41 protein-coding genes and 3 tRNA genes (1 of these 44 running past the window's edge) are annotated in these 47,442 nt (G+C 67.5%); 28 read left to right on the top strand and 16 right to left on the bottom strand.

What is annotated here, in order from left to right; all coding sequences use genetic code 11:
• Positions 1 to 64: 64 nt before the first annotated feature.
• From KDK82_RS14895 to KDK82_RS14870, 7 genes are all read left to right on the top strand, one after another.
• A tRNA-Cys gene (locus tag KDK82_RS14895) sits at positions 65 to 138 on the top strand.
• A 146-nt stretch (positions 139 to 284) separates the two neighbouring features.
• Positions 285 to 473, top strand: coding sequence for a hypothetical protein (locus tag KDK82_RS32090; RefSeq protein ID WP_143343468.1), 189 nt, complete (start codon positions 285 to 287; stop codon positions 471 to 473).
• 48 nt (positions 474 to 521) lie between these two features.
• Entirely contained in the window at positions 522 to 1,286 is a 765-nt protein-coding gene (locus KDK82_RS14890) for a M48 family metalloprotease (RefSeq protein WP_043824220.1), read from the top strand.
• A 149-nt stretch (positions 1,287 to 1,435) separates the two neighbouring features.
• Positions 1,436 to 1,511: transfer RNA gene (locus KDK82_RS14885), tRNA-Gly, on the top strand.
• 98 nt (positions 1,512 to 1,609) lie between these two features.
• A tRNA-Leu gene (locus KDK82_RS14880) sits at positions 1,610 to 1,700 on the top strand.
• A gap of 329 nt (positions 1,701 to 2,029) precedes the next feature.
• A complete protein-coding gene (locus KDK82_RS14875) occupies positions 2,030 to 2,656 on the top strand; it encodes a DUF6806 family protein (RefSeq protein ID WP_013803265.1) in 627 nt (208 codons plus the stop codon).
• Positions 2,657 to 2,688: 32 nt separating this feature from the next.
• The gene (locus KDK82_RS14870) at positions 2,689 to 3,300 is read left to right on the top strand and encodes a M48 family metallopeptidase (RefSeq protein WP_088165324.1); all 612 of its coding nucleotides are present in this window, start codon (positions 2,689 to 2,691) and stop codon (positions 3,298 to 3,300) included.
• A gap of 1 nt (position 3,301) precedes the next feature.
• Here KDK82_RS14870 and murI read toward each other — a convergent pair whose 3' ends face one another.
• The 4 genes from murI to KDK82_RS14850 all read right to left on the bottom strand — a co-directional run bounded on the left by murI (position 3,302) and on the right by KDK82_RS14850 (position 7,121).
• Positions 3,302 to 4,192 carry a glutamate racemase gene (murI, locus tag KDK82_RS14865; protein WP_088165323.1) on the bottom strand — a complete coding sequence of 297 codons (891 nt, stop codon included), beginning with the start codon at positions 4,190 to 4,192 and terminating at the stop codon, positions 3,302 to 3,304.
• Between the two features lie 58 nt (positions 4,193 to 4,250).
• Complete coding sequence (locus KDK82_RS14860) at positions 4,251 to 4,838, bottom strand: GNAT family N-acetyltransferase (RefSeq protein WP_088165322.1); 588 nt, start codon at positions 4,836 to 4,838, stop codon at positions 4,251 to 4,253.
• On the bottom strand, positions 4,835 to 5,467 hold the full coding sequence (locus tag KDK82_RS14855) for a class I SAM-dependent methyltransferase (protein WP_088165321.1): 633 nt from the start codon (positions 5,465 to 5,467) through the stop codon (positions 4,835 to 4,837). The genes KDK82_RS14860 and KDK82_RS14855 overlap by 4 nt, the downstream gene beginning before the upstream one ends.
• A gap of 100 nt (positions 5,468 to 5,567) precedes the next feature.
• Positions 5,568 to 7,121, bottom strand: a complete 1,554-nt coding sequence (locus KDK82_RS14850; RefSeq protein WP_034391754.1) for a fumarate hydratase — start codon at positions 7,119 to 7,121, stop codon at positions 5,568 to 5,570.
• Between the two features lie 315 nt (positions 7,122 to 7,436).
• Between KDK82_RS14850 and fumC the strand changes: the two genes are divergently transcribed.
• Entirely contained in the window at positions 7,437 to 8,828 is a 1,392-nt protein-coding gene (fumC, locus tag KDK82_RS14845) for a class II fumarate hydratase (RefSeq protein WP_088165320.1), read from the top strand.
• 67 nt (positions 8,829 to 8,895) lie between these two features.
• Here the strand turns inward: fumC and KDK82_RS14840 are convergent, their stop codons facing one another.
• The 4 genes from KDK82_RS14840 to KDK82_RS14825 all read right to left on the bottom strand — a co-directional run bounded on the left by KDK82_RS14840 (position 8,896) and on the right by KDK82_RS14825 (position 12,528).
• On the bottom strand, positions 8,896 to 9,795 hold the full coding sequence (locus KDK82_RS14840) for an alpha/beta hydrolase family protein (protein ID WP_088165541.1): 900 nt from the start codon (positions 9,793 to 9,795) through the stop codon (positions 8,896 to 8,898).
• A gap of 145 nt (positions 9,796 to 9,940) precedes the next feature.
• Complete coding sequence (locus KDK82_RS14835; protein WP_088165319.1) at positions 9,941 to 11,167, bottom strand: multidrug effflux MFS transporter; 1,227 nt, start codon at positions 11,165 to 11,167, stop codon at positions 9,941 to 9,943.
• Between the two features lies 1 nt (position 11,168).
• A complete protein-coding gene (locus KDK82_RS14830) occupies positions 11,169 to 11,678 on the bottom strand; it encodes a MarR family winged helix-turn-helix transcriptional regulator (protein ID WP_088165318.1) in 510 nt (169 codons plus the stop codon).
• Positions 11,679 to 11,841: 163 nt separating this feature from the next.
• Positions 11,842 to 12,528, bottom strand: coding sequence for a DUF3334 family protein (locus tag KDK82_RS14825; RefSeq protein WP_088165317.1), 687 nt, complete (start codon positions 12,526 to 12,528; stop codon positions 11,842 to 11,844).
• A 139-nt stretch (positions 12,529 to 12,667) separates the two neighbouring features.
• On the opposite strand from KDK82_RS14825, the gene KDK82_RS14820 reads away from it, so the two are divergent.
• Positions 12,668 to 13,306, top strand: coding sequence for a ParB-like protein (locus KDK82_RS14820; protein ID WP_088165316.1), 639 nt, complete (start codon positions 12,668 to 12,670; stop codon positions 13,304 to 13,306).
• Positions 13,306 to 14,931 carry a SulP family inorganic anion transporter gene (locus KDK82_RS14815; RefSeq protein WP_088165315.1) on the top strand — a complete coding sequence of 542 codons (1,626 nt, stop codon included), beginning with the start codon at positions 13,306 to 13,308 and terminating at the stop codon, positions 14,929 to 14,931. The genes KDK82_RS14820 and KDK82_RS14815 overlap by 1 nt, the downstream gene beginning before the upstream one ends.
• Before the next feature lie 21 nt (positions 14,932 to 14,952).
• Here KDK82_RS14815 and KDK82_RS14810 read toward each other — a convergent pair whose 3' ends face one another.
• Positions 14,953 to 15,939, bottom strand: a complete 987-nt coding sequence (locus KDK82_RS14810; protein WP_088165314.1) for a LacI family DNA-binding transcriptional regulator — start codon at positions 15,937 to 15,939, stop codon at positions 14,953 to 14,955.
• A 135-nt stretch (positions 15,940 to 16,074) separates the two neighbouring features.
• Here KDK82_RS14810 and ptsP point away from each other — a divergent pair, with 135 nt between their 5' ends.
• From ptsP to KDK82_RS14795, 3 genes are read left to right on the top strand one after another with little or no spacing between them, the layout of a single operon-like run.
• Positions 16,075 to 18,618 carry a phosphoenolpyruvate--protein phosphotransferase gene (gene ptsP, locus KDK82_RS14805; RefSeq protein WP_088165313.1) on the top strand — a complete coding sequence of 848 codons (2,544 nt, stop codon included), beginning with the start codon at positions 16,075 to 16,077 and terminating at the stop codon, positions 18,616 to 18,618.
• Positions 18,615 to 19,580: a 1-phosphofructokinase family hexose kinase gene (locus KDK82_RS14800; protein WP_088165312.1), complete on the top strand. Its 966-nt coding sequence runs from the start codon at positions 18,615 to 18,617 to the stop codon at positions 19,578 to 19,580. The genes ptsP and KDK82_RS14800 overlap by 4 nt, the downstream gene beginning before the upstream one ends.
• Before the next feature lie 23 nt (positions 19,581 to 19,603).
• A complete protein-coding gene (locus tag KDK82_RS14795) occupies positions 19,604 to 21,355 on the top strand; it encodes a PTS fructose transporter subunit IIC (protein WP_088165311.1) in 1,752 nt (583 codons plus the stop codon).
• Positions 21,356 to 21,398: 43 nt separating this feature from the next.
• Here the strand turns inward: KDK82_RS14795 and proX are convergent, their stop codons facing one another.
• The 4 genes from proX to KDK82_RS14775 all read right to left on the bottom strand — a co-directional run bounded on the left by proX (position 21,399) and on the right by KDK82_RS14775 (position 26,453).
• Positions 21,399 to 22,445, bottom strand: coding sequence for a glycine betaine/L-proline ABC transporter substrate-binding protein ProX (gene proX / locus KDK82_RS14790; RefSeq protein WP_088165310.1), 1,047 nt, complete (start codon positions 22,443 to 22,445; stop codon positions 21,399 to 21,401).
• A gap of 110 nt (positions 22,446 to 22,555) precedes the next feature.
• Positions 22,556 to 23,770 (bottom strand): glycine betaine/L-proline ABC transporter permease ProW, encoded by a 1,215-nt coding sequence (gene proW, locus KDK82_RS14785; RefSeq protein WP_088165309.1) that lies wholly within the window; start codon positions 23,768 to 23,770, stop codon positions 22,556 to 22,558.
• Positions 23,767 to 25,101, bottom strand: a complete 1,335-nt coding sequence (gene proV / locus KDK82_RS14780) for a glycine betaine/L-proline ABC transporter ATP-binding protein ProV (protein ID WP_139093481.1) — start codon at positions 25,099 to 25,101, stop codon at positions 23,767 to 23,769. Before proV ends, proW begins: the two co-directional genes overlap by 4 nt.
• Before the next feature lie 743 nt (positions 25,102 to 25,844).
• On the bottom strand, positions 25,845 to 26,453 hold the full coding sequence (locus tag KDK82_RS14775; RefSeq protein WP_012204594.1) for a TIGR00645 family protein: 609 nt from the start codon (positions 26,451 to 26,453) through the stop codon (positions 25,845 to 25,847).
• Between the two features lie 231 nt (positions 26,454 to 26,684).
• Here KDK82_RS14775 and acs point away from each other — a divergent pair, with 231 nt between their 5' ends.
• Together acs and KDK82_RS14765 are read left to right on the top strand one after the other, a co-directional pair.
• Entirely contained in the window at positions 26,685 to 28,685 is a 2,001-nt protein-coding gene (acs, locus tag KDK82_RS14770) for an acetate--CoA ligase (protein ID WP_088165308.1), read from the top strand.
• Positions 28,686 to 28,860: 175 nt separating this feature from the next.
• Entirely contained in the window at positions 28,861 to 29,343 is a 483-nt protein-coding gene (locus tag KDK82_RS14765; RefSeq protein ID WP_034391779.1) for a hypothetical protein, read from the top strand.
• A 103-nt stretch (positions 29,344 to 29,446) separates the two neighbouring features.
• Here the strand turns inward: KDK82_RS14765 and KDK82_RS14760 are convergent, their stop codons facing one another.
• Positions 29,447 to 29,752 carry a c-type cytochrome gene (locus tag KDK82_RS14760; protein ID WP_034398318.1) on the bottom strand — a complete coding sequence of 102 codons (306 nt, stop codon included), beginning with the start codon at positions 29,750 to 29,752 and terminating at the stop codon, positions 29,447 to 29,449.
• A gap of 106 nt (positions 29,753 to 29,858) precedes the next feature.
• On the opposite strand from KDK82_RS14760, the gene KDK82_RS14755 reads away from it, so the two are divergent.
• Together KDK82_RS14755 and ilvD are read left to right on the top strand one after the other, a co-directional pair.
• The gene (locus KDK82_RS14755) at positions 29,859 to 30,101 is read left to right on the top strand and encodes a TIGR04438 family Trp-rich protein (protein ID WP_034391781.1); all 243 of its coding nucleotides are present in this window, start codon (positions 29,859 to 29,861) and stop codon (positions 30,099 to 30,101) included.
• Positions 30,102 to 30,290: 189 nt separating this feature from the next.
• Positions 30,291 to 32,150 (top strand): dihydroxy-acid dehydratase, encoded by a 1,860-nt coding sequence (gene ilvD / locus KDK82_RS14750; RefSeq protein ID WP_013803243.1) that lies wholly within the window; start codon positions 30,291 to 30,293, stop codon positions 32,148 to 32,150.
• Positions 32,151 to 32,342: 192 nt separating this feature from the next.
• On the opposite strand, the gene bfr is transcribed toward ilvD, so the two are convergent.
• Positions 32,343 to 32,819 carry a bacterioferritin gene (gene bfr, locus KDK82_RS14745; protein ID WP_013803242.1) on the bottom strand — a complete coding sequence of 159 codons (477 nt, stop codon included), beginning with the start codon at positions 32,817 to 32,819 and terminating at the stop codon, positions 32,343 to 32,345.
• A 264-nt stretch (positions 32,820 to 33,083) separates the two neighbouring features.
• On the opposite strand from bfr, the gene KDK82_RS14740 reads away from it, so the two are divergent.
• From KDK82_RS14740 to KDK82_RS14700, 9 genes are all read left to right on the top strand, one after another.
• Positions 33,084 to 33,923, top strand: a complete 840-nt coding sequence (locus KDK82_RS14740; protein ID WP_063326635.1) for a p-hydroxycinnamoyl CoA hydratase/lyase — start codon at positions 33,084 to 33,086, stop codon at positions 33,921 to 33,923.
• A 70-nt stretch (positions 33,924 to 33,993) separates the two neighbouring features.
• On the top strand, positions 33,994 to 36,165 hold the full coding sequence (locus KDK82_RS14735; RefSeq protein WP_088165307.1) for an acetate--CoA ligase family protein: 2,172 nt from the start codon (positions 33,994 to 33,996) through the stop codon (positions 36,163 to 36,165).
• Positions 36,166 to 36,271: 106 nt separating this feature from the next.
• Complete coding sequence (locus KDK82_RS14730) at positions 36,272 to 37,642, top strand: MFS transporter (protein WP_063326633.1); 1,371 nt, start codon at positions 36,272 to 36,274, stop codon at positions 37,640 to 37,642.
• Positions 37,639 to 39,429: an acyl-CoA dehydrogenase gene (locus KDK82_RS14725; protein WP_088165306.1), complete on the top strand. Its 1,791-nt coding sequence runs from the start codon at positions 37,639 to 37,641 to the stop codon at positions 39,427 to 39,429. The genes KDK82_RS14730 and KDK82_RS14725 overlap by 4 nt, the downstream gene beginning before the upstream one ends.
• A gap of 109 nt (positions 39,430 to 39,538) precedes the next feature.
• A complete protein-coding gene (locus tag KDK82_RS14720) occupies positions 39,539 to 40,003 on the top strand; it encodes a MarR family winged helix-turn-helix transcriptional regulator (RefSeq protein ID WP_034391791.1) in 465 nt (154 codons plus the stop codon).
• A gap of 61 nt (positions 40,004 to 40,064) precedes the next feature.
• Positions 40,065 to 40,910, top strand: coding sequence for a prolipoprotein diacylglyceryl transferase (gene lgt, locus KDK82_RS14715; protein WP_225614206.1), 846 nt, complete (start codon positions 40,065 to 40,067; stop codon positions 40,908 to 40,910).
• Between the two features lie 230 nt (positions 40,911 to 41,140).
• Positions 41,141 to 42,586: a malonyl-CoA decarboxylase gene (locus tag KDK82_RS14710; protein WP_088165305.1), complete on the top strand. Its 1,446-nt coding sequence runs from the start codon at positions 41,141 to 41,143 to the stop codon at positions 42,584 to 42,586.
• A gap of 96 nt (positions 42,587 to 42,682) precedes the next feature.
• The gene (locus KDK82_RS14705; protein WP_088165304.1) at positions 42,683 to 43,681 is read left to right on the top strand and encodes a tripartite tricarboxylate transporter substrate binding protein; all 999 of its coding nucleotides are present in this window, start codon (positions 42,683 to 42,685) and stop codon (positions 43,679 to 43,681) included.
• A gap of 116 nt (positions 43,682 to 43,797) precedes the next feature.
• Positions 43,798 to 44,952, top strand: coding sequence for an esterase-like activity of phytase family protein (locus KDK82_RS14700; RefSeq protein WP_088165303.1), 1,155 nt, complete (start codon positions 43,798 to 43,800; stop codon positions 44,950 to 44,952).
• A gap of 12 nt (positions 44,953 to 44,964) precedes the next feature.
• On the opposite strand, the gene KDK82_RS14695 is transcribed toward KDK82_RS14700, so the two are convergent.
• Positions 44,965 to 45,681: a GntR family transcriptional regulator gene (locus KDK82_RS14695; RefSeq protein ID WP_088165302.1), complete on the bottom strand. Its 717-nt coding sequence runs from the start codon at positions 45,679 to 45,681 to the stop codon at positions 44,965 to 44,967.
• Positions 45,682 to 45,720: 39 nt separating this feature from the next.
• On the opposite strand from KDK82_RS14695, the gene KDK82_RS14690 reads away from it, so the two are divergent.
• Together KDK82_RS14690 and KDK82_RS14685 are read left to right on the top strand one after the other, a co-directional pair.
• A complete protein-coding gene (locus KDK82_RS14690) occupies positions 45,721 to 46,470 on the top strand; it encodes an enoyl-CoA hydratase/isomerase family protein (RefSeq protein WP_088165301.1) in 750 nt (249 codons plus the stop codon).
• Between the two features lie 182 nt (positions 46,471 to 46,652).
• Positions 46,653 to 47,442 carry the 5' portion of a tripartite tricarboxylate transporter substrate binding protein gene (locus KDK82_RS14685; RefSeq protein WP_088165300.1) on the top strand. 179 nt of this gene lie beyond the right edge of the window, so 790 of the gene's 969 nt are visible here — the first part of the coding sequence; its start codon is at positions 46,653 to 46,655; its stop codon lies beyond the right edge, outside the window.

Raw genomic sequence — 47,442 nt, 5'->3', positions numbered from 1 at the left:
CGAACCCGTTTTCCCGCTCCAGTTTTAAAAACTGCAGCAATGCTGCATGTTTGATAGTGATCTTGGCGCGATAGCAAAGCGGTTATGCCCCGGATTGCAAATCCGGTTAGACCAGTTCGACTCTGGTTCGCGCCTCCAAAAATTCATTGCAGACACAGTGTTCAAAAGGCCCTTCGGGGCCTTTTTCTTTTTCTGCATCACGGATTGTTGCTCGTCCTTGATGCCATGTCTCCGCAGCGGCCTCGACTTGGCTGGCTCATCTTCTTCTCTTCCGATTCAGTGCCATGGCGATGCTTCACGCTCTGTGCATCGACAGCATGGCTGCATGCCTGTTTTGGTCATCCATTGCTGATTTGGTGAATTTAATTGTTTCCATTTGTTTTGAATGGACAGTCGTCGTTGAAATTTGGCATTGCTTGTCCATTGATGAATTGCAAGAAATTGCAAATGGGTTGTCATTGCCGGTAGATTGAATTGGCGGGTCGTGGATATGATGCGCGCTTCATTTATCGGGAGGGATTATGAAGATCAAGCTATTGACGGCGATTGTTGCCAGCGGCGTGGTGCTGGCGGGCTGTAAAACCATGGAGTCTGCCGATGTGGGCGGGTTGCTGGATTCGGGCTCCACGGCCATGAAGGCCATGACGCTCACGGATGACGACGTGGTCACGCTGTCCAATGATTCCTGCGCAGCCATGGATGCCCAGAACAAGGTGGCAGATGCAAAGAGCAAGTACACGCTGCGGTTGAACAAGGTGATTGCCGGCATGCCGCAGGCTGTCAATGGGAAGAAGGCTGTCTACAAGGTCTATATGACGCAGGACGTGAATGCCTGGGCCATGGCCAATGGCTGCATCCGTGTCTACAGCGGCCTGATGGATCTGATGAACGATGACGAGCTGCGTGGCGTGATTGGCCATGAAATCGGGCACGTGGCACTGGGTCACAGCAAGAAGCGCATGCAGACGGCCTATGCGGCTTCGGCTGCACGCTCTATTGCGGCCAATAGCGGCAATTCGGCGCTGGCCTCGCTGTCGCGTTCGCAGGCGGGTGATCTGGGTGAAAAGTTCATCAATGCCCAGTTCTCGCAGTCGCAGGAATCGGCGGCTGATGACTACTCCTTCGATCTGCTCACGGAAAAGAAGATGAGCCGCCAGGGGCTGGTCACATCGTTCCAGAAGCTGGCCAAGCTCAGCGCTGGCAGCGGCGGCAGCTCCATCCTGAGCTCCCATCCGCCGTCCGAACAGCGGGCCAAGCGCATGCAGGATCGCATCGACGGCAAGTAGGCGTCGACGGTGAAGCAGCCTGCCGCCGCAAGGTGCAAGGCGGGCTGCGATCTGCCTTGATGCAGATTTTTTGCGGGCTTCTTCCGAAGCGCCAAAAATCTGCGCTAGAATTCAAGTCTGCTCTGTGAAGCGCACAGCTTTACAGATACGCGGGAATAGCTCAGTTGGTAGAGCGCAACCTTGCCAAGGTTGAGGTCGACGGTTCGAACCCGTTTTCCCGCTCCAATTCAGAAAAAAGGGAAGCGGTAACGCTTCCCTTTTTCGTTGGTGCTGCAGTTGCAGGTGTGAGCAGTTCGCGCTGACCTGTGACGCTGCGGTGCAGGGCCCCGATGGTGAAATTGGTAGACACTGCGGACTTAAAATCCGCCGCTTCCGAACAGGGGCGTGCCGGTTCGATCCCGGCTCGGGGCACCACAACCCAATACGTACTAGGCATTTTTGCTATCTATACGGTAGCGGATTGAAGCAGCCAAGGCGCCTGCTGTTCCGCAAATTCAGGCGTCAGGCCGCAACGTGCATCGACGGTCCTGCCCGCTTGCTGCGCTGCACCGTGTCCATGCGTTGCCAAGACCTTGCCCGTTGGCATAACGTGCGAGAATCCATTCATCAGGCCCCGGGCTGCTTGCCTGGATGGCGCGGCTCGGGCAGACAGTGATGGCGATGCCTGCATGCGTTCCGTTGACATTGATCGTGGCACATGGTGCGGCGTGACAGGTGTGGCCAAACTCATCCCAGACGAGAACATGTCGAATTACAACGCTCCATTTGAAATCCACGTGCACGGCCAAGTGCTGCTGCGCCCCGACACGACCTACGAGCAGTTGCAGGAAGCGCTGGGTCCGCTGTGGAAGTATGCGGGGGCCCGTTCCCTGGCCGATGGCGCTGGCAGCGTCTATGAGGAAGAGCCAGGCATCCAGTTCGATACCAAGGAGCGCCTGCTCCAGGTGTGCTGGACCGTGCGTGGTGACGAGGATTTCCGCCAGTCGCTGGACGACATGTGCATGGGCATCAACGAGCTGGCCGAGCAGGGCGCGGCCATCGAGGTGACCTTCTACGACACCGAGTTCGACGAGGAAGAGGAGTCCGAAGAGGCCGAGTCGCGCGACGACTTCGTCATGCTCTTCGTTGGTCCGACGCCCGCGGCCATCATGCAGGTGCAGCGCGATCTGCTGGTGCAGGACGTGGTCAACCTGATGGAGCGCCATTTCGACGGCTCCGAGCTGGGTGGCGTGGTGCAGGAGATCGACAAGCTGTTCTCCCAGCGCTTCGACGCCCTGGTCAGCTCGCTGGAGATCGGCAAGCCGCCGCGCGGCATGGGCGGATCGGGTTCGGGCCACGGCGGCAACCGCCGCCCCCGCCACCTGCATTGAGCGCAAGGCGCTGCCCCGCGCAGCGTACAGCCATGGCGGCACAGGCCAGCACGCCCAAGTATTCCGGAGCAGTCACCGAGACCGTGCGCCGCCAGCGCGAGCAGCGGCGCGAGGTGGCCGGTGGCGCGCTGCCGCTTCCCTACCTGTCCGCCTACCCGGCCGCGCTGCAGTCACAGGTGCGTGGCTGGCTGGCCGATGACAAGGCCGAGGTCTGGCTGCTGCGCAAGCATCCCGAGGCCCATGCCGTGCGCACGGACAAGAGCCTCTATGACTACGTGGATGGCCTCAAGGGCCGGCACATGCGCAATGCCGGCACGCTGAACAAGGTGGCCTACGACGGCCGCATCCATGTGGTCCACAACGCCCTGGGCCTGCACACGCGCCGCACCGTGGTGCAGGGAAGCCGCCTCAATGCCCGGCATGAGATCCGCATCGGCGCACTGTTCAAGCAGGCGCCCGAGGCTTTCTTGCGCATGATCGTCGTCCACGAGCTGGCCCATCTGCGCGAGCCCGACCACGACAAGGCTTTCTACCAGCTGTGCACCCACATGGAGCCCGACTACCATCAGCTGGAGTTCGAGCTGCGCCTGTACCTGAGCTGGATGGACCACTCGGGCCGGCGCCTGTGGCAGGCGCAGCCCTGATTCAAGCGGCCGCTGGGACGGCGCTGGATTCTCCGACCTGAACGGACGAGCAGCATTGCGCGGGCAGCTCCAGCCAGCGCGATGCGGCCGATTGCAGGGCCTGCAGCGATCCCGTTGTCATCAACTGGACCTGGCCCTCTGCCGCGGGCAAGGGGCCTGATTCGCTGGCCAGGGTGCCCAGTCGGTCCAGTACGCGCCGCGTCTGGCGGGCTACCGGGGCACCTGTGTCGATGAACTGGATGTCCGGCCCCAGCAGCGTGCGCAACTGCTCGCGGGCGAATATGTAGTGGGTGCAGCCCAGCACCAGCGAATCCATCTCGCCCGTCTTCTGTCCGAAGCTGCCCAGGGCATTCACATACTTGGCGCATAGTTGCGCGACCTCGGTGGCCATGGGATCGGCGGGAACGGGTTGCTCCGTGCTTTCCTCGATGGCCTTGGCCAGTCCGTCGCAGGGCTGGACATGGAATTGCACGCGCTGGCCATGGTCGGCCACCAGGCGTGCAAAGCGTGCGCTGCTCACCGTGCCGCGTGTGGCGATCACGCCCACGTGGCCAGTCTGGCTCGACAGCGAAGCGGGCTTGATGGCGGGCTCCACGCCGATCAGGGGCAGTTCGGGCATTTCGGCGCGCAGCATGTCCACGGCCGCTGCCGTGGCTGTGTTGCAGGCGATCACCAGCACCTTTATCTGGTGCTGCTCGCGCAGATGGCGCGCAATGGTGCGCGTGCGCTGCTGAACGAAGGCATCGCCACGCGCATCGCCATAGGGTGCATTGCCGCTGTCGGCCAGGTAGACGAAGCGCTCATGCGGCAGTTCATGGCGCAGCGCCTGCAGGACGCTGAGGCCGCCGATGCCGCTGTCGAAGACGCCGATGGGAGAGGCCGGGGAGGTCATGTGGAGATGCGGATAAAGGCTTTTGGAGGCGGCGCCCAGTATGCCCGCTCGGGCGCGTTCATGCTGCGGCCATGGCTTGCTGCTGCAGCCATTGGGCATGTGTCAGGCGATACAGGCAATGCCTGCGCAGCGCATGGCCTGCCGGCACCTCCGGATGGTCGAAGTCATGGGCGTCGCGCTCCATGCCCAGGCGCTGCATCACGGCCTGCGAACGCAGGTTGGACAGCGCGGTGAACGAGACGATGGACTCCAGATGCAACGCGCCGAAGCCGTGCTCCAGCGCCGCCCGTGCGCCTTCGCTGGCCAGGCCCTGGCCCCAGAAAGGCCGGGCGAGCCGCCAGCCGATTTCCACGCAGGGCGAGAACGGCAAAGACGCGGCGGGAGTATGCAGCCCGATGAAGCCCATGAACTCGCCGCTGGCAAGATGCTCTGCCGCCCAGAAGCCCCAGCCGCGTTCCTCGATCAGTGCCTGGATCCTGTCTGCCATGGCATCGCTTTGTTCACGGCTGAGCAGTGCCGGAAAGTGCTCCATGACCTGTGGGTCGGCATTCAGCGCGGCAAAGGGCTGTCGGTCGCCGGTCCGCCACTGGCGCAGTATCAGGCGCGGTGTCCGCAGGGTTGCTACAGGGGAATGTGTGGTGGTCATGGTTGGAGAGGGCGCTGCAACACCAGCAGATACGCGGCTGCATGGCCGTGGAAGGAGTGGGGGATGAAGCCTGCCTCGCCTGCCAGCTTTTCCACGCTGGTGCGGCGCTGGAAATGCGGGTCGAAGACCAGCTCGGCCACGGCCAGCAGGCCGCCGGGGCGCAGGCTCTGGAACACGTCGGCCAGCGCGGCCTGGCGGTCCGGGATCTCTCCCAGTACGGCGGCCATCACGGCGCGGTCGTGCTGCTCGGCTGCGAGCTGCCCCTGGCCCAGCGCAGCCGCCTGGGTGCGCACATTCTCCAGCCCCTGGGCGCGTGCCTTGGCCGCCACCTGTTCGAGCATGGCCGGCTGCAGGTCCACGGCCAGCACCTGTCCCTGCGCGCCAACGGCACGCGCCAATGGCAGGGTGACGCGGCCCGGGCCGCAGCCGGCATCCAGCACCTTCATGCCTGGCTGGATCTGCAGTTGCCCGACGATGAAGGCGGCCTTGTTGCTGGCCGCGAATGGGTTGTTAAGCTCGACCATCCAGCGCAGCCAGGACGGGCAGGGCAGGACATGGCGGCGGGAGGACAGGCGCCAGGCCAGACTGGTCACGGCCAGCAGGGCGATGAGGACGAGCGCGATGGTCATGTTGAATGGGCTGTGTTGCAGGCAGCGGGCAGTCTGTCACAAATGCCCGCACCAATGAAAAGACCGCCCGAAGGCGGTCCCTTTGCGCTTGGCGCCGGCTTCAGGCCGAGGCGATCTCAATGGTCTTGAACTCGCCGGATGCGATGCGCTTTTGCCATTCGGCCGGGCCCGTGATGTGGGCGCTGGTGCCGCCGGCATCCACGGCCACGGTCACGGGCATGTCCACCACGTCGAATTCGTAGATGGCTTCCATGCCCAGGTCCTCGAAGCCCACGACCTTGGCGTTCTTGATGGCCTTGGACACCAGGTAGGCGGCGCCGCCCACGGCCATCAGGTAGGCCGACTTGTGGTTCTTGATGGACTCGATGGCCACCGGGCCGCGCTCGGCCTTGCCGATCATGGCGATCAGGCCGGTCTGCTCCAGCATCATGTCGGTGAACTTGTCCATACGGGTGGCCGTCGTGGGGCCTGCGGGGCCCACGGCTTCGTCCTTGACCGGGTCCACCGGGCCGACGTAGTAGATCACGCGGTTGGTGAAGTCCACGGGCAGCTTCTCGCCCTTGGCCAGCATGTCCTGGATGCGCTTGTGGGCGGCATCGCGGCCCGTGAGCATCTTGCCGTTGAGCAGCAGGGTGTCGCCGGGCTTCCAGCTGGCCACTTCTTCCTTGGTCAGGGCGTTGAGGTCCACGCGGCGCGACTTGTTGTAGTCAGGCTCCCAGTCGATCTTGGGCCACAGGTCCAGCGAGGGTGCGTCCATGTAGACCGCGCCGGAGCCGTCCATCACGAAGTGCGCGTGGCGCGTGGCCGCGCAGTTGGGGATCATGGCCACGGGCTTGGAGGCCGCGTGCGTGGGGTACATCTTGATCTTGATGTCCAGCACGGTGGCCAGGCCGCCCAGGCCTTGCGCGCCGATGCCCAGGGCGTTGACCTTCTCGTACAGCTCCAGGCGCAGTTCCTCGACCTGGTCGAGCTTTTCTCCGCGCGCGGCCTTGGCCTGCAGCTCGTACATGTCCAGGTCTTCCATCAGGCTTTCCTTGGCCAGCAGCACGGCCTTCTCGGCGGTGCCACCGATGCCGATGCCCAGCATGCCCGGCGGGCACCAGCCCGCGCCCATGGTCGGAACGGTCTTGAGCACCCAGTCCACCAGGTTGTCGCTGGGGTTCATCATGATCATCTTGGACTTGTTCTCCGAGCCGCCGCCCTTGGCCGCCACGGTCACGTCCAGCTTGTCGCCGGGCACGATCTGCACGTTGATGACGGCAGGCGTGTTGTCCTTGGTGTTCTTGCGCGCGAACAGCGGATCGGCCACGACCGAGGCACGCAGCGTGTTCTCGGGATGGTTGTAGCCGCGGCGTACGCCTTCGTTGATGGCGTCTTCCAGGCCGCCCGTGAAGCCTTCCCAGCGCACGTCCATGCCCACCTTCAGGAACACGTTGACGATGCCGGTGTCCTGGCAGATCGGGCGGTGGCCGGTGGCCGACATCTTGGAGTTGGTCAGGATCTGGGCCATCGCGTCCTTGGCCGCCGGGCTCTGCTCGCGTTCGTAGGCGCGGGCCAGGTGGGCGATGTAGTCGGCGGGGTGGTAGTAGCTGATGTACTGCAGGGCGCCTGCGATCGAATCGATCAGGTCCTGCTGGCGGATCGTGGTGGTCATCGGTGGGGTGTCTTTTTTGATCGGGGGAACAGGGGGAGGGGAATCCCGGGGGCGATTATCGGCGCTGCAGGGGGAAAAGTGCACGCAATGGGCGCAGTCTTGTACAAGAGTCGAGGGGTTTGCCTGGACAAGCCCGCCTCGGCGACACCTCGGTGGGGGACGGATGCGAGAGGTTCCCATTTACGGAGTTACCATGAGCGGGTTTTTGCCATTGCGGCCCTGCCAGCCAGATATCCCCGAGCCACGTCCTGCGCGGCCCGCCGACCTGCCTCCAGCCAACTGCGCCGCGTTGTTTTCACCAAGGAGTCCATACCAATGACCGCGACCCGCCAGGAAAAAGACACTTTCGGACCCATAGCCGTCCCCGCAGACAAGCTCTGGGGTGCGCAGACGCAGCGTTCGCTGCAGAACTTCGACATCAGCGGAGAGCAGCAGCCGCGCGAGATCATCCACGCGCTGGCCCAGGTCAAGAAGGCCTCGGCCACCGTCAACCACAAGCTGGGCCTGCTGGACGAGAAGAAGACCCAGGCCATCCTGGCCGCCGCCGACGAGGTGATCGCCGGCAAGCACCCGGACGAGTTCCCGCTGGTGGTCTGGCAGACCGGCTCGGGCACGCAGACCAACATGAACGTCAACGAGGTGCTGGCCAACCGCGCCAGCGAAATCCTCGGTGGCGAGCGCGGCGAGTCGCGCCTGGTCCACCCCAATGACGACGTGAACAAGAGCCAGTCGAGCAACGACGTGTTCCCGACGGCCATGCACGTGGCTGCCGTCACGGCCATCGAGCAAAAGCTGCTGCCCGCCATTGCCCTGCTGCGCAATACGCTGCAGGCCAAGAGCGAGGCCTATGCCGACATCGTCAAGATCGGCCGCACCCATCTGCAGGACGCCACGCCGCTGACGCTGGGCCAGGAAATCTCGGGCTGGGTAGCCCAGCTGGCCCATGGCGAAAAGCATGTGCGCGCCGCGCTGCCGCACCTGTACGAGCTGGCGCTGGGCGGCACGGCCGTGGGCACGGGCCTGAATGCGCCCAAGGGCTATGCCGAGGGCGTGGCGGCCGAGCTGTCCCAGCTCACCGGCTACCCGTTCGTGACGGCGCCCAGCAAGTTCGAGGCCCTGGCCTCGTGCGACGGCCTGGTCCACGCCCACGGCGCGCTCAAGACGCTGGCCGCCAGCATGATGAAGATCGCCAACGACGTGCGCTGGCTGGCCTCCGGCCCGCGCAGCGGGCTGGGGGAGATCTCCATCCCCGAGAACGAGCCCGGCTCGTCCATCATGCCCGGCAAGGTCAACCCCACGCAGAGCGAAGCCGTGACCATGCTGGCGGCCCAGGTCTTCGGCAACGACGTGGCGATCAATTTCGGCGGCGCCTCGGGCAACTTCGAGCTGAACGTGTTCCGCCCCATGGTCTCGCACAACTTCCTGCAGAGCGTGCGCCTGCTGGCCGATGGCATGAGGAGCTTCAACGACCACTGCGCCGTGGGCATCGAGCCCAACCGCGAGCGCATCACCGAACTGGTGCAGCGCTCGCTGATGCTGGTGACGGCGCTGAACCCGCACATCGGCTACGACAAGGCGGCCTACATCGCCAAGAAGGCGCACAAGGAAGGCTCCAGCCTGCGTGAAGCCGCCGTGGCTTCCGGCCACCTGACCGGCGAACAGTTCGACGCCTGGGTGATCCCTGCCAAGATGGTCGGCAATCTGTAAGACCTGCTGATGCAATCAAAAAGGGGAGCCGGCCGGCTCCCCTTTTTTCTTCACCGCCTGGCCTGCCTCAGTTGTCCGCCTGCGGGCGGCGCACGGTGCGGAACACGTACTTGAGCGCGTCGCCGATGGTGCTTTCCCAGACCGGCCATTCATGCTTGCCGTTGACGATGCGCAGCTCGGCAGGCTGCTTGTTCCTGCGCAGCTGGGCGTAGAGCTGGGCGGCGTCGGACTCGATCATGAATTCATCGTCGTCGCCCGAGTTGATGTACATGGGCACGCTGATCTTGCGGGCGAGAAAGCTGTCCCACAGCACAGGGTAGTTGTAGCTCTTCCAGACCGTGGTGCTGTACTGGCCGCCCGTATTGGGTTCGGCAAAGACCTTGACCGAGCGTGCCGAGGAATCGGCGGGCGGCTCGGGGTTGTAGATGGCGGGGCTCAGCAGGGCGGCGGCCTGGAATTTCTCGGGGTACTTGAGCACGTAGCGCAGCGCGCCATAGCCGCCCATGGACAGGCCGCCGATCACGCGGCCATCGCGGCTGGTGAGGGTGCGGTACTTCTTCTCGACATGGGGGACGAGGTCCTGGAAGAAGGCCGTCTCCATGGGCTCCTTGAGGTCCACGTACCAGGTCGTTCCCGCGTCGGGCATGACGATGATGGCGGGCGGGATCTCCCCGTTCTGGATCAGCTGGTCCACCGTGCGCAGCAGGTTGCCCTTGACGGGCCAGTCGTTGCGCTGTCCGTCATTGCCGTGCAGCAGGTACATGACGGGGTAGCGCAGCCTGGACTGGGCGTCGTAGCCCGTGGGCAGGTAGACGTTGTAGGTCCAGCTGCGCTGCAGCGTGGCGCTCTTGAACTCGGCGGCCTCGATGGAGCCGGCATGGGCGGCCGGGCCGGCCAGCAGCGCGGCGGCCGCCAGCGTGCCGAAGGCGGCCTGGCGCAGGACGATGGAAAAGGAAAGTTGGCGCATGTTTTTTGTCTCCTGTGGGCCGTGGCGGCTGGCCACGGCTGCGCCAATGTAATCGAGGGCCTGCGCGCCTCGGGCCCGCATGCGGCCGGACCGTCGCCTGGGCGACTGTGGCCCTCAGCCGGGGCGGCCCTCGCCGGGGCGCCCCTCAGCCGGGCGCACGCTGCGCGTGGCGCAGCGCGCTGCGAAAGCCCAGTTGCCCCAGCACGCAGGCCACCACCAGGGCCAGCGCTGCCGACAGCGCCGGGTTGCTGCCCAGGCTGGCGCCCAGCGTGCACAGGCCGCCCACGGCCATCTGGGTACTGCCGTAGACCCCGGCGGCCGAGCCCGTGAGGCGCGGATGCACACTGAGCGCGCTGGCCAGCGCCGCAGGGCTGGTCAGGCCCGAGCCCAGCGCGAACAGCACCATGAGCCCCACCACGATGGCCGGCGTGAGCTGGTTGAACAGGGCCAGCAACAGCAGCATGGCCGCGCTGGCCAGGCTCAGCAGATTGCCGTTGAGCATCAGCCGCTCCAGGGGCCAGTGGCGTATCAGCTGGCGGGCCAGCGCATTGCCCACGGCCATGCCGCCCATGAGCAGGCCCAGGTAGATGGCCACCTCATGCTTGGTGGAATGCAGTTGCTCGATGAAGACGAAGGGCGCTGCCGCCAGGAAGGCATAGATGGACGTGGTGGCGCAGCCGCCGCCCACGGCAAAGCCCACGAAGGCAGGGGAGCGCAGCAGGCTGCGGTAGTCGTCGCGGATGGTGCCCAGGTGCAGGCGGCCCGTGGGCTGGCCGGTTTCGGGCAGCAGTTTCCAGATGGCGAAGGCCGTCACGCCGCCGACCACGGCCAGCGTGCCGAAGATGGCGCGCCAGCCCAGGGCGTCGTCGATGGCCGAGCCGATGGCCGGCGCGATGCCGGGACCGATCATCATCATCAGGTTGAGCAGCGCCAGGCTGCCCACGGCGTTCTCAGGCGTGCTTGAATCGCGCGCAATGGCGCGGCCCAGGGCCAGGCCCGCGCAGCCGCCCAGCGCCTGGAGCAGCCGCGCGCCGATCAGCCAGGGGGCGGACGGGGCGAGAAAGGCCGCCAGGCTGGCCAGCGCATAGAGGATGAGCCCGGCCAGCAGCATGGGGCGGCGCCCCAGGCTGTCCGACAGCGGGCCATAGATCAGCTGGCCCACGCCCAGGCCCAGGATGTAGACCGTGATGGTCAGCTGCATCTGGCTGGCACCGGCCTGGAGCTGGCGTGCCGCATCGGGCAGGGCGGGCAGGAACATGTGCATGGCCAGCGTGCCGACGATGGTCACGATCACCAGCAGCCACAGCGGCGCCTTGCGGCTGGCCGCTGTATGGCCCTGGGCGGGTGATAGCGAAGAGTGCTCGGCCGCCATCTCAGGCAGCCTGCTCGTCGGGCAGGTCCGTGTCGCAGGCGGGCTCGGCGGCCATGGCCTCCAGCAGGCGCTGCAGCGTGGCATAGGCCGCGCCCAGTTCCTCGGGCGGCACGGCGCCCAGCACCTGGGCGCGGGCCTGCTGCAGCAGGCCCTGCACGGCTTCTACCTGGGCATGGCCGGCTGGCGTGAGCTGGATTTTCCTGACGCGGCGGTCGCTGTCGTCCACGCGTTCTATCCAGCCCTGGGCGGCCAGGCCGTCCACCAAGCGCACGACGGAGGAGCTGTCCAGCGCCAGGGAGTGGGCCAGATCCTTCTGGCGCATGGCCTCGGGCGAGCGCGCCAGGTGCATCAGCGGCATCCACAGTGCCTGGGTCAATCCCATGGGTGCCAGCAGCCGGTCCAGCGTGCGGCGCCACTGTTTGTTCACCTGCCCCAGCGTGAACATGAAATGCCTTTGCACGGCGGCGGGGTCGGCCTGCGTGGGCGGTGAGGGGGCGAAAGGGGACGACATCGGGTGATATTCAAATAGTTGGCATCCCAATTATCTGTATATCAACGATGTCGTTTGCGGGGCCGCCCTGATACATCCGCATGCATCAGGGTCTTGCCCGCAGTGCCGGGGCCGTACGCCGGGCTGTGTGCCGGGGCTGTATGCCGGAGCCGCGTGCCGGCAGTTACATGCCCAGCGACTTGAGCAGTTCGTCGGTGTCGGTGCTGGCGGCCGGCGCGGGCGCTGCGGCCGGGGCGCTGGCGGCGGTCTGGGCCATGAGCGCATCGGGATCGGGGCGCTCCTGGGGCTCGAAGTCCACGACCTTGATGAACTCGGTGCGGTCCATGGCCAGTTCGAGATAGAAGATGTTGTTGTTGCCCGTGTAGAAGGTCACGCGGCGCGCCTCGGGGGAGTCGAGGTTGGCGTCCACGCTGAGGTTGACCTGCTTGTTCAGGCGGATCATCTTGGGCTGGCTCTGGGTGATGTAGGTCTGCAGTTCGCGCTGGACCTTGCTGGTGAAGTCGCCCACCACCTGGTTCATCAGCTCGCCCATGACGTTGCTGACATCGTCGGAGGTGTAGGAGCTGGCAAGGTCCTCTTCACCCATGCCCATGCTCAGCATGTAGCTGCGGTACAGCTCCATGGCGGCGGCGGCCGAGAAGTTGATGATCACCAGGCCCGAGAAGCCGCCGTCCACCAGGACAAAGCAGCCGATGTCGGGCTTGAGGCTGGTCTTGGTGATGCGTTGCACCATGCCCGAATACTGGATCTGGCACTGCGTGGCCACCTGGAGCACGCGCGAGACGGAGTTGCAGAGGCTGATCAGCACGTCTTCCGTGCCATGGACGATGGGATGTTGGGGCTGGTTCATGAGGTCAACGGGACAAAATTGTGAGCGATTATGGGTGCAAGTCCGTTGTTGCGACCATTTGTAACTCCGAAGGCGTATTCTGGATGCCGGACCGGGCAGCCCGCCGGGTCCGTACGTTTGATGCAACGGAGGTTGGACGATGAGAGCACAGCAGCATCTGACCCGGGTTCCGCTGGACGCACTGCGTCCCACGCAGATGACCATCGGCGCCGCCGAAGTGCAGACCAAGCGCGCCCAGTGGGGCCGCCTCAGGCGCAAGGAGCGCGAAGGCCTTCTGGCCTCACACTGGTTTCCGGCCGTGCTGGGGCCGCGTGGCCTGCACTACATCGTTGACCACCACCACCTGGGGCTGGCGCTGACGCAGGAGTCCGTGGAGCAGGTCTGGGTCATGCAGCTGGCCGATTTCAGCGAGGCCGATCCGCTGATGTTCTGGCGCCTGATGGAGTTCCACCAATGGGCCCATCCATATGACGAGCGCGGCCGCCGATGCGACTGGGCCAAGATGCCCGAGCAGCTGGACCGCCTGCGCGACGACCCCTACCGCAGCCTGGCCGGCGCCGTGCGCAAGGCCGGTGGCTATGCCAAGGACACGGCGCCTTTCGTCGAATTCCTCTGGGCGGATTTTTTCCGCACGCGCTTTGCACCCAAGGACCTGCGCAGTGGCAAGAGCGATGTCGCCTTGCCCGATCAGGCCCTGCATGAGGCCCTGGACCTGGCGCACGGCGCCGAGGCGCGCTACCTGCCGGGCTGGTCCGGCGTCGTTGCCCCGCAATCCTGATGCGTGCGCCTGGCCTGCCTGCCTTGGCCGATTGGGGCGCCGGCCTGTCCATCGCCGGCCTGCTTCTGCCCGAGGCCGTGGCCTATTCCGGCATCGCCGGCCTGCCGCCGCAGGCCGGGGTGATTGCGCTGTTCGCCGGGCTGCTGGCCTATGGCCTGCTGGGGAGCAGCCGCTTCGCCATCGTCTCGGCCACATCCTCCTCTGCCGCCGTGCTGCTGGCGGCCACGGCGTCCATGGCCGGCACCTCGCCGCAGCAGCGCATGCTGCTGGGCGTGGGCATCGTGCTGCTGACGGGCCTGTTCTTCGTGGTGGCGGGGCTGGCGCGGCTGGGCGCGGTCTCCAATTTCATTGCCAAGCCCGTGCTGCGCGGTTTTGCGCTGGGGCTGGCGTTGACCATCGTGGTCAAGCAGATCCCGCATGCCGTCGCCTTCCAGCCCATGCATGGCGATCTGCCGCGCTTTGTCTGGGAGCTGCTGGCAGGCTGGCGGCACTGGAATGGAGCTGGCCTGGCCATGGCCGTTGCGGCGTTGCTGCTGATGCGTGTGCTGGCCCGCTGGCGTGCCCTGCCTGCGGCCTTGCTGGTGATTGCGGCCGGCATTGCGCTGGATGCGGGCGGCTGGTGCGCGCGCTGGGGCATTGCGGCCGTGGGGCCGATACGGCTGGATTTCTCCAACCCCGGCATTCCCTCGCTGTCGCGCGCCGAATGGCTGCGCCTGGGCGAACTGGCCTTTGCGATGGCGCTCATCCTCTATGCCGAGTCCTATGGCTCCATCCGTACCTTTGCGCTGCGCCACGGCGACCGCGTCGATGCCAACCGCGACCTGATGGCGCTGGGCGCGGCCAACCTGCTGTCGAGTGTGTTCCATGGCATGCCCGTGGGCGCGGGCTACTCGGCCACCTCGGCCAACGAGGTGGCGGGCGCGCAAAGCCGCGCTGCAGGCCTGGTCGCCTGCGCCGTGGTGGGCCTGGCCGTCTGGCTGCTGCTGCCCTGGATAGAGCGCACGCCGCAGCCGCTGCTGGCCGCCATCGTCATCCATGCCGTGGGCCACACGCTGAACCCTGCCGCGCTGCGCCCTTACTTCGCCTGGCGGCGGGATCGGTTGATCGTGGTGCTGGCCTTCTTTGCCGTGCTGGCGCTGGGCGTGCTCGACGGGTTGCTGCTGGCCATTGCGGCCAGCCTGCTCATGCTGCTGCAAACGCTGTCGCGCTCGCATGTGAGCTGGCTGGGCAGGCTGGGGGACACGCATGACTTTGTCGATGCCGCACGCCACCCCGACGCGGTGGTGCCGGCCGGCCTGCTGATCGCGCGGCCCGAGGCGCCGCTGTTCTTCGGCAATGCCGACCCCGTGTTTGCGGCCATCCGGGAGCGCCTTCAATCCCTGCCTTCGCCCCGCGGCGTGGTGCTGAGCCTGGAAGATTCGGCCGATCTGGATGCCACCAGTGTCGAGGCGCTGTGCGACTTCGCGGCCCAGTTGCGGCAACTGGGCGTGCCGCTGGCCCTGGCACGCGTCAAGGACCCCGTGCGCGACCTGCTGGCGCGCGTGGGCAATCCGGCCTTGCCGCACGCCAGCTATGCGGGCTGGAGCGTGGACGACGCCGTGCGCCAGTTGCAGATCCCTGCGTGATCCCCGCCCCGGCGCAGCGCCTCAGCCCGCCGCCTGGGTGGACTCGCGCACGATGCAGCGCCCCTGCATGATCACCTTGCGCAGCGGCAGATCGGGCGTGTGCAGCCGCTCCATGAGCAGGCCGAATGCGGCGCGGCCCATGGCCTCCACCGGCTGCTCGATCACGGTGATGGCGGGGGCCACCAGTTCTGTCCAGCGCTCGTTGTCGAAACCGGCAAGCGCCACATCGCCCGGGATGCGCAGGCCTGCGGCGCGTATCGCGCGCAGGCAGCCTTCCAGCAGCAGGCTGTTGCTGGCCACGAAGGCATCGGGCCGCTGCGGCTGGCGCAGCCATTGCGCGACCTCGGCCTCGGCGGCATCGCTGGTCGGGGGCAACTGGCGCAAGTCGGGCGCCAGGCCCGCATCGCGCATGGCGGCCAGATAGCCGTCGCAGCGCTCGCGCGCCGTGCTGCTGGTGCTGCCGAAGACGCCGGCAATGCGGCGGCGGCCCTGGTCCACCAGATGCCTGACCAGGGTGGCGCAGGCCTGGGCGTTGTCCAGCACCACGCTGTCATGGCAGGCCGGGGCGCCCGCCCGGTCCACCAGGACGACGGGGAACTCCAGCTGCATGCGCTCGAGCTTGTGCAGGCTGGCCTGGGTGGGCGCAAAGATCAGCCCCGCGATGCGCTCTTCCTGCATGAGCTGCAGGTACATGGCTTCGCGCTGCGGGTCTTCGTCGGTATTGCACAACAGCACGCGCCGGCCCTGGCGATAGGCCTCGGCCTCGACCGCGCGGATCAGGGCCGTGAAAAACGGGTTGCGTATGTCGGCCACCAGCACGCCCATGGGGCCAGCGTCGCGCGCGCGCAGCCGACGCGCCATCAGATTGGGCCGGTAGCCCGTGGCCTGCACGGCGGCCGCGACCCGCGCCCGGACCTCCTCGCTGACCGAGCCGCCCGCCAGCGCGCGCGACACCGTCGATTTGGAAACCCCGGCCGCACGGGCCACATCGTTGATGCTGATGCTCAATGCAATCGTTCCCGTTGGTTGTGGTGTACCGCAGAGGATAACTCCAAAGAAATGCCGAGTTATGGCCGGATTATGGCCGGGTTATGTTGCAGTGCAGATTGACTGATGGTTGGGAACGTTCCCACAATCCGCGCCATGATCAATGCCCATTCATCCCTCCCGGCGGTTGCACCCACCGCTCCTGCGGGCCTGCAGATCGCCGTGCGCCTGGACGCCAGGGTGCGCGACAAGGCCGACGCCATTGCCCAGGCGGCCCGGCTGCTCCAGGACCGTGGCTGCGTGGCCCCTGGCTATGCCACCGGCATGCAGGCGCGCGAGGCCCAGGCCGAAACCTTTCTGGGCCACGGCGTGGCCATTCCCCACGGCCGCGCCGAAGACCGGGCCCTGGTGCTGCGCGACGCGGTGGCCGTGCTCCAGGTGCGCGAGGGCCTGGATTGGAATGCAGGCCAGAACGTGCATCTGGTCGTGGCGGTGGCGGCACGCTCCGATGCCCACATCACCTTGCTGCGCCGCCTGGCCGGCCTGCTGCAGACACCCCGGCTGCAGGCGCTGTTCACCACGGGCGATGCGCAGCAGGTCATTGATGTACTCCAGGGGCAAGCGGACCCGGCGCCGCCTGCCGCCCGCCCGGCGGCAGTGGACCTGGCCGAGGCGCGCGAATGGACCATTGCCTATCCCAACGGCCTGCATGCGCGGCCTGCCACGCGCTGGGCGGAGGCGGCGCGCGGCTTTGCCTCGCGCATCCAGGTGCGCCATGGCGGCGAGGTGGCCGATGCGCGGCAGATGGCCAGCCTGCTGCACCTGGGACTGCGCGAAGGCGACAAGGTCACCGTCTCGGCAGAGGGGCCCGATGCCAGTGCCGCGGTCCAGCGCCTGTGTGCCGTGGCCCAGGCCCTGGTGGCCCAGGAACGTGCCGATGCCGACGCCGCTGCGCGCAAGGCGGCCGAATCGCCCGCCACGGGCTGGCTGCCGCCGCTGGCGCGGCCTGCCTTTGTGGGCCTGGGCGCGAGCCCGGGGCTGGCTGTGGCCCGCATCCACCAGTGGCGTGTGGAGGCCGCCGAGATCCCCGACCTGCCCGAGCCACTCAGCGTGGGCGGCGCGCGGCTGCATGCGGCGCTGGCCGAGACGCAGGGCCAGCTGCGTGCCCTGCATGACGACACCCGCCGCCGCCTGGGCGAAGGCGATGCGGCCATCTTCAGCGCGCAGGCCGAGTGGCTGGGCGACACCGGACTCATCACGCGCGCCTGCCAGTTCATGGTCCAGGGCCACGGCGTGGCCTGGGCCTGGGACCAGGCCGTGGAGGAGGGCGCTGCCCGTCTCCAGGCGCTGGACAACCCCGCGCTGGCCGCGCGTGCCGCCGATCTGCGCGACGTGGGCCGGCGCGTGCTGGTGCAACTGCAGCCCTCGCTGGCAGCGGCGGGACCGGAGGGCCTGCCGGAAGGCGGCTGCATCCTGGTCGCGGCCGATCTTTCGCCCTCGGAAACCGCCCAGCTGGACACGGCGCGCGTGGCCGCGCTGGTCACGGCGCAGGGCAGTCCCACCTCGCACACGGCCATACTCGCGCGCACGCTGGGGCTGCCGGCCGCCGTGGCGGCAGGCGGCGGCGTGCTGGGCATGGCCGATGGGACTCTGGCCATCGTCGATGGCGCCAATGGCCGCATCTACCTTGATCCTTCGGAGCAGGACCTGGCTTCGGCGCGTGCCCACATGGCCGAGCAGCGGGCGCTGCAGGAACGCGTGTCCGCGCAGCGCAGCCTGCCTGCCATCACCACCGATGGCGTGCGCATCGAAGTCTGCGCCAACGTCAACCTGCCCGAGCAGGTGCCGCTGGCCCTGTCCCAGGGCGCCGAGGGCGTGGGCCTGATGCGCACGGAATTCCTGTTCCTGGAGCGCGGCAGCACGCCCGGCGAGGACGAGCAGTACGAAACCTACCGCGCCATGGCGCAGGCGCTGGAGGGCCGGCCGCTGATCGTTCGCGCGCTGGACATCGGCGGCGACAAGCAGGTCGCCCACCTGGAGCTGCCGCGCGAGGACAACCCCTTCCTGGGCGTGCGCGGCGCGCGGCTGCTGCTGCGCCGCCCCGACCTGCTGGAGCCCCAGATGCGCGCCCTGTACCGGGCGGCCCGCGATGGCGCAAGGCTGTCCGTGATGTTTCCCATGGTCACCAGCGTGCAGGAACTGCTGGCGCTGCGCACGGCCTGCGAACGGCTGCGCGCCGAACTGGACGCCCCGGTCCTGCCGCTGGGCATCATGATCGAGGTGCCCGCCGCCGCCGTGCAGGCCGACGCACTGGCCCGCCATGCCGATTTCTTCTCCATAGGAACCAACGACCTGACCCAGTACGTGCTGGCCATGGACCGCCAGAACCCGCAGCTGGCGGCCGAGGCGGACAGCCTGCATCCGGCCGTGCTGCGGATGGTGCGCGCCACCGTGCAGGGCGCTGCCACCTGCGCGCGCCCCGTGGGCGTCTGTGGCGGACTGGCTGGCGACCCGTTCGGCGCGCTGCTGCTGGCCGGGCTGGGGGTGGGCGAGCTGTCCATGACGCCCAACGACATCGCCGGTGTCAAGGCCGGCCTGCGCGCGGCCAGCCTGCGGCAGCTGCAGGCGCTCGCAGACAGGGCGCTCGGCTGCGAGGATGCCGCGCAGGTGCGGGCACTGGCCAAGGAGGTGACGGCATGAACGCCCCGCAAGCCATCACCGTGACCCTGAACCCGGCCATAGACCAGCTCGTGACCCTGGATGCGCTGCTGCCCGGCCAGGTGCAGCGCGCATTGGGCAGCATGCAGGCGCCGGGCGGCAAGGGCATCAATGTCGCCGCCGCCTTGGCGGGCCTGGGCGTTTCCACGGCCGCGCTGGGCGTGCTGGGCAGTGACAACGCCGGCATGTTCGAGGCCTTGTTCGCCCAGCGCGGCATTGCCGACGCCTGCCTGCGCGTGCCGGGCCAGACGCGCACCAACATCAAGCTGGTGGCCGATGGCGGACGCCAGACCACGGACATCAACCTGCCGGGCCTGATGTTGGCCGAAGCGCATCTGCACGCCGTCATGTCCGCGCTGGCCCGGTATCTGCGGCCCGGCCTGGCCGTGGTGCTGTCGGGCAGCCTGCCGGCCGGCCTGCCTGCGGACAGCTGGGCCCGGCTCCAGGCCCAGGCCGTGGCCGCCGGTGCCGATGTGCTGCTGGACACCAGCGAGGCCCCCCTGGCCGCCGCCCTGGCGACGGCCCCCCATGCGGCCATGCCCTGGGCCATCAAGCCCAACCGGGAGGAGTTGCAGGCCGCCACAGGCCAGCGCCTGGACGGCCGCGACGCGCTGCTGGCCGCCGCGCGCCGCCTGCTGGACAGGGGGCTGGGGCTGGCCGTGGTGTCCATGGGCGAGGAGGGCGCGCTGTTTGCCAGCGCGCAAGGTGCGGTGATTGCGCGGCCGCCGCAGCGCGCGCGCGGCAGCTCCGTGGGCGCGGGCGATGCCATGGTCGCGGGCATGGTGGCCGCGCGGCTGCGCGGACTGGATCTGGCGGACACCGCACGCCTGTCCACGGCCAGTGCGCTGGCCTGGCTGCAGGCCGCGCCCGCGCGCGAAGTCGATGCCAACCGCGTCCAGGCACTGGCTGCCAGCGTGCTGCTGGAGCCATGCCAGTGGCCGTGATCCCCCATTCTTCAGGAGCTTTCATGAACCCTCTTTTTGTGGTGATCGCAGCCGCCGGGCACGACGCCGAAGCGCTGCTGGCCGCCGAAGCCCTGCGCCATGCGGCCGGACAGCGTCCCTTGGCCGTGGAAGTGCGCGCCAGCGGCGGTGTGATCGGGCTGCATGCGGCCGATGCCGCCGCGCAGGCCGGGCAATTGCTGATCGTGGGGGATGCCGGCACCGATGACGATGCAGATACCGACGCCGATGCCTCCCGCTTCGTGCAGGCCGCCGTCGAGCGCTGCAGCCTGCGCGAGGCGCTCGACGATCCGGCCGGCGTGCTTGCACGCTGCGCTGCCGCCAGTCCCGCAGCACAGCGCATGGGCGAGAGTCTGGGCAAGCGCACGGGCAAGCGGATCGTGGCCGTCACCTCCTGCCCCACTGGCATCGCCCACACCTTCATGGCGGCCGAGGGACTGCAGCGCGGCGCGGCGGCGCTGGGCCACGCCATGCGCGTGGAGACACAAGGCTCGGTGGGCGCGCTCGATGCGCTGACGCCGCAGGAGATTGCCGAGGCCGACCTGGTCATCATCGCCGCCGACCGCGAGGTCGATCTTTCGCGCTTCGCGGGCAAGCCGTTGCTGCGCAGCGGCACCAAGCCGGCCATACGCGACGGCTCGGGGCTGATCGCCAAGGCGCTGGCCGAAGCCACCGTGCATGGTGCCGCCGTGGGCGCTGCTGCAGGCGGCGCCGTGCCCACGCCGGCCCGGACCCAGGGCGGTGCCTATCGCCACCTGATGACCGGCGTGTCCTTCATGCTGCCCTTCGTCACGGCGGGCGGCATTCTGATCGCCATGGCCTTTGCGCTGGGCGGCATCTATGTCCATGACGATGCGCACCAGGGCACGCTGGGCTGGACGCTGTTCCAGATCGGCGCCAAGGGCGGCTTTGCGCTGATGGTGCCGGCACTGGCCGGCTATATCGCCTATTCCATTGCCGACCGGCCCGGCATTGCGCCGGGCATGATCGGCGGGATGATCGCGTCCAGCATGGGCGCAGGCTTCATCGGCGGCATCGCGGCCGGCTTCATCGCCGGCTACGGCGTGGCCTTCATGGCGGCGCACATCCGGCTGCCGCAGGCGCTCAAGGGCTTGCTGCCCATGCTGATCCTGCCTGTGCTGGGCAGCCTGTTCACGGGGCTGCTGATGTTCTATCTGGTCGGTGCGCCCGTGGCCGAGCTGCTGCAGTGGCTGAGCGCCTGGCTGCGCGGCATGCAGGGTGCCAGTGCCTTGCTGCTGGGCCTGTTGCTGGGCGCGATGATGGCCTTTGACATGGGCGGGCCGGTGAACAAGGCCGCCTATGCGTTTTCCACGGGAATGATCGCGAGCCAGGTCTACACGCCCATGGCTGCAGCCATGATCGCCGGCATGACGCCGCCGCTGGGGCTGGCCCTGGCCACGCGCCTGTTTGCCGACCGCTTCACGCGCGAGGAGCGCGGCAGCGCCGCCTCGGCCGGCGTGCTGGGCCTGGCCTTTGTCACCGAGGGGGCCATTCCCTACGCGGCGCGCGATCCGCTGCGCACGATTCCGGCCCTGGTGCTGGGCTCGGCCGTGGCCGGAGCCGTGTCCATGCTGGCGGGGGTGGAGCTGAAGGTGCCGCATGGCGGCATCTTCGTCGCGCCCATTCCCAACGCCGTGACCCACGTGGCCATGTATGCGGTGGCGCTGGTGGCGGGCGTGGTGGTCACGGCCATCGCCCTGCGCCTGTTCAAAAGGCCCGCCGAAGCGGGCCTTTGAAGCAGGAAGCCGGGGGAACGCCTGGAGCGGCTTCCCGCAGCGTTCAGCGGGCTGCGGCGCGGGCCTGTTCCAGCCAGCCGTCGAAGGTCTTCTGGTGGGCCTTGATCCAGCCGTCCACATGGCGGTTGATGTCCGAGGGCTTGTTCTGGCCCTGGCTCATCATGTGGTTCTGCGCGCTGATGTCGCCCACGGGCAGCTGCATCAGCTCGAACAGCTTGCCGGCGTCGGGGTGCTTGTCGGTGAAGGCCTTGTTGGCCACGATCTGCTGCTTGTTCACCACGAAGCCGTAGTTCTTGCCGTTGGGCAGCTTGGTATCGAACTTGGCCTGCTCGCCGGGCAGCGAGGAGAAGGGCACCTCCAGCCACACCACGTCCTTGCCGGGCTTGAGCACGTTGCTCACCCAGTAGGGCGTCCAGGTGTAGTAGAGGATGGGCTTGCCGGCCTTGTAGCGCGAGATGGTGTCGGCGATCAGCGCCGAGTACGTGCCCTGCTTGTGGGTCACGGTGTCGCGCAGCTTGTAGGCCGTCAGGTGGTGCTCGATCACGGCCTCGCAGCCCCAGCCGGGCGTGCAGCCGGTGAGGTCGGCCTTGCCGTCGCCGTCCGAGTCGAACAGCTTGGCGATCTTGGGGTCCTTCAACTGGCCGATATTGGTGATCTTGTATTCGTCGGCCGTCTTCTTGTCGATCAGATAGCCCTGGGCGGCGTTGTCCGAGTAAACGCCCTTGCGGAACAGCTTGGCGTCGCCGCCCGCGTTCTTGTAGTAGTCGGCGTGCAGCGGGTTCCAGTGCGTGGCCAGGAAAGTGGCATCGCCATTGGCAATCGCCACGTGGGCCGTGGGGTACTCGACTTCCTGGAAGGGCTGCACGTCGTAGCCCAGCTTCTCCAGGGCCTTCATGACGATCAGGGTCTGGAAGCTTTCTTCGGCGATGGAGCTCTTGAGCGGCGACACCTTCACGCCCTTGCCGGGTTGGTCGCTGGCGGCCGATGCGCCTGCGCAGGCCAGTGCGATGCCGGCAGCCATCGTGGCGGTGCGCAGCCAGTGGCTGGCAGTGGCAGTTGGCAATCGATTGTGGTTCAGGGCTTGGTTCATCCTCGGGTTCCTCCGTTGTGTGATGAAAGGGGAGTGGGCGGCCAGCCTGGCTGGCCGCTTTTCGGGAAGGCGGCGCGGCAGTGGGCCCATCCGCGCCGCAGTGAAGGCATTCAGCTGGTGCTGCCGCGATGGACCGGCTTGTTGCCGGCGCCCAGCAGGCGGGCAATGCAGCCGGCGGGGCCGCTGTGCCACCAGCGCGCACCGCCACGGGTCGTCTGCCCCATGGCCTGGGTGATGCGGTCCAGCACGATGGCCAGCAGCACGATGCCCAGTCCGCCCACGGTGGCCAGGCCCATGTCCAGGCGGCCGATGCCGCGCAGCACCATCTGGCCCAGGCCGCCCACGGCGATCATGGAGGCGATCACCACCATGGACAGCGACAGCATCAGTGCCTGGTTCACGCCGGCCATGATGGAGGGCATGGCCAGCGGCAGCTGCACCTTCCACAGCAACTGCCAGGGCGATGCGCCATAGGCGCGGCTGGCCTCGATCAGGTCGGGGCGCACCTGGCGGATACCCAGGTTGGTCAGTCGGATCAGCGGCGGCAGCGCGAAGATGATGGTCACGATCACGCCGGGCACGTTGCCGATGCCGAACAGCATCACCACGGGCACCAGGTAGACGAAGGCCGGCGTGGTCTGCATGGCGTCGAGCAGCGGGCGTGTCCAGCGCTGGGCACGGTCGCTGGAGGCCAGCAAAATCCCCGCGGGCAGGCCGATGACCATGCAGAACACCAGCGAGGTCAGCACCAGGGACAGCGTCACCATGGCCTCGGGCCAGATGCCCAGCATGGCGACCACCACCAGCGAGATGGCGGCGCCAATGGCCATGGCGCGGCCCGCGAACTGCCAGGCCACCAAGGTCAGGATCAGGATCAGCAGCGGCCAGGGCAGGGCCAGCATGGCATCGGTGATGCCCGACAGCGTGCCGTCGATGGGCGTGCGCACGGCCTGGAAGAAGGGGCGGAAATGGTGGACCACCCATTCCAGGCCGCTGTTGATCCAGCCCTGCACGGGCAGGCCGTCGGTGGTCAATTGGTGCCAGAGGCTGGCATGGGCGTCGTCGGGAACGCCCGAGCCGGCCGAGGCGCCCAGCCAGTCACCGCCTGCAGCATCACCGCCGCTGGCGGCGCCCCAGGGATCGGCCGAGGCAGCGGGTGCCGGCGTGGCAGCGGTTGCCCAGGGGTCGGCGCTTGCAGAGGCCGCGGAATCGGTGGAAGCAGGGGCTGCGGAATCGGTGGAAGCAGGGGCTGCGCTCGCATCGGCCCAGGGATCGGTGGCGGCAGCGGTGGTGTTCGGGTTCAGGCTGTTGGTTGCATCGCTCATGCGGCATCTCCTTGTCGTTGTTCGATCGGCTCCACGGTCGGCGCGACGGTGGGGGCGACGGTGGGGGCGTTGGAGGCCGGGAAATGCGGGTTGAGCGTGACCGGCGGCACGATCTCCTGCGGCGGCGGCACGGGCGGCGTGTCGCGGTCCAGGAAGCGCAGCATGGTGGTGCGGCTGACCACGCCCATGAACTGGCCGTCGTCGCTGGTCACCGGTAGCGCGCAGGGCGCGGCGGCCACGGGGCCGAACAGCTCGGCCACCGGCGTGCCTGCGGACAGCGGCTCGACGTTGGGCAGGAAGGCGTGGCTCAGGCCCAGCATGCCGGGGCGGCCATGCAGTGCGTCGCGCAGCGACTGCGAGGACACCACGCCCAGGAAGCGGCGGCGCGCGTTGACCACATAGGCGTAGTCGCGGTCGGAGTCTTCCAGCAGACGCTGGGCTGCGCGGCAGCCGCGGTCGCTGTGCTCGGACACCACGGTCAGCGCCTGGCGCGCGATGTCGCCGGCCTTGAAGACCGAGGCCGCATCCACGCCGCGCACGAAGCTGCGGACATAGTCGTCGGCCGGGCTGCGCAGGATCTCGTCTGGCGTGCCGACCTGGATCACCTGGCCGTCCTTCATGATGGCGATGCGGTCGCCGATGCGCATGGCCTCGTCCAGGTCATGCGAGATGAAGACGATGGTGCGGCGCTGGATCTGCTGCAGGCGCAGCAGCTCGGACTGCATCTCCGTGCGGATGATGGGGTCCAGGGCCGAGAAGGCCTCGTCCATCAGCAGGATGGACGGATCGGACGCCAGCGCCCGGGCCAGGCCCACGCGCTGCTGCATGCCGCCCGACAGCTCGTCGGGGTAGCTGGCGCCCCAGGCGCCCAGGCCCACCTGCTCCAGCGCGGCCTGGGCCTGTGTCTGGCGCTCGGCCTTGTCGGCGCCGGCCAGCTCCAGGCCGAAGGCCGTGTTGTCCAGCACCGTCATGTGCGGCATCAGCGCAAAGGACTGGAACACCATGGAAATGTCCTTGCGGCGCAGCGCGCGCAGATCGCGCTCGCTCAGGGCATTGATGTCCTGGCCATCGACCACGATGCGCCCGGCCGTGGGCTCGATGAGGCGGTTGAGCATGCGCACCAGGGTGGACTTGCCCGAGCCCGACAGGCCCATGACGACGAAGATCTCGCCGGCCTCGATGGTGAAATTGGCGTCGAACACGCCGATGGACTGGCCCGTGCGCTCCAGGATCTCCTGTTTGCTCAGGCCCTGTTGGACGAGGTCGAGTGCGGTCTTGGGGTCGTCCCCGAACACCTTGAACACATGATCGATGATGATCTGCTTGGCCACTGTGGCGTTCTCCTTTTGGGTGAGATGGAACACAGTCCAGCGTCCTCGACGGGCGAAGACGCTGGCGCGCAAGCCAAAAATGAAGCCCTGATGCCGTTCGCTGCAGGGGACTGCCGTCCCCCGTTGCTGGGATTCAAACAGGTGCGAAAGCACCCGAGGCGGCTCGGATGGCACGCGAAGCGGTGCGCAAGAGCCAGAAGTCGAGAGCAGCCGGCGGCGAGGCGCGCGGTGTCTCAGTCGGGCATCGTGGCTGAAGATCAGCCAGCGCGATGCCCCACAACATCAGGGCCGAGTTTCGGCCCGGTTGACGGGGCTGTGCCGGGAGCACAACGATCCGCCGGGGTGTATCGGCAGGCCGTGAAGACGGTGCCGATGACCTGCTTGGCAGGTTGTAAAGAAGCCGAAATTATATAAAACAGGTTTTACTGCGTCAAAACGCATGAGCCGAAGAAGGCCTGTTTTGGGCTGTTTCAAGCCCTTGGGGGCTGCAATCTGGCCAGTATTTGCTCACTTAATGAGAGCATTGAAACCATGATTCGCAAGGCATATGCTGTCATCGATGAATAAAATCGGTCAAGCGTCAGCTTGAGGAAAGCTTCAGGCCCGATCTGCGGCAAAAAGCGTGCCTGGTGCGCTGGCCGGCCGGGCGCTGGTAGGTGACCGACCCGTTGCCTGCGCCCGCCCATGAAAAAAGCCCCGCAGCGGCTGGCGCTGCGGGGCTTCGGTGCGGGATGCCGACGGGCTCAGTGGTTGCTGGCCGTGCTGTTGATCAGCTTGTCGGTATAGGCGATGGCCAGGGCGCTGGCCAGGAAGGTGACGTGGATGATGGTCTGCCACATCAGCACCTTGACGTCGTAGCTGCCCGCGTTGATGAAGGTCTTGAGCAGGTGGATGGAGCTGATGCCGATGATGGACAGGGCCAGCTTGACCTTGAGGATGGAGGCGTTCACGTGGCCCAGCCACTCGGGCTGGTCGGGGTGGCTGTCCAGGCCCAGGCGGCTGACGAAGGTTTCGTAGCCGCCCACGATGACCATGATCAGCAGGTTGGAGATCATCACCACGTCGATCAGCGCCAGGACCACCAGCATGATGATGGTTTCGTTGAGCGCGCCGATGGGCGCATCGTGCTTGTAGCCGATGCTGGTGATCAGCGCCTGCAGCGCTTCCTGGTTGCCGAAGGCGGCCTCGATCAGGTGCCACAACTCGAGCAGGAAGTGCCAGACATAGACGCCCTGGGCGGCGATCAGGCCCAGGTACAGCGGCAGCTGCAGCCAGCGGCTGGCGAAGATCAGGGAGGGCAGGGGACGCAGGGGGGAGCCGGGGGCTCGATTGGAGTTTTGCTGGCGGGCCATGGTGGTCGGTCGCGCTTGTCTGGTGTGGGAGCGTGGATGGGAGGGGACAATGGCCGTGGAAAACGGGCGCGCGATTTTAGCGGCGAAACAGGCCATTGCCAGTGACAGCCAGGAACTGCGGGGAATCCCCAGGTAGACGCGCCCAAGGGAGTTTCAGTCAGTGGCATGTAAGACCGGCCCCCGACAGTCACACCACAATTTTTATTTGGCCAGCCCAGGAGACAAGCAAGCATGAGCACCGCAACAGCATCCCCCATTGAATCGGTACTGGTGGAGAACCGGGTCTTCCCGCCGCCGGCAGACTTTGCCGCCAAGGCCCGCATCTCCGGCATGGAGCAGTACAAGGCGCTGTGCGCCGAGGCAGAGAACGACTACCAGGGCTTCTGGGCCCGCCTGGCGCGCGAGAACGTGGTCTGGTCCAAGCCCTTCACCCAGGTGCTGGACGACAGCAATCCCCCGTTCTTCCGCTGGTTCGCCGACGGCGAACTCAACGCCAGCGCCAATTGCCTGGACAAGCACATGGGCACGGACGTCGAGCACAAGACGGCCATCATCTTCGAGGCCGATGGCGGCGAGGTCACCAAGGTCAGCTACCGCGAACTGCTGGAGCGCGTCTCGCAGTTCGCCAACGCGCTCAAGGCGCAGGGTGTGCAAAAGGGCGACCGTGTCCTGATCTACATGCCCATGACCATCGAGGGCGTGATCGCCATGCAGGCCTGCGCGCGCATCGGCGCCACGCACAGCGTGGTGTTCGGCGGCTTCTCGGCCAAGGCGGTGCAGGAGCGCATCGTGGACGTGGGCGCCGTGGCCGTGATCACCGCCAACTACCAGATGCGCGGCGGCAAGGAACTGCCGCTCAAGGCCATCGTGGACGATGCGCTGGCGCTGGGCGGCTGCGAGGCCGTGCGTCACGTCTTCGTCTACGAGCGCACGGCCACGGCCTGTGCCATGACGGCAGGCCGCGACAAGACCTTCAGCGAGATCCTGGCGGGCCAGAGCACCGAGTGCGCGCCCGTGGCCGTGGATTCCGAACACCCGCTGTTCATCCTCTACACCAGCGGCTCCACGGGCAAGCCCAAGGGCGTGCAGCACTGCACGGGCGGCTATGTGCTGTGGGCCAAGCAGACCATGGAGTGGACATTCGACCTCAAGCCCAGCGACGTGTTCTGGTGCACGGCCGACATCGGCTGGATCACCGGCCACACCTACGTGGCCTATGGGCCGCTGGCCGCTGGCGCCACGCAGATCGTGTTCGAGGGCGTGCCCACCTTCCCCAACGCGGGCCGCTTCTGGCAGATGATCGAGCGCCACGGCTGCACCATCTTCTACACGGCGCCCACGGCCATTCGCTCGCTGATCAAGGCCGCCGACGGCGATGCCGCCGTGCATCCGAAGAACTCGGACCTGTCCAGCCTGCGCCTGCTGGGCAGCGTGGGCGAGCCCATCAATCCCGAGGCCTGGATGTGGTACCACCGCAATGTGGGCGGCGAGCGCTGCCCCATCGTGGACACCTTCTGGCAGACCGAGAACGGCGGCCACGTGATCGCCCCCATGCCGGGCGCCACGCCGCTGGTGCCGGGTTCGTGCACGCTGCCGCTGCCGGGCATCATGGCCGCCATCGTCGATGAGACCGGCCATGAACTGCCCAACGGCGCAGGCGGCCTGCTGGTCGTCACCAAGCCCTGGCCCAGCATGATCCGCACCATCTGGGGCGACCCCGAGCGCTTCAAGAAGAGCTATTTCCCGGCCGAGCTGGGCGGGCAGACCTACCTGGCCGGCGACGGCGCCGTGCGCAGCGAGGACCGTGGCTACTTCCGCATCACGGGCCGCATCGACGACGTGCTCAATGTCTCGGGCCACCGCATGGGCACGATGGAGATCGAGTCGGCCCTGGTGTCCAAGACCGACCTGGTGGTCGAAGCCGCCGTGGTGGGCCGCCCCGATGACCTGACAGGCGAGGCCATCTGCGCCTTCGTGGTGCTCAAGCGCTCGCGTCCCACGGGCGAGGAGGCCAAGCAGATCGCCAAGGAGCTGCGCGACTGGGTGGCCAAGGAAATCGGCCCCATCGCCAAGCCCAAGGACATCCGCTTTGGCGACAACCTGCCCAAGACGCGCAGCGGCAAGATCATGCGCCGCCTGCTGCGCTCGATTGCCAAGGGCGAGGCCATCACCCAGGACACGAGCACGCTGGAGAACCCGGCCATCCTCGACCAGTTGGCCGAGACGAACTGAGGTCCGACACGACCGCCATGAAGAACCGGAGCCCTGGCTCCGGTTTTTTCTTGGCTGGACTGCGGGCGGCGCCCTGTCTTGCAGTCCTATTTTGTGTGGACCGACAGCTCAGGCATGATGGTTGCAGTACAACCGAAGCTGTTGCTTTCACCACTGCCGAGGGAGGCCTTTCACCATGAATCTGAGAACCCTGTCGCTGCTGATCACCGTGGCCCTGATTGCGCTGCTGGCGGCATTCAACTGGAACACGCTGGCCGCGCCGTCCGTCGTGTCGCTGGGCGTAACCGACGTCCAGGCGCCGCTGGGCGTGCTGATGCTGGCCCTGACCTGCCTGCTGGGCGTGTTCTTCGTCGCCTATGTGCTGTGGCTGCAGGGCTCGGTACTGATGGAGGCGCGCCGCCACGCCAAGGAAATGCAGGCCCAGCGGGACCTGGCCGACAAGGCCGAGGCTTCGCGTTTTACCGAGCTGCGCACCGTGCTGGAGGACCTGCATGCGCGTGACAAGGAAGTGCTGATGGCGCGGCTGGACGGGCTGGAGGCCCATCTGGTGCAGCGTGCCCAGGAGTCGGACAACAGCACGGCCGCCTATGTGGGGCAGCTGGAGCAGCAGGTTCGCCTGTACCAGCAGCCCGGCGCAGGCGCTCCGGATTACAGGTAGGCGGCCCGCGCCCGGATTTATGGGCGGACCATGAAAAAAACCGCGCGACTTGCGTTGCGCGGTTTTTTTCGTTGCTGGCCCCGAGGCGGGAGGCCGGCGGAACTTACTTCAGCGACAGCACCCAGGCGGCCAGCTTCTTGGCGTCGGCGTCGTTGACCTGGGGGTTGGCGGGCATGGGAACCGGGCCCCAGACGCCGCTGCCGCCCTTCATGATCTTGGCAGCCAGCTTGTCCACCGCGTCCTTCTGGCCTGCGTACTTGGAGGCCACATCCTTGTAGGACGGGCCCACCAGCTTCTTGTCCACGGCGTGGCAGGCCATGCAGTTCTTGGAGGCGGCAAGAGCCTGGTCGGCCATGGCGGGAGCCACGGTGACGACGGTCAAGGCCAATGCGATCAATGTCTGCTTCATCATGAGTTCCTGGGGGTTGTCGGGAATAATTATGCGAAACATTGTAGTGGGCGCGCATGCCTGATGCGTTACCTCGTGTGAAGCACCATCTGGTGAAGGAGAAGTTATGTATCTGTTGGGAATCGCGGTCTTGCTCACCCTGCTGAAGTTGGCCGATATCGAGCCTGTGGCCTCCTGGTCCTGGTACGTCATCCTGGGCGCCTATGGCGTGACGGCAGCCTGGTGGGCCTGGGCCGACACCTCTGGCTACACCAAGCGGCGCGCGGCCGACAAGATCGAGCAGCGGCGCTTGAAGCGAATCGAAAAGAACAAGGAAGCCATGGGCACGGGCACGCGTTCGCGCCGCTGAGGGGCCTTGAACGGCGGCGCAGGCTTCGCCGCAGGCGATGCCTGGGGTCTGCAAAGGGGCAGCCCATGCCGGCCGGGGCATTCCTGTGCCCCAGCGGTGCGGCGGGCGCTGCGCCATAATCTTCGCCCAGACCCTGGCCTTCCCCACAGGACCAGGGATGGACCGAGACGACAGACAACTGGATTCCCCATGCCCGCATACCGTTCCAAGACTTCCACCGGCGGCCGCAACATGGCCGGTGCGCGCGCCCTGTGGCGTGCCACCGGCATGAAGGATGGCGACTTCGACAAGCCCATCATCGCCATCGCCAACTCCTTCACGCAGTTCGTTCCGGGCCACGTCCACCTCAAGGACCTGGGCCAGCTGGTGGCGCGCGAGATCGAGGCCGCAGGCGGCGTGGCCAAGGAATTCAACACCATCGCCGTGGACGACGGCATCGCCATGGGCCACGACGGCATGCTGTACTCGCTGCCCAGCCGCGACATCATCGCGGACTCGGTGGAGTACATGGTCAACGCCCACTGCGCCGACGCGCTGGTGTGCATCTCCAACTGCGACAAGATCACCCCCGGCATGCTGATGGCCGCCATGCGGCTGAACATTCCGGTGATCTTCGTCTCCGGCGGCCCCATGGAAGCGGGCAAGACCAAGCTGGCCAATCCCAACACGCACAAGCTGGAGTTCAAGAAGCTGGACCTGGTCGATGCCATGGTGATCGCGGCCGACTCCAACTACACCGACGAGCAGGTCGCCCAGGTCGAGCGCTCGGCCTGCCCGACCTGCGGTTCCTGCTCGGGCATGTTCACCGCCAACTCCATGAACTGCCTGACCGAGGCGCTGGGCCTGTCCCTGCCCGGCAACGGCACGGTGCTGGCCACGCATGCCGACCGCGAGGAACTGTTCAAGCGCGCCGGCCGCCGCATCGTCGAGCTGGCCCGCGAGTACTACGAGCAGGAAGACGCCTCTGTGCTGCCGCGCTCCGTGGGTTTCAAGGCCTTTGAGAACGCAATGACGCTGGACATCGCCATGGGCGGCTCCACCAACACCATCCTGCACCTGCTGGCCATTGCCCGTGAAGCCGAGATCGACTTCACCATGGCCGACATCGACCGCCTCTCGCGCTCCGTGCCCCAGCTGTGCAAGGTGGCGCCCAACACGCAGAAGTACCACATCGAGGATGTGCACCGCGCCGGCGGCATCTTTGCCATCCTCGGCGAGCTGGCCCGCGCGGGCAAGCTGCACACCGACGTGCCCACCGTGCACGCCAAGACCCTGGGCGAAGGCCTGGCGCAGTGGGACATCACCACCACCCAGGACGAGGCCGTGCGGCACTTCTACCTGGCAGGCCCGGCCGGCATTCCCACCCAGGTGGCCTTCAGCCAGAACACGCGCTGGCCCAGCCTGGACCTGGACCGTGCAGAAGGCTGCATCCGCTCCTACGAGCACGCCTTCTCCAAGGAAGGCGGCCTGGCCGTGCTGACGGGCAACATCGCCCTGGACGGCTGCGTGGTCAAGTCGGCCGGCGTGGACGAAAGCATCCACGTGTTCGAAGGCACGGCCCACGTGACCGAGTCGCAGGACGAGGCCGTGCAGAACATCCTGGACGACAAGGTCAAGGCTGGCGACATCGTCGTCGTGCGCTATGAAGGTCCCAAGGGCGGCCCCGGCATGCAGGAAATGCTCTACCCGACCAGCTACATCAAGTCCAAGGGCCTGGGCAAGGAGTGCGCACTGCTGACCGACGGACGCTTCTCGGGCGGCACCTCGGGCCTGTCCATTGGCCACTGCTCGCCGGAAGCTGCCGCTGGCGGCGCCATCGGCCTGGTGCGCAACGGCGACCGCATCCGCATCGACATTCCCAACCGCAGCATCAACGTGCTGGTCTCCGACGAGGAGCTGGCCCGCCGCCGTGCCGAGCAGGATGCCAAGGGCTGGAAGCCCGCCGAGCCGCGCCCGCGCAAGGTCTCGGCCGCGCTCAAGGCCTATGCCAAGCTGGTGATGTCGGCCGACAAGGGCGCCGTGCGCGACCTGTCCCTGCTGGACGACTGACACCGGGCAGCACCGCCGCCCGGCGGTGCGCACCCGATGAAAATGAAAAGGGATGGAAGGCCTTGCGGCTTTCCATCCCTTTTTCTTTCTTCTCTCAGGCCCTTCTTGAGGGCTCTTGCTACTTCGCGGGGCGACCGGCTTGCCGTTTCATCGTGGCTGCCGGTTTGCTTTTCATCGTGGGGCGACTTGTCTTCAGGCCGGCTCGCCCATCTTGCTTTGCAGGTAGTTGGGCAGGCCTATTTTTTCAATCAGGCCCAGTTGCTTCTCCAGCCAGTAGGCGTGGTCTTCCTCGGTATCGCGCAGCTGGGCCAGCAGCAGGTCGCGGCTGTTGAAGTCGCTGTGGCGCTCGCACAGGGCCATGGCCGAGCGCAGGCTGTCACGCACACGGTATTCGGTGGCCAGGTCCTTGCGCAGCATCTCTTCGACGGTCTCGCCGGGCGTGAACTCGTGCGGGCGCATGTCGGGGCGGCCGCCCAGGAACAGGATGCGGCGCAGGATGGCGTCGGCGTGCTGGGTTTCCTCTTCCATCTCATGGCCGATGCGCTCGAACAGACGCAGCAGGCCCTGGTCTTCGTACTGGCGCGAGTGGATGAAGTACTGGTCGCGCGCGGCAAGCTCGCCGCGCAGCAACTCTATGAGGCATTCGATGACTTCTGGTTGGCCTTGCATGTTCTTCTTCTCCTGACTGTGTGAACGCCGCAAGTATCGCGTGAACCGGCCCTTGGGCCAAAGCGCGCGCTGCAATTCCCCGTGGACGGCGCATTGCATGCATGCGCGACGCAGAAGCATTCGCATCGCGGCAGGCTGGCGGGGGGGATGGAGCTAGGGTAAACGCTGTATTGCGGGCTTCAATAATAGTTATTTATCATAACGATTATGGAGCCGAAGCATCGGTGTCCAAAACCCCATTTCCCCTTTGCACAAGGAAGCGCAATGAGCACCGAACGTACCGAAGAACAGACCGTGTCCTGCACCGTTACAGGCCGCGTGGCCTGGGTGAAATTCAACCGCCCCGAAAAGCGCAACGCCATGAGCCCCCAGCTCAACCGCCAGATGATGCGTGTGCTCGACGACCTGGAGTTCCGTGACGACGTGGGCGTGGTCGTGCTTGCAGGCGAAGGCACGGCCTGGACGGCCGGCATGGACCTGAAGGAGTACTTCCGCGAGACCGAGGCCACCGGCCTGGCCGGAACCCGCAAGGCCCAGCGCGAGAGCTATGGCTGGTGGCGCCGCCTGCGCTGGTTCCAGAAGCCGACCATTGCCATGGTCAACGGCTGGTGCTTCGGCGGCGGCTACGGCCCCCTGTTCGCCTGCGACCTGGCCTTTGCCTCGGATGACGCCAAGTTCGGCCTGTCCGAAATCAACTGGGGCATCCTGCCCGGTGGCGGCGCCTCCAAGGTGGCGGTGGAGCTGCTGTCCTTCCGCCGTGCCATGTACCACGCCATGCTGGGCGAGAACATCGACGGCCGCACGGCCGCCGAGTGGGGCCTGGTCAACGAGTCGCTGCCGGCCGATCGCCTGCAGGCCCGCGTCACCGAAGTGGCCGAGGCCCTGCTGCAGAAGAATCCCAGCGCCCTGAAGGCCACCAAGGACGCCATCCGCCGCGTGCGCGACATGAGCTACGACAACGCCGAGGACTACCTGGTGCGCGCCCAGGAAGCCGCCAACAGCTACGACAACGAAGGCCGCAAGGAAGGCATGCGCCAGTTCCTCGACGACAAGACCTACAAGCCCGGCCTGGGCACCTACGACCTCTCGAAGCAAAAGTCCTGAAGACCCGCACATCCTGAGTGGCCGCGCCCTCGCTGCTAGGGCGCCTGCCGCCAACCCATTGGAGACAAGAATGACAACGACAGAGATGGCGGCCGCCCTGCGGCCCGACATCGGCAGGCTGCTGAGGCCGCGTTCCATCGCCATCGTCGGCGCCTCGGCCACGCCGGGTGCGCTGGGCGCATCGGTGCTGGGCAACCTGGAGCGCAACGGCTTCGCCGGCGACATCCACCTGATCAATCCCAAGCGCAGCGAGATCGCCGGGCGGGCCTGCCTGGCCTCGGTCGATCAGCTGCCCGAAGGCGTGGATGTGGCCGTGCTGGCCATCCCCCAGCCCTTTGTGCTGGACGCGGTGCGCGCACTGGCGGCGCGCCGCGTGGGTGCGGCGGTGATCTTCTCGGCAGGCTTTGCCGAGGCGGGCGAGCGCGGCATGGCCGAGCAGCGCGAGATCGCACGCATTGCCGCCGAGGCGGGCATGGTGGTGGAAGGCCCCAACTGCCTGGGCTGCATCAACTACCTGCAGCGCGTGCCGCTGACCTTTGTCGAAGTGAACATCGACGCGCAGCAGGCCGATGCCACGCGGCCTGCCATTGGCGTGGTCTCGCAAAGCGGCGCCATGATGACCGTGCTGTGCACCACGCTGGCCAGCCGCGCGCTGCCGCTGTCGCACGCCATCTCCACGGGCAACGAGGCCGCCAGCCATGCCGAGGACTATGTGGACTTCCTGCTGGAGCAGCCTTCCACGCGCGTGGTCGCCATGATCGTCGAGCAGTTCCGCCAGCCCGCGCGCATCCTGGCCGCCGTGGCCCGTGCGCGCAGCCTGGGCAAGTCCGTGGTGCTGCTGCATCCGGGCAAGAGCAGTGCGGCGCGCGCCTCGGCCGCCACGCACACCGGCGCCATGGCCGGCGACTATGCGCTGATGCGCACCAAGCTGGAACGCGCAGGCGCCGTGTTTGCCGAGACACTGGAGGAGCTGGGCGACATCGCCGAGATCGCCATCCGCTGCCCCGTGCTGCCATCGGCTGGTGGGGCCGGTGCAGCCGCTGCAGCGGGAGTTGCCGTGCTGGGCGAGTCCGGTGCCTTCAAGGCGCTGACGCTGGACTGGGCCGAGGAACTGGGCCTGGCCCTGCCCGCCATCTGCGACGACGACTCACCCGCGCTGCGTGCGGCGCTGCCCGAGTTCGTGGGCGTGAGCAACCCGCTGGACCTCACGGCCCAGGGCCTGGTGGAGCCGGACCTGTATTTCCGCACGCTGGACGCACTGTTTGGCGATGCGCGCTTTTCCACCGTCCTGGTCGGCCTGATCCAGGGCGACCCGGTGACCTGCGGCATCAAGATGCCGCCCGTGCTGCGCGCCGTGCGCGAGCTGCGGCCGGCCAAGCCCGTCATCGTCGCGGGCCTGGACGAGGGCGCGGCCGTGCCTGCCGAGTTCATCGCCGAGATGCGTGCGCTGGGCGTGCCTTACTTTCCCAGCACCGAGCGTGCCCTGCGCGCCGTGCAGCGCCTGACCGCCTTCAGCCAGCGCAGTTTCGAGCGAACCGATGCCCAGCCCGTCGCCCTGACCCTGCCCGCAGGCCGCACGGTGGTGCCCGAGTACGAATCCAAGGCCGTGCTGGCACAGGCCGGCATACCCTTTGCGCGCGGCCGGCTGGCCACCTCGGCCGAGCAGGCCGTGGCGATTGCGTCGGAGATCGGCTGGCCCGTGGCGCTCAAGGCGCAGTCCGCCGACCTCAGCCACAAAAGCGATGCGGGCGGCGTGATCCTGAACATTGCCGATGCGCAGGCCATGGGCGAGGCCTGGGGCCGGCTGCATGCCAACGTGGCGGCCTATGACAGCGCCATTGCGCTGGACGGCGTGCTGGTCGAGGCCATGGGCCAACGTGGCCTGGAGATGATCATCGGCGCGCGCAACGATCCGCAGTGGGGCCCGGTGATCCTGGCCGGCCTGGGCGGCGTGACGGCCGAGATCATGCGCGATGCGCGCCTGCTGGACGCCGACCTGTCCACCGGCGAGGTGCTGCGCGAGCTGGACCGGCTGCAGGGCGCGCCGCTGCTGCACGGCTACCGTGGCGCCCCGGCGCTGGACCGCCAGGCGCTGGCCGAGCTCATCGTGCGCCTGGGCCAGGTGCTGCGTGGCACGCCGGCCATCCGCGAGATCGACCTCAACCCGGTCATCGTGCTGCCCGAAGGGCAGGGCGTGGTCGCGCTTGATGCGCTGATGCTGGTCGAGCACAGCGCCGGCTGATGCCCGCGCAAGGGCTGGCGCGGCGCGCCGGCCCTTTTCATGCGCATCCCTTTCTCGCTTTCCCGCTTTCTTTTTTCCGCTTTCCCTTCCTCCACAGGAGGTCTCGATGAGCCTGCCTTACCCGCCGGGCCGCGTGTCCACGCCCGCGCCGGCCGAGTCAAACGGACTCGGCTATGCCTACTACGTCACCATCATCCTGCTGCTGGCCTACACCCTGTCCTTCGTGGACCGGCAGATCCTGGGCCTGCTGGTGCAGCCCATCAAGAAGGATCTGCAGCTGTCGGACTGGGTGTTCAGCATCGTCCACGGCTTTGCCTTCGCCATCTTCTACACCTTCGTCGGCATCTTCCTGGGGCGCCTGGCCGACCGCTGGAACCGCCGCAACCTCATCGTCATCGGCATGGCGATCTGGGTGGTGGCCACGGCGGCCGGTGGCTATGTCACGGGCTTTGTCTCGCTGTTCGTGGCGCGCATGTTCGTGGGCGTGGGCGAGGCGGCGCTGTCGCCGGCTGCCTATTCCATGCTGGCCGACTACTTCCCGCCCGAGCGCCGCGCGCGCGCCATGAGCATCTACACCTCGGGCGTGTACATCGGCTCGGCCACGGCCTTCATCGTGGGCGGCCTGGTCATCCAGGCCACCAGCCAGGCGGGAGAAGTGGTGTTCCCGCTGCTGGGCAGCTTCAAGCCCTGGCAGGCGGCCTTCATCTTCGTGGCCCTGCCCGGCATTCCGCTGGTGGCGCTGATGTACACCGTGCGCGAGCCGGTGCGCCGCGGCCTGCAGGCGGCAGGCGCCTCCGCCAGGGCCGCCGCTGCAGCAGGCCCCGCGCCCGATCTGTCCCATGTGTTCCGCAACAAGCGCGCCTTCCTGCCGCTGCTGCTGGCGCCGGGCATCACGGCCATGATCACCTTCGGTGTCACGGCCTGGCTGCCGGCCACCTTCATCCGCCAGTGGGGCTGGACGCCCGGCGAGATCGGCCCGGCCTACGGCGTCATCATCCTGACCTTCGGCATTGGCGGCATGCTGCTCAGCGGCTTCCTGGCCGACTACCTCACGGCGCGCGGCAAGCAGGTGGGCTCGATCGTCATCTCGCTGGTGGCTACCGGCGTGCTCATCGCCAGCGGCCTGGTGCTGGCCTTTGCGCCTTCGCCCACGGTGGCCCTGGTGGCCGTGGCGGTCACCACTTTCTTCCTGGGCATGCCGGTGGCGCTGGCGCCGCCCATCCTGCAGGCGGTCACGCCCAACCAGCTGCGCGGCCAGGTGACTTCCATCTACCTGCTGCTGATCAACCTGATCGGGCTGGGCCTCGGTCCCTTCCTAGTGGCCTTTTTCACCGACTTCGTCTTCCACGACGAAAAGCTCGTGGGCCTGTCGCTGGGCCTGGTGTCCGCCCTGGCCGCGCTGCTGTCCGTGCTGTGCCTGGCCAGTGCCATCGGCCCCTACCGCCGCCTGGTCGCGGCCATGGAGGGTCGGGCATGAGCGCGCAGGCATCACATTGCTCGCATTACCAGCCGCCGCTGCAGGACATACGCTTCGTCCAGCAGCACTGGCTGGGCGCAGAGGCCGACTGGCGCCGCATGCCGGCCCATGACGCCCTGGACCAGGAGACGGCCGACATGGTGGTCGAGGCGGCCGGGCGCTTTTGCGCCGACGTGTTGGCCCCGCTCAACGGCCCGGCCGACCTGCAGGGCTGCCGCCTGCAAGAGGGCAGGGTGCGCACGCCCGACGGCTTTCCCGAGGCCTATGCGGCTTTCGTGCAAGCCGGCTGGCCGGCCCTGGCCTGCGCCCCCGAGGCCGGCGGCCAGGGCCTGCCCCAGCTGCTGGATGCCGCGCTGCACGAAATGCTGGCCTCGGCCAACCATGGCTGGACCATGTACCCGGGCATCCTGCACGGCGCCTATGCCTGCCTGCACGCCCATGGCGACGCGCACCTGCGCGCCACCTATCTGCCGCACATCGTCAGCGGTCGCTGGCTGGCCACCATGTGCCTGACCGAGCCCCAGGCCGGCTCCGACCTGGGCCTGCTGCGCAGCCAGGCCCGGCCCCGGGGCGATGGCAGCTACCGCCTGGACGGCAGCAAGATCTTCATCTCGGGCGGCGACCAGGACATGAGCGAGAACATCGTGCACCTGGTGCTGGCGCGCCTGCCCGATGCGCCGCCGGGCACGCGCGGGCTGTCGCTGTTCCTGGCGCCGCGCGGCATTCCCCAGGACGGCGGCGGGTTCCTGCCCAATGCCATCCACTGCGACGGCATCGAAAAGAAGATGGGCATCAAAGGCAGCGCCACCTGCGCCATGCGCTTCGAGGGTGCGCAGGCATGGCTGGTGGGCCAGCCCCACCAGGGCCTGGCCGCCATGTTCGTGATGATGAACTCAGCCCGCCTGCACGTGGGCCTGCAGGGCCTGGGCCATGCCGAGATGGCCTGGCAACTGGCGCGCGCCTATGCGGCCGAGCGCCGCCAGATGCGTGCCCAGCCCCGGCCCGCCGATGCGCAGGGCCCCGCCGACCCCATCGCCCTGCAGCCGGCCGTGCAGCGCATGCTGGCCGACCTGCGTGTGTGGACCGAAGGCATGCGCGCCATTGCAGGCTGGGTGGCGCACCAGCTGGACCTGGCCGAACAGGCGCCGGATGCCGAGGAGCGCGCCCAGGCCCATGCGCTGGCCTCGCTGCTCACGCCCGTGGTCAAGTCCTTCTTCACCGAGAGGGGCTTTGCGCTGGCCAGCGAGGCGCTGCAGGTCTTCGGCGGCTATGGCTATGTGCACGAGTACCGCATAGAGCAGACGCTGCGTGATGCGCGCATCGCCATGATCTACGAGGGTACGAACCAGATCCAGGCGCTGGACCTGCTGCAGCGCAAGGTGGCGGCCAGCGGCGGGGCCGCGCTGGCGCCGCTGCTGGCGGCACTGCGCGAGGAGGCCGCTGCCTGCGAGGCGGCGGGCATGGAGCCCGGCCTGGCCGGCGCGCTGCGCAGCTGGAGCGATCGCACCGAAGCGCTGACGGGTGCGCTGTGCGCCCGCGCCGCAGGCGACGCCCCGTTGCTGGCGCGCTGCGCCGAGGACTATCTGCGCCTGGTCGGCACGCTGTGCATGGCCTTTGCCTGGGCGCGTGCGGCGCGCGTCAGCCAGCCGCTGGCCGATCCGGCGCTGCGCCGCTCCAAGGCGGACAGCGCGGCCTGGTTCTTCGCGCATGGGCTGCTGGATGCGGAGCACTGGCTGCGCCGCACCGAGTCCGCCGCCCGCACGCCGCTGCCGGCTGCCGTGGCCTGAGCGGGCAGCCGGGGCTTTTATGATGGAACGCCGCACCGGCCCTGAAGATCCGCAGGCGCCGGGGCGGCTTTGCCTCGGTGTGCCTTCTTCCTCTTCCAGATCCGTGTCCATGGACAGCTCCTCCGAACCCGCCGTCGATCAGTCGCGCCTGCAGCGTTTCCTGGGCTACCGCCTCACGCGCGCGGAAATCCACATCCACAAGCTGTTCGCGCGGCGCGTGGCCGAACTGGACCTCAAGCCCAGCGAGTTCTCCATCCTGGTGCTCATCCACTCCAATCCCGGCATCTACCTGCGCCAGCTGGGTGAGGCGCTGGACATCTCGCCCTCCAACCTGGTGCCGGTGGTCGAGCGCCTGGTGCAGCGCGGGCTCATCGGGCGCCAGCCCGATCCGCGCGACCGCCGGCTGCAGCAGCTGCACATGACGGCCGAAGGCAGCGCGCTGCAGGCGCGGGCCGAGGGCGTGGTGGTGCAACTGGAAGACGAGCTGGAGCAACTGCTGACCTCCACCGAGCAGCGCCATCTGTTCGCGGCCCTGGACAAGCTCATGGCCATCCAGGAAAGCCAGCCGGGCTGAACCGCCGCGCCGCCAGCTTTCCAACCCCTGGCCGGCGCCGGCCATGCGGCGCTGCGGCACAATGCCGACCATGCTGATGTACCCGCAGATCGATCCCGTGGCCCTGCAGATCGGGCCCCTCGCCGTGCACTGGTACGGCCTGACCTATCTGGCCGCTTTCGGCCTCTTCCTCTGGCTGGGAACGCGCAGGCTGCGCCACCCGCCCTTCGTGCGCATGCAGGGCGACCGCGCCTGGACGCGCAAGGACGTGGAAGACATTCTTTTCCTGGGCGTGCTCGGCGTGGTCGTCGGCGGCCGGCTGGGCTACTGCCTGTTCTACAAGCCGGGCTACTACCTGAGCCACCCGCTGGAGATCTTCTATGTCTGGCAGGGAGGCATGAGCTTTCATGGCGGCCTGGTGGGCGTGATCGCCTCCATGGTCTGGTTCGCGCGCTCGCGGGCCCGCTCCTGGCTGGAGGTAGCCGACTTCGTCGCGCCCTGCGTGCCCACGGGCCTGGCGGCCGGCCGCGTCGGCAACTTCATCAACGGGGAACTGTGGGGCCGCTTCGCCAGCCCCGAGCTGCCCTGGGCCATGGTCTTCCCGCAAAGCGGCTCCATGCTGCCGCGCCACCCCTCGCAGGTCTACCAGTTCCTGCTGGAAGGCCTGCTGCTGTTCGTGCTGCTGTGGCTGTATGCGCGCAAGGAGCACAAGCCGGGCCAGGTGGCGGCGGTCTTCCTCGTCGGCTACGGCGCCTTCCGCTTCATTGCCGAGTACTTCCGCGAGCCCGATGACTTCCTGGGCCTGCTGTCGCTGGGTATGAGCATGGGCCAGTGGCTGTGCGTGCCCATGGTGATCGGCGGCATCGCCATGTGGTTCTGGGCTGCGGGGCGCCCGGCCTATCCAGCCCAGGCGGGCAAGCCGGCCTGAGGCCGGCGGTACGGACGGATACTAAGCGGGCCTGGTGCCCGCTTTTTTTTTGTGCAAGGTTGACGCGAGAGAGGACAGGGGCATGCATGGGGATAGCCCGAAGACAAGAACGCGACATCGGCGTACACGGTCTGCCGTGCAGACTCTCATAATGTGAGCAGCAAAAGATTGTCATTGGCCGATTGGCGGCATGACAGTCCAGTGACCGCTTGACATGGAGGAACTTCTGAATGGGTCTGGCTACTGACTGGATTGCCCGCAATGTGTCCCGCTTTCGCAGCACCGATGCGGCTGCGCCTGCAACAAAGTCCGAGGGCGAGGCAGCCAAGGGACCCGCGCCGCGCGGCACGGCACAGCGCCTGCAGGCCACCCTGCGGAGCGGCCAGGAAGTGCTGTCCCCGCGCGAGCTGCGCAAACTCATGGAAGACCTGCAGGCTGCCGCCGACGCCGGCCTGAGCGATGTCGAGGGCGGCCGCCATGCGCAACTGCTCATGGACTGGTACGCCCAGGCCGAGCTGCCCGCGCACAAGGATTTCTGGGCGCTGATCGTCGAGCAGTTCGGCCCCGATACCGAAGCCCTGATGGCCGCGCGCAAGCGCTATGACACGGCGGCCAGCGATGCCGAGCGCGGCCAGGCCGAGATGGACCTGCGCCGCGCGCTGATGTCGCCGCGCACGCGGCTGCTGCAGCGCTTTGCCCAGCCCCAGGGCGGCATGGGCTTTCTGGTGGACCTGCGCGCCGAACTCCTGGCCCTGCCCAAGGCGGAGCAGCAGCGCTTTTCCGCGCTGGACGCCGAGCTGGAGCATCTGTTTGCCAACTGGTTCGACGTGGCCCTGCTGGAGCTGCGCCGCCTGAGCTGGGACTCGCCGGCCTCGCTGATCGAAAAGCTCATCCAGTACGAGGCCGTGCACGACATCCGCAGCTGGGCCGACCTCAAGAACCGCCTGGACAGCGACCGGCGCTGCTACGGGTTCTTCCACCCGCGCATGCCCACCGTGCCGCTGATCTTCGTGGAGGTGGCGCTGGTGGACCGGATGTCCGACAGCATTGCCCCGCTGCTGGACGAGACTGCCGCAGCCTCCGACCTGGGCCGTGCCACCACGGCCATCTTCTACTCCATCAGCAACACCCAGACCGGCCTGCGCGGCGTGAGCTTTGGCGACTCGCTGATCAAGCATGTGGTGGAGACGCTGACGGGCGAGTTCCCCCGGCTGCGCCATTTCGCCACGCTGTCTCCCATTCCGGGCCTGCGCGCCTGGATCGCCAAGCACGGCGATGCCATCCTGGAGAAGATGGACGAGCGCCAGCGCAAGGCCTTCGAGCTCAAGGCCGGCGGCATGGGCGCCGAGCACCTGCTGGCGGCGCTGGATGCGCCGCAGGATCTCAAGCCCGACGCACCCGTGCGCCGCGCCCTGCTGTTCTGCGCTGCCCACTATCTGGGGCGCGAGACGGCCAAGGGCCGGCCGCTGGACCCGGTGGCGCGTTTTCACCTGGGCAACGGCGCGCGCGTGGAGCGGCTCAACTGGGCGGCCGACCTGTCGGCCAAGGGACTCAAGCAGTCGCTGGGGCTGATGGTCAACTACCTCTACGACCTCAAGCGCCTGGACAAGCATCGCGGCCTGCTGGCGCAGGGCCGCATACCGGTGTCCTCGGACATCGAAGCCCTGTGCAAATGAAAAGGGGCGCGGCGCAGGCCGTGCCCCTTTTCTTGCACAGGGACTGCTGCGCCTGACAACGAAGACAGCCTCAAAGAGGCGACAAGGAGACAAGTCATGCAAGCTTCCCACCCCACGGGGCGGCGCGCGGTGTTGCGCGCAACCGGGGCCTCGATGGCCGCGCTGGCCCTGCCCATGGCAGCCCGCGCGGCGGCGGACTGGCCGTCCAAACCCGTGAACCTGGTCGTGCCGTTTCCGGCCGGCGGGGGCACCGATGCCTTTGCCCGGCCGTTCTCGGCCCAGTTCGCCAAGAGCGCGGGCAAGACCCTGGTGATCGACAACCGCGGCGGCGCAGGCGGCACCCTGGGCGCCAGCTACGCGGCCAAGCTGGCGCCGGACGGCTACAACTTCTTCATGGGCGGCACCCACCATGTGATTGCGCCGTCCATGTACCCGCGCCTGGACTATGACCTGGAGCGCGACTTCATCCCACTGGCCCTGCTGGCCAGCGTGCCCCAGGTGCTGGTGGTCAACCCGCGCAACGTGCCGCACAAGACCGTGCAGGAGTTGCTGTCCGACCTGCGCAAGCGGCCGGGCAAGCTCAACTACGCCTCGGCGGGCGCGGGCACCTCGCATCACCTGGCCGGCGAGCTGTTCAAGCTGCAGACCAATACCTTCATCACCCACATTCCTTATCGAGGAGCAGGCCCGGCGCTGCAGGACCTGATCGCCGGCAATGTGGACATGATGTTCGACGGCCTGGGCTCGTCGGCCCAGCACATCAAGAGCGGTCGCATCCGCGCGCTGATGGTCTCTGGCGACAAGCGCAACCCCGCCTTCCCCGACGTGCCCTGCGCGGCCGAGTCCGGCCTGCCCGACTACACGGTCACGACCTGGTACGGCCTGTGGGCGCCCAAGGGCACGCCGCAGGCCGTGCAGGCCCAGGTCATCGACCAGGTGCAGCGCATAGGCTCGGCCGAAGAGATCAAGTCCATCTGGGCGCGCAACGGCGCCGACTACGGCGGCATGAACCAGCAGCAGTTCGTGGCCATGGTGCATGGCGAGATCGCGCGCTGGGCGCAGGTGGTCAAGGCCTCGGGCGCCAAGCTGGAGTAGCGAACGAGGGGCCGGTCAGGGCAGGGGCAGGGCAGCGGCATGCGCGTGCATGTCACCACCCTGTCACGGGCCTTGGCTACGGTCCATCCCTTCTGAGATCCATCCTGGGAGGGAATATGAACAAGGCAGACAAGGTCCGCTCGCCCGCATCCGTGCTGCTCGCGCTGGTCCTGGCTTTCGGCACGGCCACGGGCCTGGAAGGCTGCGGCGGCAGCGACGACGGCCCCGAGACCATCGGCTCGCTGCGGCTAATCGGCGACTACAGCATCAAGACCAAGACACTGTTCGACGGCGTGGAGTTCGGCGGCATCTCCGGCCTGGACCGCGCGCCCGATGGCAGCTACTGGGCCATCTCCGATGAGCGCGGCGGCGAGCGTGGCACGCCGCGCTTCTACAACCTGGGCATTCAGTTCGATGACAAGGCCATCCAGGCCGTGACCATCCGCAAGATGGTCACGCTCAAGGGCCGCGACGGCCAGCCGCTGCCCGGCACACGCCGCACCGTGGACCCCGAAGGCATCCGCGTGGCGCCCAACGGCAACCTCTACGTGTCCAGCGAGGGCAACTTCAGCACCGACCCCGCCAGCCTGTTCCAGCCCTTTGTGCGCGAGATCAAGGTCGACGGCAGCTTCGTGCGCGACTTCGAGACGCCTGCGGCCTTCAACTACGTGGACAACACCACCAGCGGAGGGCGCAACAACAAGCTGTTCGAGGCCCTGGCCGTCACGCCCGACGGCAGCGTGTTCACGGCCAACGAGGATGCGCTGGTGGAAGACGGCCCCCTCACCACGCTGGCAGCGGGCAGCGTCATCCGCGTCCTCAAGCTCGATCCGGCCACGGGCAAGTCGGGCGCGCAGTACGCCTACCAACTGCCGAAGATTCCGCTGGACAAGGCCGTCAGCGGCAGCTTTCCGCCGGACAACGGCCTGCCCGAGCTGCTGGCGGTCTCCAACAACGAGTTCATCGCCATCGAGCGCGCCTTTGCCGATGGCGTGGGCAACACCATCCGCCTGACGCGCGCCACCATCGAGCCGGACACCACCGATGTGCGCAGCTTCAAGAGCCTGGTGGGCGCCAGCTACAAGCCCATGAAGCGCGAGCTGCTGCTGGAAATGCCCGTGACCTACCAGGGCGTCAAGCTGGACAACATCGAAGGCATCTCCTGGGGCCCGCGCCTGGCCAACGGCAACCGCACGCTGGTGCTGGTGGCCGACAACAACTTCGCGGACAACCAGGTCACGCAGTTCCTGGCCTTCGAAGTGCGGCCCTGAACCCTCTTCGGGCTACCTTGACTTGCGCGGGCGTTCGTAGCCCGCCTGCGCGGGCGCGCCCAGCACCATGTCGGTGAAGGCGCTGCCGCCTGCGCAGATGTGCTGGCGCATGGCCTCGGCTGCCACCTCCGCCTGGCCTGCACAGATGGCGGCCACCACGGTGGCGTGCTCCTGCTGCGAGCGCGCAAGCCGGCCGGGCTTCTCGAACATGCGGCCCCGGTAGGGCGTGATGCGCAGCCGCAGCAGCCGGGTCTGTTCCACGATGAAGTCGTTGCCGCTGGCCTCGTATATCAGTTCGTGCAACTGCATGTTGGCCTGCACATAGCCTTGGGCATCCTGCGCCTGGGCGCAGGCGGCGGTGTGCGCCAGCGCCGCCTGCAGCCGCTCGCGCAGCTGCGCATGGATGCGCGTGGCGGCCAGCCGGGCCAGCACGCCTTCCAGCTCGGCCAGGCCTTCCATCATGGCCACCAGCTCGCGCGCATCCAGGCGCCGCACATAGATGCCCGAGCGCGGAACGATCTCCACCAGCCCCTTGGCCACCAGCAGCAGCAGCGCCTCGCGCACGGGCGTGCGCGAGGCGCCGAAGCGCTCGCACAGGGCCGGCTCGTCGATGGCATCGCCGGGCTGCATGGCGCCTGAGCGCAGCTCGTCTTCCAGCGATTGCCGTATACGCTCCTGCAGGCTGGACGTGGCCGGGGTTTTCTCCAATGGCTGCTTGGCTGGAAGCATTTTCTAATTCAAATATATCTGATTGACTGACTGATACATATGACGCCCAGACTCGACATCCAGGATCACCTGGCCACCATCACGCTGCAGCGCCCCGAAGCGGCCAACAAGCTGGCCCCCGAAGACCTGGGCACGCTAGTCGCGCATGTGGAGCTTATCAACCGCCGCGACGATGTGCGCGTGCTGGTGCTGCGCAGCGAGGGCAAGTACTTTTGCAGTGGCTATGATATATCAGAGATCCAAGGCAGCCAGACCGAGGGCAGCAGCTTCGGCGAGATGGTGGACGCCATCGAGCAATGCCGCGCCGTGACCGTGGCCGCCATCCACGGCGGCGTCTACGGCGGTGCCACCGACATGGCCCTGGCCTGCGACTTTCGCGTGGGCAGCACGGCGGCCGAAATGTTCATGCCGGCCGCGCGCCTGGGCCTGCATTTCTACGCGGGCGGGCTGGAGCGCTATGTCTCGCGCCTGGGCCTGGACACGGCCAAGCGGCTGTTCCTGACCTGCGAGCGCATCCAGGCCCCGGAGATGAAGGCCTGCGGATTCCTCACCCATCTGGCCGAACCCGCCGCCTTCGATGCGGCCGTGGCCCAGCTCACCGGCACGCTGGCCGCCATGGCGCCCATCCCTTTGTTCGGCATGAAAAAGCACCTGAACCTGATTGCGCGCGGCCGCCATGACGTGGCCGAGATCACGCGCGAGGTGCAGCGCAGCATCGCCTCCGAAGACCTGCAGGAGGGCGGCCGGGCCTGGCGCGAGAAACGCAGCCCGGAGTTCAAGGGGCGCTGAACCGCATCCTCCCGCATACACGCAGATTGCCCGTGGTGCTGCCTACCGCCCACAGCCCACGGAACCGGCGCGGCCCAACCCGGGAACTCCGAAGAAGGACCGCTCCCGCACCGAGGGTGTCGTCCCCCTTTGGGGGAAGGCGCGCAGCGACTCAGGGGGTATCAATAAAGAGGAGACAAGCCATGTTCAAGCGTTTTGCACTGTCGTTGCTGCTGGCCGGATTGGCCGGTGGCGCGATGGCCCAGTCCTATCCCGCCCGGCCCGTCACGCTGGTCGTGGGATTTCCGCCCGGCGGCGGTGCCGACGCGGTGGCGCGCATCGTGGCCGACAAGGTCGGCAAGATCCTGGGCCAGCCCCTGCTGGTGGACAACCGCCCGGGCGCCGGCACCACGCTGGCTTCCGAGCATGTGGCGCGTGCAGCGCCCGACGGCTACACGCTGCTGCTGGGCAGCGCCAACATCTATGGCTCGGACCAGCTGCTCTACAAGAGCGCTCGCTATGAGGGCGCGCGCAATTTCACGGGCATCACGCGCTGGAGTTCGGCCCCCATGCTGCTGGCCGTGCGCAAGGATTTTCCGGGCCGGAGCGTGGGCGATCTGGTGGCGCTGGCGCGCAGCCAGCCCGACAAGCTCAGCTATTCCTCCTCGGGCGCAGGCGTGATCACGCACCTGGCCACGCTGTCGTTCGCGGGCGCCAGCGGCGGCCTGCGCATGCTGCATGTGCCGTTCAAGGGCGGGGCGCCATCGATACAGGCCGTGGCCGCTGGCGATGTGGACCTGACCTTCGGCACGCCGCCCTCGGTGCTGCCGCTGGCCCAGGCGGGCAAGCTGCGCATGCTGGCCGTGAGCACGGCCGAACGCTCGCCGCTGTTCCCCGATCTGCCGGGCATGAAGGAGTCCGGCGTGCCGGGCTTTGACTACACGTTCTGGTTCGGCCTGTTCGCCCCGGCGGGTCTGCCCGAGGACGTGGCGA

The organism is Delftia sp. K82, from assembly GCF_002193035.1.
GTDB classification, from domain to species: Bacteria; Pseudomonadota; Gammaproteobacteria; order Burkholderiales; family Burkholderiaceae_C; genus Comamonas; species Comamonas acidovorans.
This window is presented reverse-complemented; position numbering and strand designations above follow the sequence as displayed.

Coding starts and splice junctions, on each gene's coding strand:
- acs (WP_088165308.1), top strand. CDS start 26,685: ATGAGCACCGCAACAGCATCCCCCATTGAATCGGTACTGGTGGAGAAC.
- KDK82_RS14740 (WP_063326635.1), top strand. CDS start 33,084: ATGAGCACCGAACGTACCGAAGAACAGACCGTGTCCTGCACCGTTACA.
- KDK82_RS14710 (WP_088165305.1), top strand. CDS start 41,141: ATGGGTCTGGCTACTGACTGGATTGCCCGCAATGTGTCCCGCTTTCGC.
- murI (WP_088165323.1), bottom strand. CDS start 4,192: ATGACCTCCCCGGCCTCTCCCATCGGCGTCTTCGACAGCGGCATCGGC.
- KDK82_RS14775 (WP_012204594.1), bottom strand. CDS start 26,453: ATGGCCCGCCAGCAAAACTCCAATCGAGCCCCCGGCTCCCCCCTGCGT.
- KDK82_RS14875 (WP_013803265.1), top strand. CDS start 2,030: ATGTCGAATTACAACGCTCCATTTGAAATCCACGTGCACGGCCAAGTG.
- KDK82_RS14890 (WP_043824220.1), top strand. CDS start 522: ATGAAGATCAAGCTATTGACGGCGATTGTTGCCAGCGGCGTGGTGCTG.
- KDK82_RS14700 (WP_088165303.1), top strand. CDS start 43,798: ATGAACAAGGCAGACAAGGTCCGCTCGCCCGCATCCGTGCTGCTCGCG.
- KDK82_RS32090 (WP_143343468.1), top strand. CDS start 285: ATGGCGATGCTTCACGCTCTGTGCATCGACAGCATGGCTGCATGCCTG.
- KDK82_RS14800 (WP_088165312.1), top strand. CDS start 18,615: ATGAACGCCCCGCAAGCCATCACCGTGACCCTGAACCCGGCCATAGAC.
- KDK82_RS14705 (WP_088165304.1), top strand. CDS start 42,683: ATGCAAGCTTCCCACCCCACGGGGCGGCGCGCGGTGTTGCGCGCAACC.
- KDK82_RS14840 (WP_088165541.1), bottom strand. CDS start 9,795: ATGCGCCAACTTTCCTTTTCCATCGTCCTGCGCCAGGCCGCCTTCGGC.
- KDK82_RS14695 (WP_088165302.1), bottom strand. CDS start 45,681: ATGCTTCCAGCCAAGCAGCCATTGGAGAAAACCCCGGCCACGTCCAGC.
- KDK82_RS14820 (WP_088165316.1), top strand. CDS start 12,668: ATGAGAGCACAGCAGCATCTGACCCGGGTTCCGCTGGACGCACTGCGT.
- proW (WP_088165309.1), bottom strand. CDS start 23,770: ATGAGCGATGCAACCAACAGCCTGAACCCGAACACCACCGCTGCCGCC.
- KDK82_RS14850 (WP_034391754.1), bottom strand. CDS start 7,121: ATGACCACCACGATCCGCCAGCAGGACCTGATCGATTCGATCGCAGGC.
- KDK82_RS14825 (WP_088165317.1), bottom strand. CDS start 12,528: ATGAACCAGCCCCAACATCCCATCGTCCATGGCACGGAAGACGTGCTG.
- KDK82_RS14765 (WP_034391779.1), top strand. CDS start 28,861: ATGAATCTGAGAACCCTGTCGCTGCTGATCACCGTGGCCCTGATTGCG.
- KDK82_RS14795 (WP_088165311.1), top strand. CDS start 19,604: ATGAACCCTCTTTTTGTGGTGATCGCAGCCGCCGGGCACGACGCCGAA.
- KDK82_RS14735 (WP_088165307.1), top strand. CDS start 33,994: ATGACAACGACAGAGATGGCGGCCGCCCTGCGGCCCGACATCGGCAGG.
- KDK82_RS14870 (WP_088165324.1), top strand. CDS start 2,689: ATGGCGGCACAGGCCAGCACGCCCAAGTATTCCGGAGCAGTCACCGAG.
- KDK82_RS14815 (WP_088165315.1), top strand. CDS start 13,306: ATGCGTGCGCCTGGCCTGCCTGCCTTGGCCGATTGGGGCGCCGGCCTG.
- fumC (WP_088165320.1), top strand. CDS start 7,437: ATGACCGCGACCCGCCAGGAAAAAGACACTTTCGGACCCATAGCCGTC.
- KDK82_RS14690 (WP_088165301.1), top strand. CDS start 45,721: ATGACGCCCAGACTCGACATCCAGGATCACCTGGCCACCATCACGCTG.
- KDK82_RS14830 (WP_088165318.1), bottom strand. CDS start 11,678: ATGTCGTCCCCTTTCGCCCCCTCACCGCCCACGCAGGCCGACCCCGCC.
- KDK82_RS14855 (WP_088165321.1), bottom strand. CDS start 5,467: ATGACCATCGCGCTCGTCCTCATCGCCCTGCTGGCCGTGACCAGTCTG.
- lgt (WP_225614206.1), top strand. CDS start 40,065: ATGCCGACCATGCTGATGTACCCGCAGATCGATCCCGTGGCCCTGCAG.
- KDK82_RS14835 (WP_088165319.1), bottom strand. CDS start 11,167: ATGGCGGCCGAGCACTCTTCGCTATCACCCGCCCAGGGCCATACAGCG.
- KDK82_RS14860 (WP_088165322.1), bottom strand. CDS start 4,838: ATGACCACCACACATTCCCCTGTAGCAACCCTGCGGACACCGCGCCTG.
- KDK82_RS14730 (WP_063326633.1), top strand. CDS start 36,272: ATGAGCCTGCCTTACCCGCCGGGCCGCGTGTCCACGCCCGCGCCGGCC.
- KDK82_RS14725 (WP_088165306.1), top strand. CDS start 37,639: ATGAGCGCGCAGGCATCACATTGCTCGCATTACCAGCCGCCGCTGCAG.
- ilvD (WP_013803243.1), top strand. CDS start 30,291: ATGCCCGCATACCGTTCCAAGACTTCCACCGGCGGCCGCAACATGGCC.
- KDK82_RS14755 (WP_034391781.1), top strand. CDS start 29,859: ATGTATCTGTTGGGAATCGCGGTCTTGCTCACCCTGCTGAAGTTGGCC.
- ptsP (WP_088165313.1), top strand. CDS start 16,075: ATGATCAATGCCCATTCATCCCTCCCGGCGGTTGCACCCACCGCTCCT.
- bfr (WP_013803242.1), bottom strand. CDS start 32,819: ATGCAAGGCCAACCAGAAGTCATCGAATGCCTCATAGAGTTGCTGCGC.
- proX (WP_088165310.1), bottom strand. CDS start 22,445: ATGAACCAAGCCCTGAACCACAATCGATTGCCAACTGCCACTGCCAGC.
- KDK82_RS14720 (WP_034391791.1), top strand. CDS start 39,539: ATGGACAGCTCCTCCGAACCCGCCGTCGATCAGTCGCGCCTGCAGCGT.
- KDK82_RS14760 (WP_034398318.1), bottom strand. CDS start 29,752: ATGAAGCAGACATTGATCGCATTGGCCTTGACCGTCGTCACCGTGGCT.